Source organism: Streptomyces coerulescens, assembly GCF_042657965.1.
Classification (GTDB): Bacteria; Actinomycetota; Actinomycetes; order Streptomycetales; family Streptomycetaceae; genus Streptomyces; species Streptomyces coerulescens.
The window spans coordinates 283,575-341,245 of sequence record NZ_JBHSKM010000019.1 but is presented as its reverse complement, the minus strand read 5'-3'; the positions used below and the strand labels follow the sequence as shown (position 1 = coordinate 341,245).

Below are 57,671 nucleotides of genomic sequence, written 5' to 3'. Positions count from 1 at the left end.
AGCAAGGAGCTCGGTGCCAAGCCGGTGCGCCGCGAGGGCGACCGCGAGGCCCGCTGGGTGCTGCTCGACTACGTCGACATCGTCGTCCACGTCCAGCACAGCGAGGAGCGCGTCTTCTACGCCTTGGAGCGGCTGTGGAAGGACTGCCCCGAACTGGAGCTGCCCGAGGACGCCAAGGCCACCCGCGGCAAGGCGGCGGAGCACGCCGAGCTCCAGGCCGCCGAGGAGGCCGCCGAACTCGGCGGTGAGTGGCGATGAGTGCCACCGGCGAGGTGTCCGCGGGCAAGCCCGGCCGGGGCCGCCGCGTCATCCTGTGGCGGCACGGCCAGACCTCCTGGAACGTGGAGCGCCGCTTCCAGGGCTCCACGGACGTCCCCCTCACCGAGGCGGGCATCTCCCAGGCCCGCCGCGCCGCCCGGCTGCTGGTCAACCTCAAGCCCGACGCCATCATCGCCTCCGACCTCCAGCGCGCCGCCGCCACGGCGGCCGAGCTGGCCGGGCTCACCGGCCTGGAGGTGGCACACGACGAGGCGCTGCGCGAGACCTACGCCGGAGTCTGGCAAGGGCTGACGCACGAGGAGATCATCGCCCGGTACGGCGAGGAGTACGCCGCGTGGAAGCGCGGTGAGCCGGTGCGCCGCGGCGGTGGCGAACTGGAGACCGAGGTCGCCGACCGCGCCGCGCCCGTGGTGCTCCGGCACACCGAGAAGCTCCCCGACGACGGCACCCTCGTGGTGGTCAGCCACGGCGGCACGATCCGTACGACCATCGGCCGCCTCCTCGGCCTCCAGGCCCAGCACTGGGAGAGCCTCGGCGGCCTTTCCAACTGCTGCTGGTCCGTGCTGGGCGAGGGCGCGCGCGGCTGGCGCCTGCTGGAGCACAACGCCGGCACCCTGCCGGAGCCGGTGCTCGGCGACGACGACTGACGCCGACGGTCCCGGCCGGGGCGGCCCGGGACCCGGATTTCACTTTCTGGCAGGTCGCAGGCTAAAGTTCTTCTTGTTCGCCCCGCTGAGCGGGAAGAACAGCTACAAGGGGCTATAGCTCAGTTGGTAGAGCGCCTGCATGGCATGCAGGAGGTCAGGAGTTCAATTCTCCTTAGCTCCACAGCGAGACAACAAGATCCCGCCGGTCACTTCGATCGGCGGGATCTTCTGGTATCCGCCAAAGTGTTCGGGTTCGGCTTGAGTCACTTGGGCCCCGCCAGGCGTATACCCCTCAGGAGGCGCTTTGGGGTGCGTGTTCGTACGGCACGGAGGCTGCCGTGTCCGGACTGGTACTGAGGCGTCGCTGACCGTATTGGTCCGGCCGTGGCAGAATCAAACGGCCGGAGGGGGCGCGGCCCGACGGGAGGGAGTAGCGATGCCTGCGTGCATCCTCGGAGAGGTCGGTCACCTCTTCGATGCAGCATTGACACGGGATACGATCACCCGGCTCAGCTGCCCTTCCTGCGGCTCCGTCCATGTCGCCCAGCTTCTCGGTGACAACGGCGGAGTTTCCTACGTGTGCACGGCCTGCGGCCACAGCTGGAGCTGATCGATGGGTGCACACAGGCGAAAGTGCGACTGGTGCGGCAGCGGTACGCCGATCGTCCGTGACATGGAACCGGTGAACCCCGACTACCAGTACTGGTGCGAGGAATGCGCGCGGGCGCTGATCATAAAAGGCGACCCCATCGAGACCTACCGTGAACTCGAGGGTGAGCCGATCTACGGCCGGCTCCTGGAGGAGCACTGCACTCTCAAGCGGTTCTACTCGTTCGTCACGGCTTGAACCGGGCAAAACGTACCGTATCGGGCTGCACGGGAAACGATTTGGTGCTGCACGAGGTGGAACGGTAATGTTGGCGTCGCCGCCGGGGAAGCCGGGCGGAACAAGCAAGGGGCTATAGCTCAGTTGGTAGAGCGCCTGCATGGCATGCAGGAGGTCAGGAGTTCAATTCTCCTTAGCTCCACAGAAGTCGAAGGCGGACCATCCACCAGGATGGTCCGCCTTCGTCGTGTTCAGCGTCCCAGAGCGCGCCGGCCGCGGCCCTGGGAGAGGACCGGCAGGTTGTTGCGGGAGGTGTCCTGCCCGCGGGTGTCCTCCTCGATGCGCAGGGCCAGCGCCGGGCAACGGCGCACCGCGCGCAGGGCCTTGGCCTCGGCGTAGCGCGGGACCATCGCCTGGGCGACGGTCGGGAAGCCGTCGGCGCCGAGCTGGAAGACCTCCGGGAGGATGTCGGCGCACAGGCCGTGGCCGCGGCACAGCGTCCAGTCCACGTAGATCTTCTGGCGCGCCGGGCCGTTCTCCTCCTCCTCGGCGCCGCCCGGGATGCCCGTGGGTGCCCTGCCGCCCTCGAAGAGCGGCAGAACGCCCTCCACGGGCCGTCCGCAGCCGTTGCCGAGGACATGGGCCGCGAGGTCGTCCGTGAACGCCTTGATGGTCGACTCCAGGAACATCGCGGAGCCGTCCGGGTGCGAGCACGCGCCGCGCCGCTTCACGTTCTTGGCAACCTGCTTGAGCGCCTCCAGGGCGGCCGGGCCGCCGCCGTTGAGGATGTCCTCAAGACCGCGCGCGGCGGCCGGCAGGCCGAGGTAGCAGGGGCCGCACTGGCCGGCGCTCTCCTCGGCCAGCCACTGCGCCACCCGCAGCGACTCGCCCAGCGGGCAGGTCTCCTGAGTGATCGGCAGGATCGCGCCGGCGCCGAGCGCGCCGCCCACCGCGTCCAGGGAGTTGCGCGAGACGATCGCCTCGTTGACCGTCGCCGCGTCGATCCACTTGCCGTGGTAGCCGCCGGTCAGCACGCCCTGCGGCACCGGCGGGGCGCCGGCCAGCTGGAGGACGTAGCGCAGCGGCACCCCGGTCGGAACCTCGATGACCATGGGCCGCGCCACCGCGCCGGAGACCGTGAGCATCACGGTGCCCGGCTCGTCGTACAGACCGGTGTTGCCGTAGCGCTCCGGGCCGATGCGGGCGGCGATGGCCAGCTGCGCGAAGGTCTCGGCGTTGGAGAGCAGGGTCGGGGCGCCGCCGACGCCGTTCTGCGAGGCGCTGACCTTGCGGCCGGGCGGGATCGCCGGGCCGCCGTCGATCGAGCGGATCAGGGAGGCGGCGGCGCCGGTGACCATGCGCACCGGGTTGCGCTGCACGAACGCGCGTAGCGCCGAGCGGCGGCTGTTGCTCAGGCCGCGCTCGGCGAGGGCGGCCTCCATGGAGCGCTGGGTGGACTCCCGGGTGACCCCCACCACGAGCGTGCGGGCACCGAGGGCCTCGGCGCACAGCAGCGCGCCGTCGAGGATGAGATGCGGGGCACGGTTGATCATCACCGTGTCCTTGCGGCAGGCCGGTTCGTCCTCGCTGCCATTGACGACCACGACCGGCCGTACGCCGCGCTTGATCGCGGCCTCGGCGACCGAGCGCAGCTTCTTGTGGAAGGGGAAGCCCGCGCCGCCGCGGCCCTTCAGGTTGATGTTCTCGGCGAGCTTGGCGAGTTGCTCGCCGCCCAGTGGTTCGAGCGGCCCGTGCACCTTGAGATGCATGGGCAGATCCAGTCTTTCGACAAGGTCGAAGCCCGACGTGAGCTGCGGAAGTCCGACCACGCGGACTTCTGGTACGTCGGGCAGGGCCTCGTTCACTTAAACCCTCCGGAAGGCGTGTTCCAAGGTTCGCCCGAACCCGGTGCGTCGAAGTCGTAGGACGTACCGGGGAATGTTTCAGTGGCGGGACCGCTGTTGTTGTACGTGTCGTTCTGGTTGTACGTGCCGAAGACGGCGTTTGTCTCAGCGGTGTCATACACATCACTCGAGCCGTAGCCGGCCGCGTTGGAGCCGTAGCCCGAGGTGTTCGAACCGTATGTCGTGGTGCCCGAGTTGTCGTAGACGGGAATGTCGTACCCCGTGTCGTTGAGCGGGTCGTAGGACGACCGGGGAGCCTCGCCGACCGGGGGCGGGGAGGGGATGGGCCAGCTGCCGGTGCCACCCGCGCCGCCGTCGACGCGCGGGATCGCCTCCGTCGGCTGCATGTCCATGGGCAGGTCCATGCGGGAGGTCTGGTCGGCGTACGGCTGCTGTTGCTGCCCGCGGGAGCGGGGGTTGACGGCGCGGTAGGCGGCGGCGAAACCGCCCGTGGTCTCCGCGGCCGACGGGGGTTGGGAGGGCATGCCGGGCAGTGGGCCGGTGCGTTCGTTGCGGGAGGGGCGCTCGTCGCGTGCGCCGCGCGCCGGACGCTGGTTGTCGTAGCCCGGCAGCGAGGAGCCGGAGGCCGCCCGGGCGCGGCTCTCCTCCAGGTCCTCGCGGGCGCCCGGCTCGTTGCCGATGATCTCGGCGAGGCGGTCGGCGACCTTGCGCTTGATTGGGCGCGGGGCGGCGCGCAGGGCGAGGGCCGCGGCGACGGCGACGACGCAGAGTTCGTAGCTGACCATGAAGAACGTCTTCGCCGGGCGGCCGGCGAACAGACCGTGGATCAGGGCCGAGCACCAGGCCGGGTAGGCCAGCATGTGCATCGCGCGCCAGCGGGCGGCGACCGGCGCCGGGGAGGCGAACTGGTTGCGCAGGGCGCCGGTGATGCCCACGAAGATCATGAGCAGGGCGGCCAGGGAGCCCAGGCCGATCAGGAACGCGCTGCCCGGGATCTCGCTGCCGCCGGCGAAGACCAGGCTGAAGGGGATGATCGCGGCGATCGGGCTGGCGTGGTCGAGGGCCAGCTTGACGCCGATGTGCACCAGGAGGAAGGCGATCGAGCCGACGGCGGTCACTCGGTGGATGCCCTGCGCGATGATCCGCTGACGGGTGTTGAGGATCATCCGGTCCTGGGCGACCAGGCCCCAGATCACCGAGCAGGTGAGACAGACGAGCGACAGGACGCCGGCACCGAAGTTGAGGAACTCCTGGAGCCAGGTACCGCCGAGCAGCACGACCAGGGGTATGAGCAGCAGTACGGCAGCGGACGCCACCCCATAGGCCGACCGGCCCGTCCTGGGGAGCGAACTGTTACTACGACGAGGGTTCATGGGGGCAACTCCGAGCGGTTCGGGAAGGCGGTCCCGCTGCCGCACTCTAAGTGGCTCCATACCGGGGGGTACGGCGTTTGAGTTATTGCGTTGTTATCTACGGGCTGTGTGGGGCTCGCGATGCCCCTTAGCGACTGTTACGCCAGGTAACAGTTGAACCTTGTTCAGCTTTTCCATGTCTTCACATCTCTCAGGTACGGAGCGGGGGGCGCGGTTGTTCATGTGTGAGCCCTCTCGTGAGTGCTGTCACGCGCCCCCCGGGAAGCCCGTCGCGACCGGCTGCGGCGCTGCGGTACCCTGACGCCATGCGTGCCGTACGCCTTCTGCTTAGCGAGCCGCGCTGATCAATCCCGACCTCCGGGCGAACCGGACGGTCGGCATCGGCGCGGCGTCCCCTCCTGTGCGAGGGGATTTTTCGTTTCCGGGGAATCGCAGCCGACGGCCACGACGATCGATGGAGCTTTGAGGATCATGAGCGAGACGAACCCCGCTGCCGCCGAGGTGGCCGCGCCGCACCGCTACACGGCGGCCGTGGCCGCCGAGATCGAGGCACGCTGGCAGGACTTCTGGGACGCCGAGGGCACGTACGCGGCGCCGAACCCCAAGGGTGATCTGGCGGGCGACCCCGAGCTGGTCGCCAAGCCCAAGAAGTTCATCATGGACATGTTCCCGTACCCCTCCGGTGCGGGCCTGCACGTCGGTCACCCCCTGGGCTACATCGCCACCGACGTCTTCGCCCGCTTCCAGCGCATGACCGGCCACAACGTCCTGCACACGCTGGGCTTCGACGCCTTCGGCCTGCCCGCCGAGCAGTACGCCGTGCAGACCGGCACGCACCCGCGTGTCTCCACCGAGGCCAACATCGAGAACATGAAGGTCCAGCTGCGCCGGCTGGGCCTGGGCCACGACAAGCGCCGCTCGTTCGCCACGATCGACCCGGACTACTACAAGTGGACCCAGTGGATTTTCCTGCAGATCTTCAACTCCTGGTACGACGACGAGGCGAGGAAGGCCCGCCCGATCGCCGAGCTGGTCGCGCAGTTCGAGTCCGGTGAGCGGGCCGTCCCCGGTGACCGCTCCTGGGACACGCTGACCGCCGGCGAGCGCGCCGACGTCCTGGGCGAGTACCGCCTGGCGTACGCCTCCGACGCGCCGGTCAACTGGTGCCCCGGCCTGGGCACCGTGCTGGCCAACGAGGAGGTCACCGCCGAGGGCCGTTCCGAGCGCGGCAACTTCCCGGTCTTCAAGGCCAAGCTGCGCCAGTGGAACATGCGCATCACGGCCTACGCCGACCGGCTGCTGTCCGACCTGGACGAGCTGGACTGGCCCGAGGCCATCAAGCTGCAGCAGCGCAACTGGATCGGCCGTTCCGAGGGCGCCCGCGTCGACTTCCCCATCGACGGCGAGCGCATCACCGTCTTCACCACGCGCCCCGACACCCTGTTCGGCGCGAGCTACATGGTGCTGGCGCCCGAGCACCCGCTGGTCGACAAGTTCACCCCGGACGCCTGGCCCGAGGGCACGCACGACGTGTGGACCGGCGGTCACGCGACCCCGGCCGAGGCCGTCGCCGCCTACCGCGCGCAGGCCGCCTCCAAGTCGGACGTCGAGCGCCAGGCCGAGGCCAAGGACAAGACCGGCGTCTTCATCGGCTCGTACGCGACCAACCCGGTCAACGGCGAGCAGGTGCCCGTCTTCATCGCCGACTACGTCCTGATGGGCTACGGCACGGGCGCGATCATGGCCGTACCGTGCGGCGACCAGCGCGACTTCGAGTTCGCCCGCGCCTTCGAGCTGCCGATCGTCTGCATCGTCGAGCCGACGGACGGCCGCGGCACGGACACCTCGACCTGGGAGAACGCCTTCGCGTCGTACGACGCGAAGATCATCAACTCCACCGGTGACGGCATCTCCCTGGACGGCCTGGGCGTCGTCGAGGCCAAGGCGCGCATCACCGAGTGGCTGGAGCGCTCCGGCGCCGGCGAGGGCACGGTCAACTTCCGGCTGCGCGACTGGCTGTTCAGCCGCCAGCGCTACTGGGGCGAGCCCTTCCCGATCGTCTACGACGAGGACGGCATCGCCCACGCGCTGCCCGAGTCGATGCTGCCGTTGGAGCTGCCCGAGGTCGAGGACTACAGCCCGCGCACCTTCGACCCGGACGACGCGAACACCTCTCCGGAGACGCCGCTGTCCCGCAACGAGGACTGGGTCAACGTCACCCTGGACCTGGGCGACGGTCCGAAGCGGTACCGGCGTGAGACCAACACCATGCCCAACTGGGCGGGTTCCTGCTGGTACGAGCTGCGCTACCTGGACCCGCACAACAGTGAGCAGCTGGTCGACCCCGAGATCGAGCAGTACTGGATGGGCCCGCGCCAGGGCCAGCCGCACGGCGGTGTCGACCTGTACGTCGGCGGCGCCGAGCACGCCGTGCTGCACCTGCTGTACGCGCGCTTCTGGTCCAAGGTCCTGTTCGACCTGGGCCACGTCTCCTCAGCGGAGCCGTTCCACAAGCTGTTCAACCAGGGCATGATCCAGGCCTACGTCTACCGCGACAGCCGGGGCATCGCGGTGCCGGCCGCCGAGGTGGAGGAGCGCGACGGCTCGTACTTCTACCAGGGCGAGCAGGTCTCCCGGCTGCTGGGCAAGATGGGCAAGTCCCTGAAGAACGCGGTCACTCCGGACGAGATCTGTGCCGAGTACGGCGCCGACACGCTGCGGCTGTACGAGATGGCGATGGGCCCGCTGGACGTCTCGCGACCGTGGGACACGCGCGCGGTGGTCGGTCAGTTCCGGCTGCTGCAGCGGCTGTGGCGCAACGTCGTCGACGAGTCGACCGGCGCCGTCACCGTGGTGGACGCCGAGCCCGACGAGGACACGCTGCGTGCCCTGCACAAGGCGATCGACGGCGTGCGCGGGGACCTGGAGGGCATGCGGTTCAACACCGCGATCGCCAAGGTCACCGAGCTGAACAACCACCTGACCAAGGCGGCCGGGGCGGTTCCTCGCTCCGTCGCCGAGTCGCTGGTGCTGATGGTCGCGCCGCTGGCCCCGCACATCGCCGAGGAACTGTGGCGCAAGCTGGGACGGACCGGCTCGGTGGTGCACGAGGACTTCCCGGTCGCCGACCCCGCGTACGTGGTCGACGAGACGGTGACGTGCGTCGTGCAGATCAAGGGCAAGGTCAAGGCCCGCCTGGAGGTCTCGCCTGCCATCTCCGAGGAGGAGCTGGAGAAGGTCGCGCTGTCCGACGAGAAGGTCGTGGCGGCGCTGGACGGGGCCGGGATCCGGAAGGTGATCGTGCGCGCGCCGAAGCTGGTGAACATCGTTCCGGCGTAGTGCCTTGCGGCGGTCGGGCCGGATGCGGTGAGCGTGGTGGGGCTCGCGGTGGCGGTTGCGTGGTCGTCGGCCCGGCGTGATCTTGGCTCGGGGTGATCCCCTACGGGCAGGTTCGGGGTTCTGCTGGAACTCCGGGCCTGCCCGCTGCGTTTACCGTTGAAGAGTGACCTGGTTACGGGTCGCGACCGGTCGGAGGAGGAGCTCGTGGAAGCAGTGATCGCAGTCGTCGCCCTGCTCTTCGTGCTCTTCGTCGCGCTCGGCGTGTACGCCACGGTGAAGGTGGTCGGCGCCGCCAAGCGCCGAGTCGACGAGACGATCACCCACGCCCGGCGCACGGTCGAGGACCACACCCTGCGGGCCAAGTCCTTCGCCCAGCCCGGCGCGGCCGGCGAGCTGGCGCAGCTGCGGCTGAAGCTGCGCACCTCGATGCGCGCCACCCAGGACGCCCTGCACGCGGGCGTGAGCGAGGACGAGTCCCTCAAGGAGTCCCTCGGCCTCTTCGAGCGCCTCAGCGCGCACGGCCATGAACTGGACGCGGAGCTCCGACGCCTGGAGTCCGAGCCGGACCGTACGACGCTCGGCGCCCGGCTGCCCGACCTGCGCGAGCGCACCGAGCGCATCGTCGAGGCGGCGGACTCGCTGCGCTGGGCGGTCCGCGACCGGGCCCGCCGGTTCGCCGCCGACGACCTGGACACCCTCAGCGCCCAGATCGACGTGGAGACCGGCGCCTTGCGGCACTGGCAGACGACGGAATCCACGGCGACCGGCTCCTCGACGACGGGATCCTCCACGACCGGCTCTTCGGCAACCGGCTCGTCGACGACGGCATCCTCGGCGACCGGATCCTCGAAGGCGGAATCCTCGGCGGCCGGCCCGGCGTCCGAGCGCCCGTCCTCCCCGCCGCCCCCGTGGCCGGAGGCACCCGCCGCCGATGCCGGTGACACGACCGAGCAGACCTGGCCGGACAGCCCTCAGCGCCAGCGGGCGGAGGAGCCCACGAGGGCCGCCATCAACCCGCCGGGCCCTCGCCAGACCTACCCCTGGCAGAAGAAACCCCGTCCCGAGAGCACGACTTGAGCCCTCAGGACCACGCGCCGCTCCGGTCAAGGCTTCACCGCCTGAGCGGGGTCGGGCTGCCGCCCGGGCACTACGCCAGGTAACCTCCAGCTCATGTCCCGCCATGTCGCTATCGTCACCGATTCAACGGCCTACCTGCCGCCCCGGACGATGGAGCGTCACGGCATCACAGCGGTACCCCTGACCGTGGTCGTCGGCGGCCAGGCGCTCGACGAGGGCACCGAGATCTCGACCCGTTCCCTCGCTCAGGCGTTGCAGAAGCGACGCCCTGTCACCACCTCGCGCCCCAGCCCCGAGGTCTTCGCACGGCACTACCGCCGGGTCGCCGAGTCCGGCGCCACCGGCATCGTCTCCCTGCATCTGTCCGCCGAGCTCTCCGGCACCTACGACGCGGCGGTTCTCGCGGCGCGTGAGGCGCCGGTGCCGGTGCGGGTGGTGGACACCGGCATGGTCGCCATGGCGCTCGGATTCTGCGCGCTCGCGGCGGCGGAGGCGGCGGAGTCGGGCGGCACGGTGGACGAGGCGGTCACGGCCGCCGAGAAGCGGGCAGGGGGGACGGCCGCCTACTTCTACGTCGACACCCTCGACTATCTGCGGCGCGGCGGCCGGATCGGCGCCGCGCAGGCCCTGCTGGGTTCCGCGCTCGCGGTGAAGCCGCTGTTGCAGCTGGAGGGCGGCCGGATCGGTCCCCTGGAGAAGGTCCGCACCGCTTCCAAGGCGATCGCCCGACTGGAAGAGATCGCGGCAGACCGGGCGGGCAGCGCACAGGTGGACATCGCGGTACACCATCTCGCGGCACCGGACCGGGCGTCGGCACTCGCCGATCGTCTGCGGGCGCGGGTGCCGGGGCTGGCGGACCTGCATGTGAGTGAGGTCGGGGCGGTGATCGGGGCGCACACGGGGCCCGGGTTGCTGGGGGTTGTGGTTTCGCCTCGGTGAAGGGGTGCTGGGAGCGCGCGTGACGGGATGCCTCTGCGTGAAGGGGGCGCCTCTGCGTGACAGGGACGCCTCTGTATGGGTGGTGTCACTCGTGTGGGTGGCGGGGTTTTCCACAACTGGGCGGTAATCCCCGGGAATTGAGCAAGATCATCGCGGGTGGGGCGAGGTGTCCGATCCTCGTCGCATGGCACTTCGATCACGTACACGTTCACGCAGCGTCACGCGTCCGGGCAATGCGATGTCCACGCGAGCCCGCACTGTCACGCCGACCAGCGGCCCGGGGCGCGGCCCGCACTCCGACGGGCGCAGCCGCCACCGGCGAGGCATGCGCGTCGCGGGCAGGGCGCGTCTGCGTCATGAGTCGGCGGAGGAGCTGCGACGCAGGGCGGAGGTGATTTTCGCCGAACGGGTCGGGGAGTGGGGGGAGTCGCGGGAGTCGGGGGCGGGGCCGCCGGGGCGCGGTGCGGGTGCGGGAAGTGATCCGGACCTGGCGTGTGCGGGTGGGGTCGCTGGGGTGGGTCGCGGGGATGGGTCCGGGGCTGCTTCTGACGGTGGCGTTGGTGGCGCCGGTGCAGCCGGTGTGGGTTCCGGTGCCGGCGGCGGCATTGAGCGCGGCAGCGATGGCTACATCGAGGGGGGTGGCGATGGGGCTGGCGATGCCGTCGGCCGTGTCGGAGCTGGTGACGCAGGCTCGGTCGTGGGCTCTGTGGACTCCGTGGGCTCCGGACCCGGGGAGTGGCGGGTGCGGGCCGGACTGGCGTTGCGGGAGCGGATGCCGGTTTGGCTGCAGGCGCGGTGTGGGCTGGAGCGGCGGAACGTGGTCGCACTCACCGTGGTGCTCGTTCTCGCCGCCGGCTTCGCGGTGCAGCACTTATGGGCCGGGCGGGCGCAATCCGTGCGGGCCCCCGAGGTGGTGCGGGCGGCGGCACCGTACGGGGGAGGGGAACCAGGAGGGGCGCAGAGCTCTGAGCCCGGGTCGGCTGCATCGGGCACCGGTACCTCGACGGCTGGTGCCTCGGCCGCCGGCGCTCCCGGTGCCGTGAGTACCGCGGCGCCCGAGATCGTGGTGGACGTCAGCGGCAAGGTGCGCGAGCCGGGGATCCATCGTCTCCCGGCGGGCTCGCGCGTCGCCGACGCTCTGCGGGCGGCAGGCGGAGTGCGCCCCGGCACGAACACCGACACCCTCAACCGGGCCCGGTTCCTGGTGGACGGCGAGCAGGTGATCGTCGGCGCTCCGGTGGCCCCGATGCCTGGGGCGGGCACGAGCACGGGCGGGGGCGGCGCGGCGGCCCCCGGTGCCGCACCCGCCGCGCCGATCCCCCTCAACACCGCGACCGTGGACCAGTTGGACACCCTCCCGGGCGTCGGTCCGGTGCTGGCCCAGCACATCATCGACTACCGCACCCAGCGCGGAGGCTTCCGCTCGGTGGACGAGCTGCGTGAGGTCAATGGCATCGGCGATCGCCGTTTCGCCGATCTACGGAATCTCGTACGGCCATGAGGCAGAACGACCACGACAGCCTCGCGCCCGCCCTCGCGCCCGCCCTCGCGCCCGACCTCACGACTGACCTTGCGCCCGACCTCGCGCCCGCCCGAGCCGCGGTTCACGCCAGATCCGGACGACGGCTCGGCGCAGCGCACCCCCGTCAGGAAGGCCCGGCGGACCTGCGCCTGGTCCCACCGGCGCTCGCCGCCTGGGCGACGGCGGCGCTGACGCTGGACGCGCCGCCGGATTGGGTGGCCGGTGCGGCGGTGGTCTGCCTGCTCGCGGCAGGCGTGCTGCTGCTGATGCGGCGGGGTGGGACGGGAGGGCAGGGCGGCCGGGTGCCGGTGCGGCGGGATGGGGCCGGTGGACAGAGTGGCTGGGTGCCCGTGCGGCGGGGTGGGACGGGAGGGCAGGGCGGCCGGGTGCCGGTGCGGCGGGATGGGGCCGGTGGACAGAGTGGCTGGGTGCCGGTGCGGCAGTGCGGGACCAGCGGTCACCGTGGCGTACTCCCACGCTCGACCTGGCCCCGAGCCTCGGCCGCCGCCCTACTGCTCTGCGTCGCAGCCGCCGCCGTCTCCGCCGCGCTGCACGGAGCCGATCTGCGGCGTGGACCGGTGCCGGGCCTGGCACGGGAGTACGCCACGGTGACCGCCGAGGTCGAGATCACTGCCGACCCCCGGCTGACCCGACCCAAGGTGCAGGGGAACCACATGGCGCCGACCGCCGTTCTGGTCAACGCGGACGTACGCCGCGTCGAGCGGCCGGACGGCACGGCGGAGGAGACGCGGACGCCGGTGCTGCTGATCGTCGACGCGGGCCGGAGGCAACCCTCCTCCACGGCCCACCTCTCCTCCACGGCCCACCTCTCCTCCGCAACCCACCCGTCCTCCACGGCCCACCCGTCCCCCACAACCCACCTCTCCTCCGCGGCCCACCCGTCCCCCACGCCCCATCCCGCCAAGACCCGCCTCTCCTCCAAGACCCACCCCTCCCCCTGGCTATCCCTCCTCCCCTCCACTCGCCTGCGTGTGACCGCCCGGCTCGCTCCTGCCGTCGCGGACGGGGATCGGATCGCGGCCGTGTTGCGGGTGCGGGGGTCGGCCGGGCCGGAGGTCGTGGGGGAGCCGTCGGCGGTGCAGCGGCTGGCGGGGCGGTTGCGGGGTGGGCTGCGGGAGGCGACCGACGGGTTGCCGGCGGATGCGCGGGCGTTGCTGCCGGGCCTGGTCGTGGGGGACACCTCGCGGATCACGCCGGAGTTGGACGAGGCGTTCAAGGAGACCGACCTCGCCCACACGCTCGCCGTCTCCGGCAGCAACCTCACGATCATCCTGGCCCTGCTCATCGGCCCGCCCGGTCTCGCCCAACGGGTCGAGCGCCGGGGGCTCGCACCCCGTCTCGGCATCTCACTGCGCACGACCGCGCTGTTCGGCGGCGCCCTCACGCTCGCGTTCGTCGTGGTGTGCCGCCCGGACCCGAGCGTGCTGCGGGCGGCGGCCTGCGGGGCCGTGGCGCTGCTCGCCCTGGCCACCGGGCGCCGCAGATCGCTGATCCCGGCGCTGGCGACGGCCGTACTGCTGCTGGTGCTGTACGACCCGTGGCTGGCCCGCAGCTACGGCTTCCTGCTCTCCGTCCTGGCGACGGGCGCCCTGCTCACTCTCGCGCCCCGCTGGAGCGCGGCGCTGCGCAGGCGCCGGGTGCCGCCACGGCTTGCGGAGGCGCTGGCGGCCGCGGCTGCCGCACAGGCCCTGTGCGCGCCGGTCGTGGCGGTGCTCTCGGCCCGGGTCAGTCTGGTGGCGGTGCCGTGCAATCTGCTGGCGGAGTTCGCGATCGCGCCGGCCACGGTGCTGGGCTTCGCGGCGCTGGCGACGGCACCGTTCGCGATGCCGGTGGCCAAGGCGCTGGCGTGGTGTGCGAGTTGGCCCGCAGGGTGGCTGGCGGACGTGGCCCGGACCGGTGCCGCACTGCCCGGCGCGGGTGTGGACTGGCCCGGCAGCTGGACCGGGGCGGCGCTGCTCGCCCTTGTCACGGTGGTCGTGGTGCTCGCGGGGCGCCGGCTGTTGCGGCACCCCTGGTGGTGCGGTGTCTGCGCGGCGTTGCTCCTGCTGGCGGTGGTGCAGCCGCCGCCGTTGACCAGGGTCGTCACGGGGTGGCCGCCGCCGGGGTGGCGGTTCGCGATGTGTGATGTGGGGCAGGGCGACGCGACGGTGCTCGCGGCGGGCGAGGGGACGGGGGTGGTGGTGGATGCCGGCCCCGATCCGACGCCGGTCGACCGGTGCCTGCGCACGCTCGGCATCACGAAGATCCCGCTCGTCGTGCTGACCCACTTCCATGCCGACCATGTGGCGGGGCTGCCCGGTGTGCTGCGCGGGCGGACGGTGGGCGCGATCGAGACGACGGGGCACGAAGAGCCGGTGGACCAGGCGGAGTTCGTGCGCCGGCAGGCGGCTGCCCGGCGGATTCCCGTGACGCGGGCCGCCGCCGGGGAGGAGCGGCGGACCGGAGCCCTGAGCTGGCGGGTGCTGTGGCCGCCGCACCCAGCCCTGGCCCCCGGCGCCCCGGACGGTCCGAACGACTCCAGCGTCACCCTGCTGGCCCGGTCGGCCGGGCTGCGGTTCCTGTTGCTGGGCGATCTGGAACCCCCGGCACAGCGGGCGCTGTTGAGATCATCTGCGGGGCCGCTGCTGGGCGCGGTGGACGTGCTGAAGGTCGCCCACCACGGCTCGGCGTACCAGGACCCGGAGCTGATACGCCGGGCCGCGCCGAGGCTGGCGCTGATTTCCGCCGGGGCGGAGAACCCGTACGGCCACCCGGCCCCCGGCACGGTCGCGGCGCTGCGGGCGCAGGGCGCGCTCGTGCTGCGGACGGACCAGGACGGGGCGCTGGCGGTCGCGGGTGCGGGCGCGGAGCTCATGGTGGCGGGAGACTTGGGTCATGGATTCCGTAGAGGTTGATGCCTATCTCCGGCGCCTGGGAGTCGAACACCCGGCGTGGCCCACCGTGGACGTACTGCGTGAGCTGCAACTGCGCCACCTGCAGACCGTGCCTTTCGAGAACCTGTCGATCCACCTCGGCGAAGAGATCGTGCTGGAGGAGAAGCGGCTGCTGGACAAGGTGGTGGGCGGGCGGCGGGGCGGGTTCTGTTACGAACTGAACGGGTCGTTCGGGGCGTTGCTCGGCGCGCTGGGCTTCGATGTGACGCTGCTCGCGGCGCGCGTCCACGGCAAGGAGGAGCGGCTCGGGATCCCCTACGACCACATGGCGCTGAAGGTGGGCACGGTGGACGGGGGCGCGTGGCTGGCGGACGTCGGCTTCGGGGCGCACAGCCACTATCCGCTGGCGTTCGAGGCGCGGGGTGAGCAGGTGGATCCGGCGGGGGTGTTCCGGGTCGTGGAGGCAGGGCCGGACGCGGCCGGAGTGCGCGGCGGGCACGACTCGGCGGAGGCGGCGGACCTGGACGTCGTGATGGACGGCAGACCGCAGTACCGGCTGGAGCGGCGGGCGCGGGTGCTCGGGGACTTCGTGGCCGGGGCGTGGTGGCACAGCACGTCGCCGCTGTCGCACTTCACGCAGTCGCTGGTGTGTTCGCGGGTGACGGAGGAAGGGGGACGGATCACGCTGAGCGGCCGCACGTTCAAGACGACGACGGCGGACGGGACACGTGAGGAGCGGGAGTTGGGGACGGACGAGGAGGTGCTGAGGGTCTACCGGGAGCGGTTCGGGATCGAGTTGGAGCGGGTGCCGACGGTGAGCAAGCCCGACCAGGGCGGCTGACGGGGAGGGGGACCATGGGTCCGGGTCAGGCCCGATGCCCCACTGGTGCTACTACCGGGTAGAACCAGCACAAGTGCCGGTTTCCCACGATGTGATCCCGTGTTGCCCCGAAAAACTCGACGGTGGTCGAATGCCCCTTCGGTAACACGTGAGGTCGGGTCGTGCAGGGGGTGTCGAGGATGATCGGTCGCCGGCGCGGAAGCCGAACGGACCAGGAACAGCGGACGAGCCCTCTGGCGGCGCTGGAGACTCCGCCGAGCGCGGGGGTGCTGAGCTGCCGGGTGCTCGATCCGGTCAACGAGCCGGTCCGGCACGCGGAGTTCGTGCTCGGCGACTCCAGGGGGCGGACCGTGGTGAGCGGTGGGATGGATCCCTTCGGGTCGTTCGTGACGACGGTGCCGGCGGGTGAGTACCGGCTCGCGGTGTCGGCCGAGGGGTACACGCCGTACCGGACGACCGTGACGGTCGAGGAGAACACGCTGGCCTCGCTCGGCGACATGACCCTCCACGTCGCCCAGCCGCCGGAGCTGCCGGCGCCGGGTGACTGGGAGATCGAGCCGGGGCACACCTCGATCGGGTTCACCGCGCGGCACATCGGGCCGGCCCGGGTCCATGGCCGGTTCAACGCGTTCGCGGGGGCGGTGCGGATCGCCGACCCCGTCGAGCGGTCGGCGATGCATGTGGTCATCGACGCGGCGTCCATCGACACGGGTGTGCGGATGCGGGACGACCATCTGCGCTCGGCGGACTTCCTGGACGTGGCGGCCTTTCCGACGCTGGAGTTCTACAGCGAGCGGTTCGTGCACAAGGGCGGGACCCGGTGGGCCGTGACGGGGGCGCTGTCGCTGCACGGGGTGACGCGGACGGTCGTGCTCGACACGGAGTACCTCGGGCTCGGCAACGGCATGGAGGGCGAGGTGCGGGCGATGTGCCGGGCCACGACCGAACTTGATCGCGACGACTTCAGGGTGAGCTGGCAGACGGTGCTGGCGCGGGGGATCGCGGTGGTGGGGGCGAGCATCCGGATCCAGCTGGACGTGCAGCTGGTGCGCAAGGGCTGACCCGGGAACCGCCTCGCGCCGGGTGCCCGAGAATGGCTCCGTGAGCGATGTGAGACATGTGCTGGTGCTGCCCGACCGTGACGCGGCGCAGGAGGCCGCGGAGGCACTCGGGGAGCGGTTCGGGATCGACGAGGAGCCGCGCCTGGTGCGGGACGCCCTGGCCGGTGAGGACGATGCCGAGGACGCGCAGTGGCTCGTCGTGCTGCGCGACGAGGGCGGGCGGCTCGATCCGGGGGCGCTGGACGAGTTCGCGGGGGAGTGGGACGGCTGGCGGGAAGAGCCGTGACCGTGCCGTGGCCCGCCGGGTGTCCGGCGCCGGCCGGGGTTGTCAGTGGCCCGTGCCATCCTTGTCGCGATGGCCAAGAAGAGTGCGAATGACGACCTGCTGGCCCCCGTGACCCTCGCCGTGGGTCAGGAGGAGCTGTTGCTCGACCGTGCCGTGCGGGAGGTGGTGGTCGCCGCCCGCGCCGCCGACGCGGACACGGATGTGCGGGAGCTGACCCACGACCAGTTGCAGCCGGGCACGCTGGCCGAGTTGACCAGCCCCTCGCTGTTCGCGGAGCGCAAGGTCGTGGTCGTGCGCGGTGCGCAGGACCTGTCGGCCGACACGGTCAAGGACGTGACGGCATATCTCGCCTCGCCCGCCGAGGAGATCACGCTGGTGCTGGTGCACGCCGGCGGGGTCAAGGGCAAGAAGCTGCTCGACGCCGCCCGCAAGGCCGGGGCGCGGGAGGTGGCGTGCCCGAAGATGACCAAGCCGGCCGACCGGCTGGCGTTCGTCAGGAGCGAGTTCCGGGCGACCGGCCGCTCGGCGACGCCCGAGGCCTGCCAGGCGCTGGTCGACGCCATCGGGAGCGATCTGCGGGAGCTGGCGTCCGCGGTGAGCCAGCTGGTCGCCGATGTCGAGGGCACCATCGACGAGGCGGTCGTCGGGCGGTACTACACCGGCCGTGCGGAGGCGTCGAGCTTCACCGTCGCCGATCGGGCCGTCGAGGGCCGGGCGGCCGAGGCGCTGGAGGCGCTGCGGTGGTCGCTGGCCACCGGCGTGGCCCCCGTCCTGATCACCAGTGCGCTCGCCCAGGGCGTCCGGGCCATCGGCAAGCTGTCCTCCGCGCGCGGCAGCCGCCCCGCCGATCTCGCGCGCGAGCTGGGCATGCCGCCCTGGAAGATCGACCGGGTCCGCCAGCAGATGCGCGGATGGACACCCGACGGAGTCGCCGTCGCGCTGCGGGCGGTCGCCGAGGCCGACGCCGGAGTGAAGGGCGGCGGGGACGACCCCGAGTACGCGCTGGAGAAGGCGGTCGTGACCATCGCGCGGGCCGCTCGGTCCAGAGGGCGCGGCTAGCGGCGGAAGAGGAGAATCGTGCGTATCAGCCGTCTGTCGCCGGACTGGGAAAGGTGGCGAGCACCATGGCTGAACACCCGCACGCGGCTCTCGTCCGCAAGGGCTACGAGGCATTCCAACGCGGAGACATGGACACCCTGCGGGGCCTGATGACCGGGGACTGCACGCACCATGTACCCGGCTCCCATCCGCTCTCGGGAGACTTCAAAGGGGTCGACTCGATCTTCGAGGGGTACTACGGCCGGCTCTTCTCGGAGACGGGCGGGACGTTCAAGGTCGAACTGCGCAATATCTTCGTCGACGGCCGCGGGCACGCCATGTCCGTGCACCACTTCTCCGCCGACCGGGGCGGCAAGCACATCGACGAGATGGGCGGCATCGTCTTCCGGATCGTCGGAGACAAGATCACCGATCTCGACGAGTGCGTGGCGGACATCGAGAAGGGCAACGACTTCTGGTCCTGATGCGGTCATGCCGAAGGCCCCGGCGGCCGCCCTGGGGAAGGGCGAGGCGCCGGGGCCTTCGATTCGAGCTGCTGGATCCGCACCCGCGTGGCGAACGCAGGCCGCGTGCGAATCCGGGGTGCCGGTCGGGAGCGGATGAGAGAGGGCCCGCTCTGGGTCCTACCGGCGGCTGGATCCGGGAAGCCGGATCCGATCAGACCAGATAAGGGGTTCAGCCCTTGAGGGAAGCGACCTTCGAAGCAAGCGCCGACTTCTTGTTGGCGGCCTGGTTCTTGTGGATGACACCCTTGGAGACGGCCTTGTCGAGCTGACGCGCGGCAGCGCGCTGGTACTCGGTGGCCTTCTCGAGGTCACCCGCGGCAGCGGCCTCACGGGCCTTGCGGATCGCGGTCTTCAGGGAGGACTTGACGGCCTTGTTGCGCAGCCGAGCCTTCTCGTTGGTCTTGATCCGCTTGATCTGGGACTTGATGTTCGCCACTGATTGAGCCTTTTCAGGTTCTGGCACGGGACCGCACGGGAGCCGCACGGAATCCGCACCGGGTGATTTCTTCGGGGTGTGCCTCGCGCTGAGAGGGCATGAGACACAGCCACCCAGACTACCAGCGGCCCGGCCGACGGCCCAAAACGGTCCCCCGTCGCCGCCCATGGGACCATGGAACCTACGTATCGATCCGACCCGAGGCATAAGGCGCCTCAAGAGACAGGACCCTGCGTGCCCGCGACCCCTAACAATGTGCCCGAGCCGAGCCGTACCGACCCGGCTCTGATCCGCAATTTCTGCATCATCGCGCACATCGACCACGGCAAGTCCACGCTCGCCGACCGGATGCTCCAGCTGACCGGTGTGGTCGAGCAGCGGCAGATGCGTGCTCAGTACCTCGACCGGATGGACATCGAGCGCGAGCGCGGCATCACGATCAAGTCCCAGGCGGTGCGGCTGCCGTGGGCTCCCACCCACGAACCCGGCAACACGCACATCCTCAACATGATCGACACCCCGGGGCACGTCGACTTCACCTACGAGGTCTCGCGGTCGCTGGCCGCCTGCGAGGGGACCATCCTCCTCGTCGACGCCGCCCAGGGCATCGAGGCCCAGACCCTCGCCAACCTCTACCTGGCGATGGAGAACGACCTCACGATCATCCCCGTACTGAACAAGATCGACCTGCCGGCCGCGCAGCCCGAGAAGTTCGCCGAGGAGCTCGCCAACCTGGTCGGCTGCGACCCGAGCGATGTGCTCAGGGTCTCCGCCAAGACGGGCCTGGGTGTCGACGCCCTGCTCGACAAGGTCGTGGCCGAGGTCCCCGCCCCGGTCGGCGTCAAGGACGCCCCCGCCCGCGCGATGATCTTCGACTCGGTCTACGACTCCTACCGCGGTGTCGTGACGTACGTCCGTGTCATCGACGGCCAGCTCAACAAGCGCGAGCGCATCAAGATGATGTCCACGGGCGCCACGCACGAGCTGCTGGAGATCGGCACGAACTCGCCCGAGATGCTGCCGGCCGACGGCCTCGGCGTCGGTGAGGTGGGCTACCTGATCACCGGTGTGAAGGATGTCCGCCAGTCCAAGGTCGGTGACACCGTCACCAGCCAGCAGAAGGGGGCCACGGAGGCGCTGGGCGGGTACAAGGACCCCAAGCCCATGGTCTTCTCCGGGCTGTATCCGCTGGACGGCTCCGACTACCCCGAGCTGCGCGAGGCGCTGGACAAGCTCCAGCTCAACGACGCCGCGCTGGTCTATGAGCCGGAGACCTCCGCCGCCCTCGGCTTCGGCTTCCGCGTCGGCTTCCTCGGCCTGCTGCACCTCGATGTGATCCGTGAGCGGCTGGAGCGCGAGTTCGGCCTCGACCTCATCGCCACCGCTCCCAACGTGGTCTACCGGGTCGTGATGGAGGACGGCAGCGAGCACACCGTCACCAACCCGAGCGAGTTCCCCGAGGGCAAGATCAACGAGGTGTACGAGCCGGTCGTGCGCGCCACGATCCTCGCGCCCACCGAGTTCATCGGCTCGATCATGGAGCTGTGCCAGACCCGGCGCGGCACCCTGCTCGGCATGGACTACCTCTCCGAGGACCGGGTCGAGATCCGTTACACGCTCCCGCTCGCGGAGATCGTCTTCGACTTCTTCGACCAGCTGAAGTCCAAGACGCGCGGTTACGCGTCGCTGGACTACGAGCCCACCGGCGAGCAGACCTCCAGCCTGGTCAAGGTCGACATCCTGCTGCACGGCGACAAGGTGGACGCCTTCTCGGCGATCACCCACAAGGACCAGGCCTACGCGTACGGCGTCCGGCTCGTCGCCAAGCTCAAGGAGCTCATCCCGCGGCAGGCCTTCGAGGTGCCGGTCCAGGCCGCCATCGGCTCCCGGGTGATCGCCCGCGAGACCATCCGCGCCATCCGCAAGGACGTCCTCGCCAAGTGCTACGGCGGTGACATCTCGCGTAAGCGCAAGCTGCTGGAGAAGCAGAAGGAAGGCAAGAAGCGCATGAAGATGGTGGGTTCCGTGGAGGTTCCGCAGGAGGCCTTCATCGCCGTGCTCAGCAGTGATGACAGCGCGGGGTCGGGCAAGGGCAAGAAGTAACCGCAGGTAATACCTGGTGGCCCGGCAAATCGCCGCAACAGGGGTCCGTCGTGCGAAAGCGCGGCGGGCCCCTTTGTCTGCGCCAGGTGACCCTCTGGAGGAAGTGACAGGGCGCGGGCCCTTACGCAGTGGCCTGTCGACCTTTAACCTGATCCCTGCTCGATAGTTACTCGCGAGTTAAACAACGTCTCGCGCGTAGGAACCAGCCGCACTGAGCCAGCCGCATCGTCGCGGGCCCCCGGAGGATGTCGTGAGCGACACACAGACACTGATCGAGAACCGTCCGCCGAGCGTGGCGACCCTCTTCCTGGAGCGCGTGGCCGCCACGCCGGACGCCGAGGCGTACCGCTATCCGGTGCCGGCGGCTTCGGGGGAGGGCCCCGACGACTGGAAGTCGGTGAGCTGGGGAGAGGCCGCCGAGCGGGTCTACGCCATCGCCGCAGGGCTCATCGAGCTGGGTGTCCATCCCGAGCAGCGCGTCGCCCTCGCCTCCTCGACCCGGATCGAGTGGATACTGGCCGACCTCGGCATCATGTGCGCCGGTGCCGCGACGACCACCGTCTATCCGCAGACCAACGCCGAGGAGTCGGCGTTCATCCTCTCCGACTCCGAGAGCCGGGTGCTGATCGCCGAGGACGCCGCCCAGGTGGCCAAGGCGCAGGAGAAGCGCGCCGAGCTGCCGAACCTCACCCATGTCGTCGTCATCGACGCGACCGGTGTCGAGACCGGCGACTGGGTGCTCAGCCTGGCCGAGCTGGAGGCCCGCGGCGCCGCCCGGCTGGAGAAGGACCCCGAGCTGATCAAGCAGCGGGTCGGCGCCATCACCAAGGACCAGCTCGCCACCCTCATCTACACCTCCGGCACCACCGGCCGCCCCAAGGGCGTGCGGCTGCCGCACGACAACTGGTCGTACATGGCGAAGGCGATCGCCGCGACCGGCCTGGTCGGCGCGGAGGACGTGCAGTACCTGTGGCTGCCGCTCGCGCACGTCTTCGGCAAGGTGCTCACCTCCGGGCAGATCGAGGTCGGCCACGTCACCGCCGTCGACGGCCGCGTCGACAAGATCATCGAGAATCTGCCGGTCGTGCAGCCGACGTACATGGCTGCCGTCCCGCGCATCTTCGAGAAGGTCTACAACGGGGTCGCAGCCAAGGCCCGCGCGGGCGGCGGTGCCAAGTACAAGATCTTCCAGTGGGCCGCCCAGGTCGCCCGCGAGTACGCCAAGGTCACCCAGGACAACTTCCGGCGCACCGGCACCCACTCCGCGCCGTTCGGCCTCGCCGCCAAGCACAAGGTCGCCGACACGCTCGTGTACGCCAAGATCCGCGAGGCCTTCGGCGGCAACCTGCGCGCCTGTGTCTCGGGGTCGGCCGCGCTCGCCCCGGAGATCGGCTACTTCTTCGCCGGCGCCGGCATCCACATCCTGGAGGGCTACGGCCTCACCGAGTCCTCCGCCGCGTCCTTCGTGAACCCGGGCGAGGCCTACCGCACCGGCACGGTCGGCAAGCCGCTGCCCGGCACCGAGGTCCGGATCGCCGACGACGGCGAGATCCTGCTGCGCGGCCCCGGCATCATGGAGGGCTACCACGGCCTGCCGGACAAGACCGCCGAGGTGCTGGAGGCCGACGGCTGGTTCCACACCGGCGACATCGGCGAGCTGTCGCCCGACGGCTACCTCCGTATCACCGACCGCAAGAAGGACCTCATCAAGACGTCCGGCGGCAAGTACATCGCGCCCGCCGAGGTCGAGGGCCAGTTCAAGGCGGTGTGCCCGTACGTCTCCAACATCCTGGTGCACGGCGCCGACCGGAACTTCTGCACGGCGCTGATCGCGCTGGACGAGGTCGCGATCCTCGGATGGGCCGAGGAGAACGGGCTCGGCGGCAAGCCGTACGCCGACGTCGTGGCCGCGCCGGCGACCGTGGCGATGGTCGAGGGATACGTCAAGCAGCTCAACGAGGGTCTGCAGAAGTGGCAGACCATCAAGAAGTTCCGGCTGCTGCCCCGTGATCTCGACGTCGAGCACGGTGAGATCACACCGAGCCTGAAGCTCAAGCGGCCCGTGGTGGAGCGGGAGTACAAGGATCTGATCGAGGAGATGTACGCCGGTACCCGGGAGGCGTAGCCCCGGACGGGACGATCGGGCGGCCCCGGAAGGCAGTTGGCCTTCCGGGGCCGCCGTATGTCTGCGGTGGGGGTGTGAGTGCCGAAATGAGCTGAAGAGCCGTGAGTGTCAGAGGCGCCACATAAGATGCACACGATCTCTTCATACTTCCTGCTCAATCAGTTCAGCGAGGTGCTCGTGCCCGTATCCGCCGCGACGCCCGACGATGTCGTCCGCCACGTCTTCCGCTATCTCGCCGAGGTCGGCGAGAGCCGCGCCAAGCCGGTGCGGACCCATGACGACGCCAGGCACCAGCTGTGGTTCGCGGACCTCCCCGCGCAGTTCGGCTCCTTCCTGCGCGAAGTCGTGCCCGGCGACGCGCCGTTGTGGCTGCGTGCCGACCGTCCCACGCGGCACGAACCGCCCGTCCCGCCCACCCCGCTCGCGCACTGGCTGGACGGCCGGGAGGTGCGCGACTCGGCACGGGAGACCGCACCGGCGCCGCGGGAGCAGGCCGACCTCCCGGCCGACGAGGTGTCCTCCGGCGGCAGTTCGCGCAGCGGCCACATCACCGTCGCCCTCGACGACTTCCCGCAGCGGGACCTGGTGCGCGACCAGCACCGGGCCTGGTCACGGCTGTGGAACGGCTGGGCGAGCCGGGACCGCGTCACGAAGCCCGTCGTACGCGCCTACGACCGCCTCTACCGCCTGTGCGTGGACGCCTCCGAACTCGGCGAGAGCTTCGAGCTCGTCGTCGGATTCGGCCATCTGACCTGGTCGGCGCAAGGTGAGGCGGTACGACGGCACCTCGTCACCTGCCGGGCCGTCATCTCCATAGACCCCGACACCGGTGCCATCACCGTCGGACCGGATCCGGAGCACGGCAGCCCCGTACTCGAGGAATCCATGCTCGACGCGGCCCAGAAGGCACGCGCCGACATCCGGGAGCGGGTGCGCCAAGAGCTGGAGGCCGCCGGCGACACCACCGACCCGGCCCTCGCCGAGCAACTGCACCGGGCACTGAACACCTGGACCATCGCCGCGCACGAGGCGGGCCGCTACGACCCCTCGCCGACCCGGCACCGCGCGACGGGAGACCCCGCCGTGCCCGTCGTCGGCTTCGCACCGGTGCTGCTGCTCCGCGAGCGCACCCGGCGCAGCATGCTGGAAGCCCTGCGCGGCGTCGCCCTGAGCATCGAGCAGGGAGCCGAGCCCACGGCCCTGCTGCGCCTCATCGCCGGTGCGGGCGGCGACCGGCCACTGGGTGAACCGGGCGGGGGCGAACGCGTGGCCCAGTCGCCCGAGCTGTACTTCGCACTGCCGTCCAACGACGAGCAGCGCACCATCGCCGAGCGGTTGCGCGACCGGGATCTCGTGGTGGTCCAGGGACCGCCCGGGACCGGCAAGACGCACACCATCGCCAACCTGGTCACCGACCTTCTCGCGCACGGCAACCGCGTGCTGATCACCAGCCACACGGCCCGCGCCCTGAAGGTGCTGAAGGACAAACTCCCCTCCGGCGTCCGCGAGCTGTGCGTCAGCCGTACCGACGACGGCGCCGGACAGCAGGAACTGGAACAGTCGGTCAAGGCCATCCTCGACCGCCAGGGCGAGTTCTCCGCGCGTACCTACCGGCGGCGGATCCAGGACCACGAGGAGCGGCTCAGGTCCGCCAGATCCGCCCAGGCGCTCGCCCTGAAGACCCTGCGTGCGCTGCGGGAGCAGGAGACCTACCGGCACCCTGTCGAGATCGGCGACTACCAGGGCACCTTGGCCCAGATCGCCCAACGGCTGGCGGAGGAACGCCCGCGGCTCGGCTGGATCGGCCGCGTCCCCGCCGACACCCCCACTCTCGACGCGGCCGCGCTGACCGGGCTGCGTCGCGCCGCTCTCGAGTTCACCGACCGTCATCGTGCCCTCGCGGCCACCGTCAGTGCCGCGCTTCCGGAATCCGGACGTCTGCCCACGGCGCCCGAGTTCGCCGACGCGGTCGAGACGCTCCGGGTCGCGGAGGCAGCTCTCACCGGCCTTCGGGCGGACGGCTCCGTCGCACGCCTCGACGACGCCGTGTCCTCCCTGACCGGCGCGCAACAGGACCGACTGGCCGCCGCACTGGACCGCTTCACGGCCGCCGTGTCGTCGGCCGCCGCGACACCGGAGGCCTGGGCGGCCGAGGCCTGCCGTGAGGTGCTCGCCGGTCAGGACGTCGCGGTGCGCAGCCGCCACGAGCGCACCACGGCCGCCTTGACCGCGATCGAACAGGCGGCCGGGTCCCTGGGTGCGACGCTGGTCAGCGGCCTGGAGACGTACGACGTGCCGACGGCTCTCGGCCTGGCCGGCACCCTGCGCGACGGGCTTGCATCCGGTGAGAAGCTGCGCGGGGCGCTGGGGCTGAAGACCAGGCTGCGCAAGGCGGTCGGCGACTTCCCCGAGACGGTGCGCGTCGACGGACGCGGCGTGGAGACGGAGGCCGCCGCGACCGCCGTACTGCATCGGGTCACCCTGGAGCGACACCTCCAGGACGTCGAACAGGAGTGGGGCGAGGGCGCCGACGCCTGGCAGGCCACCGCACGGCGCATCGCCCGTCTGCGCCAGGACATCGCCACGCTCACACTCCTGACGGAACTCGCCGATCTGCGCCGGGAGGTCGTCCGGGCGGCCGCCGGCGCCCCAGGCCTCGCGGGAGTCGACTGGGGTGACGGCACCGCGGCGGACACCGTCCGCGGGGTTCTGCGGGCCCGAGCCGCACGCCGCGCCGCCGATCCCGCGCGCGCTCTGCTCGACGACGCGCTGGGCGTGCTGCGTGCCGCCGCGCACCGACGCGGCGCCTCGGTCGCCGTCGAACGGGCCCGCGCCGCGGCAGAGACCCGTGACCCGGCCGCGTACGCCGACGCGCTGGGCGAACTGGACGACCTGCGGGAGTCCCTCGCACGCAAGAAGGCATGCGACGACGCCTACCGGCTCGTCTCGGCCGAACTCCCCGACATCGCCGACACGTTGGAGTCGACTCCGGAGGACTCCGCCTGGGACGCCCGGCTCGCCCGCTTCGAGTCCGCCTGGGCGTGGTCGGCCTGGCACACCCGGATGACGGAGCTGACCGACCCGGAGGCCGGCAATCGTCAACTGCGGCTGCTCGCCGAGGCGGACGGGGAGATCCGGATCAGCCTGGAGCGGCTGGCGGCCGACAAAGCCTGGTTCAGCTGCCTGTCCCGGCTCACGGACGACCAGGCCGTAGCGCTCACCTCCTACCAGCAGAACGTCCGCAAACTGGGCAAGGGCACCGGCAAGTACGCGGCCACCTACCGACGGCAGGCCCGCGAGAGCCTCCAGGCCAGCCAGGAGGCCGTGCCCGCCTGGATCATGCCGCTGCACCAGGTGACCGAGACCGTGCCGATGGACCGTGCCGGGCGCTTCGACGTCGTGATCATCGACGAGGCCAGCCAGTCAGGCCCCGAGGCGCTGCTGCTCGCCTGGCTCGGCGCGAAAGTGATCGTCGTCGGGGACGACCAGCAGGTCAGCCCCGCACAGGTGGGCGTCGACCACGACGAACAGTTCGCACTTCAGCGGAGGCTGCTCGGCGAGCTGCCCGCCGCCCGGCGCAATCTGTTCACCCCGACCGCGAGCCTCTTCGACATCGCGTCCGGTCTCGCCGGCGGCCGCGGCCGGCTGATGCTCCAGGAGCACTTCCGGTGCATGCCGGAGATCATCGGCTTCTCCAACACGCTCTGCTACGGCGGCCGGCTCCAGCCGCTGCGGCAGTACGGCGCCGATCGGCTGCCGCCCCTGCGCTCGGTCCATGTGGCCGACGGCTATGTCGAAGGCACCGGCCAGAAGCAGATCAACCGGCCCGAGGCCGAACGCCTGGTGGACGAGATCGCCCGCCGCATCGCCGATCCCGCCTACAAGGGACGCACCATGGGTGTGATCACCCTGCTCGGCGCCGGCCAGAAGTTCCTCATCGAGGACCTCCTGGCCGACCGGATCCCGCTCGACGAGCGACAGCGGCGGCGCCTGCGCGTGGGCAACGCGGAGGAGTTCCAGGGCGACGAACGCGACGTCGTCTTCATCAGCCTCGTCGTGTCCCTCACCGGCCCCGACGGGCCGCGTCGGATCGGTTCCTACAGCAGCGCCCTGTACCGACAGCACATCAACGTGGCGGCATCGCGCGCCCGCGATCAGGTGTGGCTCTTCCACAGCGCGGCACTCACCGAACTCGGCGAGACCGACCTGCGGCGCGCCTACCTGGACTGGTTCTCCCGCCCGGCCGAGGAACAGGACGGGCTGAGCCTCGGCGAGGTGCGGCCGGACGTTCCCCACGAGGCTTTCGACAGCCTCTTCGAGCAGCGTGTCTACCTGGCGCTGCGGGGCCGGGGCTACCACGTACGCCCGCAGTACCCGGCCGGACGGTACCGGATCGACCTCGTCGTCGAGGGCGGCACCAAACGGCTGGCCGTGGAGTGCGACGGCGACGCCTTCCACACGGAGGAGAACGCGGACGCGGACGCGGCGCGCCAGCGCGAACTGGAGCGGGTCGGCTGGACGTTCGTCCGTATCCGCGGCAGCCGCTTCTTCCTCGACCCGGAACGGGCGCTGGAGCCGCTGTGGTCGGAACTCGAACGGCTCGGCATCGAGACGGGGTCGCAACTGTCGCGTCGCCGGTTTGCAGAGGCAGAGGCAGAGGCAGAAGCAGGAACAGAAGCAGAAGGTGAAACCGAGGCCGAGTCTGCGTCTGAGGCAGAAGCCGCGGCCGCAGCCGAAGTCACCGAGGAACCAGCGCCCGCACCGACGCGTGACGCGGAACCCGTCACCCCTGAGGCAAGCCCGCAGCCGGGCTTCGTCTCCGTGGCGAATCTGCACCGTGATGAGGTCAACGCGGCCCAGCACGCGTTCAGCATGGGCCGGACCGTGGCGGGCGTGGCGCGGTTCCATGGCGGGGTGGGTGCCCAGGGCTTTCCGGGTGCCGACGCCGTGGACATCCTGCGGGCGGGACAGATCGTCGTGCGGGTCGCCCATGCCGAGGTGCAGGCGATGATCCGCGCCGCGATCGCCCACGCCGACGCACCGGTGTTCGGGGACGCCGGACAGGTGGGAGTGGCCCGTTACCACGCACCCGGCTCCGCCGGGGCCCCCGACGGCCGTACGACCGAGTTGCTGCGGGTGCACAGGAAGACGACGGAGCGGACCGCGGTGAAGACGACGCTTCCGGCCGTCCCGCGCCAGCCGACCCGAACCGTGGAGCCGGCCGGACGTGTGCGCGTGGACCGGCTCGGCATCGCCGCCCACCGACGGGTGCAGCGTGAGCTGCAACGTGTCCAGGACGCTCTCGACCTGCCCCTGCCCGAGATCGTGGCCGTCGACTCGTCCTCCCGCATGGCGCAGCTCGCCGACCACGACAAGCGACGGGCGGCCCTCCAGGAGCGGCGGAGCTTCCTGCGGGCACTGCTCGATCAGGTGATTCCCGATCCGTCCCTGACGGGCGGGGCCATGGTCGTGCCCGGATGCCTCGTCGGAGTCGAGGACCCGGACGAACCCGGCGTCACGACCTATGAAATCGCGATGCTCGCCGGCGACGAGGCCGAGCGGCTCAGCCCCGACTCGGCACTCGGCAAGGCCCTGATGTGGCGGGAGGTCGGCGACGAGGTCAGCTGGCTCACGGAGCGGGGCACCAGAATGAGCGTCATCGTCCGTTACGTCGAGGACTGAGTGGCGGCAGGTGCGGTTCCGCCACACCTGCCGCCGCCCCCCGCCGTATGGCCTCCACGAGCTGCCGCAGCTGGCCTATGCGTCGCCGTGCCTCCGGCACGTCCGGTGAGTCGGCGGCCAACAGGCCATCCACCTCGTCCAGTTGCGAATGCACCTGGCCGCAGTGCGCCGCTTCCTGGGACACCAGGCGTTCCAACTGCTGGTTCTTGCGATGCAGGTCCAGGAAGACGCTGACCTTCGCGCGCAGCACCCAGGGGTCGAACGGCTTGGTCAGATAGTCGGCGGCGCCGGTGGCATAGCCGCGGAAGGCATAGCCGGGCTCGTCCTCCGCGCCGGTCAGGAAGATGATCGGGACGTCCTTGGTCTGGTCGAGCCGTTTGATGTTCGTGGCGGTCTCGAAACCGTCCATGCCCGGCATCCGGACGTCGAGCAGGACCAGGGCGAAGCGCTGCCGCAGCAGCGCCTTCATGGCCTCCTCGCCCGAACGCGCGCGGACGAGCGGCTCGTTGAGGGACCCCAGGACGGCCTCCAGCGCGATCAGGTTGTCCTCCATGTCGTCGACCAGAAGGATTCCCGCACGCTCGTCGGTCGTTGCCTCAGCGCTCATGGTGAAGTGGCCTCATTCGGTGATGGTCGGCGGGACCTCTTCCCCTTCGGAAGTGTCCGGTCCCGGTTCTGCGGTGTGCTCCGGGATCGCGGAACGGCCCTCCGGCCGCGCGGCCTCGGGGTCCAGGAGGTCGCAGACGACGGTGAGGAGCTGATCCACGTCCACCGGTTTCGGTACGTAGTCGTTGGCGCCCCGCGCGATGGACTTCTCCCGGTCTCCCGGCATGGCCTTCGCGGTCAGCGCGACGATGGGCAGATGCGCCCAGCGCGGGGTGCGGCGGATGGCGGAGATCGTCTCATATCCGTCCATCTCCGGCATCATGATGTCCATCAGGACGAGTTCGACGTCCGGTGTGCGCTCCAGAGTCTCGATGCCCTCGCGGCCGTTCTCCGCGTACAGCACCGGCATGCCGACCCGGCCCAGCACATGGGTCAGCGCGAAGACGTTGCGGATGTCGTCGTCCACGATCAGCACCCGCCGGCCCGGCAGCACCTGGCCCGCCCGGCCCGTCTGCCACGCCTCCAGCTTGGTCGGCGTCGGCCATGAGTCGTCGGCGTCGTGGGCGGCCGCGTACGGCTCGGTCGACAGCTGCTCCGGCACCGGCAGCGGCCGGTCCTCGGGCACCGGCCCCGTCGCCGCGTGACCGGGGCTGACGACCGGGACGTACAGCGTGAAGGTCGAACCCTTGCCCGGTTCACTCTCGGCGACGATACGGCCGCCCAGCAGGCCCGCGATCTCGCGGCTGATGGACAGGCCGAGCCCCGTGCCGCCGTACTTGCGGTTGGTGGTGCCGTCGGCCTGCTGGAACGCCTCGAAGATCACCGGGAGTTTCTCCGCCGCGATCCCGATGCCGGTGTCGGAGACCGCGAAGGCGATCACCTCGTCGCTCTCACGGACTCCCCCACTCTCGACTTCGCTCGAGCGGGGGGACCCCCATTGGCGCTCGGGGTCCTTCAGCCGGCCCACCCGCAGCTCGACCCGGCCCGTCGCGGTGAACTTGATCGCGTTGGACAGGAGGTTGCGCAGGATCTGCTGGAGGCGCTGCTCGTCGGAGTACATCTCCCGCGGCACGTCCTCGCCGACCGACACCTCGAAGGAGAGCCCGCGGTCCAGGGTGAGCGGGCGGAACGTGGCGTGGACGTAGTCGAGGAGTTTGATCAGCGGCAGCTTCTTCGGGCGTACGTCCATCCGGCCCGCCTCGATCTTCGACAGGTCCAGGATGTCGTTGATCAGCTGGAGCAGGTCCGAGCCCGAGCGGTGGATCGTCGTCGCGAACTGGACCTCCTGGTCGGAGAGATGGCCGTCCGGGTTGTCGGAGAGCAGTCGGGCCAGGATCAGCAGGGAGTTCAGCGGGGTGCGCAGCTCGTGCGACATGTTCGCCAGGAACTCCGACTTGTACTGCGAGCTGGTGGCCAGCAGTGCCGCCTTCTCCTCCAGCTCCGCGTTCGAGCGCTGCAACTCCGCCTGCTGCATCTGCAGTTCGTCGGAGCGCTCCTGGAGCTGCATGGCCAGGCGCTGGGACTCACCGAGCAGGGACTCCGTACGGGAGTTGGCGATGATCGTGTTGATCGCGACGGCGATGGTGTTCACGAACTGGTCGAAGAAGGCGAGGTGGACGTCGGAGAAGCGGGAGAAGGACGCCAGCTCGATCACTCCGAGGAGCTTGTCCTCGAAGAGGATCGGGATGATGACGACGCTGGTCGGGGCCGCCTCACCGAGGCCGCTGTTGATCTTGATGTAGTCCGGCGGGGCCTCCTCGACGAGGATCCGCTTCTTCTCGCGGGCCGCCTGCCGGACCAGCCCGTGCACCGGGAGCCCTCCGGTCTCGATGGTCGTGCCCTGGGCCGAGCCGTACCCGGCGATGAACGCGAGCCCCTTCGTCGGCACGGTGGTCCGCAACGCCGCGCTCTCCTCGTCCGGGTCGGCCAGGAAGAACGCGCCGTACTGGGCGTTCACCAGCGGCGTCAGCTCGCGCAGCAGCAGGTCGGCGACCTCCATCAGGTCCCGGTGGCCCTGCATCAGGGCGGCGAGCCGGGCGAGGTTGGATTCCAGCCAGTCCTTGGCGCGGGTCGTCTCGCGCAGGTTGGCCACCATCAGGTTGATGTTGTCCTTCAGCTCGGCCACCTCGCCGCGCGCCTCGACGGTGATCGAGCGGGACATGTCGCCCTGCGCCACGGCGGAGGCGACCTCGGCGATCGCGCGGACCTGGGTGGTCAGGTTGAGGGCGAGTTCGTTGACGTTGGTCGTCAGCCGCTTCCAGGTGCCGTACACGCCCTCGACCCGGGCCTGGCCGCCGAGCTGGCCCTCGGAGCCGACCTCGCGGGCCACGCGGGTGACCTCGGACGAGAAGGAGGACAGGGTGTCGACCATCGTGTTGATGGTGGTCTTGAGCTCCAGGATCTCGCCGCGCGCGTCCACGTCGATCTTCTTGGAGAGGTCGCCCTGGGCCACGGCGGTGGCGACCTGGGCGATGTTCCGCACCTGGGAGGTGAGGTTGTCGGCCATGTAGTTGACGTTGTCGGTCAGGTCCCGCCACACGCCGGAGACACCCAGCACCTGCGCCCGGCCGCCGAGCCGGCCGTCGGTGCCGACCTCGCGGGCCACGCGGGTGACCTCGTCGGCGAAGGCGCGCAGCTGCTGCACCATCGTGTTGACGGTGTCCTTCAGCTCCAGGATCTCGCCGCGTGCGTCGACGGTGATCTTCTTCGACAGGTCGCCGTTGGCCACGGCGGTGGTCACCTGGGCGATGTTGCGGACCTGCGAAGTCAGGTTCAGGGCCATGAAGTTGACGTTGTCGGTGAGGTCTTTCCAGACACCCGAGACGCCCCGCACCTGGGCCTGCCCGCCGAGGTTTCCCTCGGTGCCGACCTCGCGGGCGACGCGGGTGACCTCGTCGGCGAAGGCGGAGAGCTGGTCCACCATCGTGTTGATGGTCGACTTCAGTTCGAGGATCTCGCCCTTCGCCTCGACCGTGATCTTCTTGCCGAGGTCGCCCTGCGCCACGGCCGTGGACACGAGCGCGATGTTGCGGACCTGCGAAGTGAGGTTGTCCGCCATGAAGTTGACGTTGTCGGTGAGGTCTTTCCACACCCCCGAGACGCCCCGCACCTGGGCCCGGCCGCCGAGGTTTCCCTCGGTGCCGACCTCGCGGGCGACGCGGGTGACCTCGTCGGCGAAGGCGGAGAGCTGGTCCACCATCGTGTTGATGGTCGACTTCAGTTCGAGGATCTCGCCCTGGGCGTCCACCGTGATCTTCTGCGACAGGTCGCCGTTGGCCACGGCGGTGGTCACCTGGGCGATGTTGCGGACCTGCGAGGTCAGGTTCGACGCCATGAAGTTGACGTTGTCGGTGAGGTCTTTCCAGACACCCGAGACGCCCCGCACCTGGGCCCGGCCGCCCAACTGCCCCTCGGTACCCACCTCTCGGGCGACCCTCGTCACCTCGTCGGCGAAGGCGGAGAGCTGGTCCACCATCGTGTTCACGGTCAGCTTCAGTTCGAGCAGCTCACCGGTCGCCTCGACGGTGACCGTACGGGTCAGGTCACCGCGGGCCACGGCCGTCGTCACCGCCGCGATGTCGCGCACCTGGGCCGTCAGCCGGGACGCCATCGCATTGACGGCCTCGGTCACGTCCCGCCAACTGCCTGACAGACCAGTCACCTTGGCCCGTCCGCCGAGCCGGCCCTCGGTGCCGACCTCGCGGGCCACGCGGGTGACCTCGCCGGTGAACAGGGAGAGCTGGTCGACCATCTTGTTCACGGCCCGGCCCAGCCGGCGCAGGTCGCCGCGTAACTGACGGGTGCCGTCGTGCAGATCGACGCGCTGGGTGAGATCGCCGCCGGCCACCGCGTCCAGGACCCGCGTCGCGTTCGCCGCCGGGGCCACCAGAGCGTCCAGCAGATGGTTGACGTCGTTGACGCGGGTCGTCCAGTCGCCCTGACCCGGGCTGGCCGAAAGCCGCTCGTCGAGCCTGCCGTGCCGGATCAACTCCCGTTTGACGCGCTGCACTTCCGCGTTGAAGTGCGTACTGCGGTCCATGATCTGGTTGAAGACCGCCGTCAGCTCGGCCACCACGCCCTCATCGGTCTCCGGGAGCCGGCGGAAGTCCCCGTCCCGGGCCGCGGTCATCGCGGCGAGCAGCGGGCGCAGATCCGATGCTCGAATTTGACCGTCTTTCTGTCCTTCTTCGAGCACACGCGTAGCACTGTTCTCACTCATGGCGGCCCACTTCGGTAACTCGGTGCTTATGGGCGTGGCCAGTCTGTCACTCTGTCGGCGTCGACTGAGGCGTATTCGTCCGAACCGCTCGGGGAGCTGTACATGGGGGCCATTCCGGTGCAACGGGAGACCGTCACCCGTGCCTGTGATGCGCCTGCGCCCGAGAACGGGGGCGCGCAGGCCCGCACCGTCCTCCCCGGCAGCCCGCTCTCCCCGGGCTCCGCCCGCACCCTCGTGCGCGCCGCCCTCACCGACTGGGCCGCCTCCGGACTCCCCGGCACCGAGCACATCGGCGAGCGGCTCCTCGACGACGCCGTGGTGGCCGTCAGCGAACTCGTCACCAACGCCGTCGTGCACGCCGGCACCGAGGTCGAGCTCAGCTGCCGCCTCGAGGAGGACGGCGCCCTGCTCGTCGAGGTCCTGGACCACCACCCCTCGCGCGCCCCGCGCAACGGCGAGCCGGAGGCGCCGTACGAGACACCGGAGTACGGGCGCGGGCTGCGGCTGGTGTCCCGGCTCGCGGAGTCCTGGGGCGTCACCTATCGCACCGGCGCCAAGACCGTGTGGGCGCGGCTGCCCGCCGAGGACCCCGTGGCCGCCAAGGACGACATCGAGGCGTACGCCGAGGAGCGCGCGCTGGAGCGAGGGCTGCGGGTCGCCGAGATCCTCGCCCCCGAGCCTCCCCCGCTCTCGAATCCGCTCGAGCGGGGGTACCCCCATCGCGCGGAACGGGACCGGGAGTGGCTCAACCGGGGCGCCCTGTCCTTCCTCGCCGAGGCCTCCGACCTGCTCGCCGGACAGCTCGACGAGAACCTCGTCGCCGCGCTCGCCGGCCAGCTGATCGTGCCCCGGCTGGCGGACTGGTGCGCGGTCTGGCTGGAGGACGAGGTCGCCGGGCGCTGGGGATACGCCCGCTCAGGCGACGCGGACAGCGGCGGCGGCTGGGCCGTGGACGGCATCGCCGGCACCGGGCCCCGGCTCGCCCGGGTCTGGCACTCCTCCGAGAACCTCATCGAGGAACTGCGCCGCGCCCTGGAGAAGGAGCCGCCGCTGCCGCCCGACAACCACCGCACCGGACCCGTCCCCTATCCCTGGCCCGGCGACGCGCTCGACCGGCGCCAGGCGCACGGCACCGCGCTGGCGTACCGGCTGATCGCCGGCGGCCATCCGCTGGGCACGCTGGTCATCGGGCGGGCCGACCTCGTGCGCTTCCCCGACGAGGTCACGGGTCTGGTGGAGGACCTCAGCCGCCGGGTCGCCCTCGCCATCGGCGCGGCCCGCCAGTACGCCCGGCAGGCCACCATCAGCCGGGTCCTGCAGCGCGGACTGCTGCCCGGTGCCGTGGCGGAGATCCCGGGTGTGGCCAGCGCGCTGGTGTACGAGCCGTGCGACAAGGGCGGTCCGAGCGGCGACTTCTACGACCTCTTCCCGGCCCGCGACGGCCGCTGGTGCTTCGCCATCGGCGACGTCCAGGGCAAGGGCCCCGAGGCGGCCGTGGTGATCGGCATCGCACGGCCCTGGCTGCGGCTCCTGGCCCGGGAGGGCTACCGCGTCTCCGACGTCCTGGACCGCCTCAACCAGCTCCTTCTCGACGACGCCACGGAGGCCGCCGACGCCGCCGCCCGCGCCCTCGTCGGCCCGGCCGCGCCCGGCGACGGCCCGCAGACCCGCTTCCTGTCCCTCCTCTACGGCGAGCTCACCCCCTTCGACGGCGGCATCCGCTGCACCCTCGCCTCCGCGGGCCACCCGCTGCCCCTCCTTCTCGGCGCGGACGGCGAGGTCCACACCGCGGCACAGCCACAGACCCTCCTCGGGGTCGTCGAGGACGCGACGTACACCAGCGAGACCTTCGAGCTGCGCTCCGGCGACACCCTGCTGTGCGTGACCGACGGGGTGACGGAGCGGCGCAGCGGCTCCCGCCAGTTCGACGACGGCGACGGCCTCGCGACCGCGCTCGCCGGGTGCGCGGGCCTGAACGCCCAGCTGATCGCGGAACGGATCCGCCGCCTTGTGCACGAGTTCGGCGGCCGCCCGCCCGAGGACGACCTGGCGCTGCTGGTGCTCCAGGCCGAGTAGGGGTTTCCGCGGCTCACGCGCGCGTGCTGGACAATGGAACCCATGCCCTCCGCACTTCCCGACGGCGAGCCCGTCCCCGACGACGGCACGCTCCCCGCGTCCGCCCTCGCCGGGTCCGCCGACCGTCCCCTCGGCTTCTATCTGCACGTCCCGTACTGCGCGACCCGCTGCGGCTACTGCGACTTCAACACCTACACCGCGACCGAGCTGCGCGGCACGGGCGGAGTCCTGGCGTCCCGCGACAACTACGCCGAGACCCTCGTCGACGAGATCCGCCTGGCCCGCAAGGTCCTCGGCGACGATCCGCGCGAGGTCCGCACGGTCTTCGTCGGCGGCGGTACGCCCACCCTGCTCGCCGCCGGTGATCTCGTACGGATGCTGGGGGCGATCCGCGACGAGTTCGGGCTGGCGCCCGACGCGGAGATCACCACGGAGGCCAACCCGGAGTCGGTGGACCCGGCCTATCTGGCCACCCTCCGCGAGGGCGGCTTCAACCGGATCTCCTTCGGCATGCAGAGCGCGAAGCAGCATGTGCTGCGCGTGCTGGACCGGACGCATACGCCGGGCCGGCCGGAGGCGTGCGTGGCGGAGGCACGGGCGGCCGGCTTCGAGCATGTGAACCTGGACCTGATCTACGGCACGCCGGGGGAGTCGGACGACGACTGGCGGGCCTCGCTGGAGGCCGCGATCGGCGCCGGTCCCGACCATGTCTCGGCGTACGCCCTGATCGTCGAGGAGGGCACCCAGCTGGCCCGCCGGATCCGCCGGGGCGAGGTCCCGATGACGGACGACGACGTCCACGCGGACCGGTACCTGATCGCGGAGTCGGTGCTGTCGGGGGCGGGCTTCGAGTGGTACGAGGTCTCGAACTGGGCGACCTCGGAAGCGGGACGCTGTCTGCACAACGAGCTGTACTGGCGGGGCGCCGACTGGTGGGGTGCGGGGCCCGGAGCCCACTCGCACGTCGGCGGGGTGCGCTGGTGGAACGTGAAGCATCCCGGCGCGTACGCGGGTGCGCTGGCGGCGGGGCGGTCGCCGGGGGCGGGGCGCGAGCTGCTGGCGGAGGAGGACCGGCGGGTCGAGCGGATCCTGCTGGAGCTGCGGTTGCGGGAGGGGGTCCCGCTGGGGCTGCTGCGGGAGGCCGGCCGCGCGGCTGCTCAGCGGGCGTTGACGGAAGGGCTGCTGGAGCAGGGGCCGTATGACGAAGGGCGGGCGGTGCTGACGCTGCGAGGGCGGTTGCTGGCGGACGCGGTGGTCAGGGACTTGGTGGACTGATCACTCGGGTGAGTGAAACGGCGCCGCGGGCCGGTCGGGTTCGGCGCCTTCACCGACGTCACGCCCCACCGCCGACCGTGACGAAGTCGATCAGTTCCTCCACCCGTCCCAGCAACTCCGGCTCCAGATCCTTGTAGGACCCCACCCGCTTCAGGATCGCCTGCCACACCGCCCCGGTGTTCTCCGACGGCCACCCCAGCGCCCGGCACACCCCCGTCTTCCAGTCCTGCCCGTGCGGCACCCGGGGCCACGCCTCGATGCCGAGGGCCGACGGCTTCACCGCCGCCCAGATGTCGATGTACGGGTGGCCCACCACCAGGGCGTGCTCGCTGGTCACCGACTCGGCGATGCGCCACTCCTTCGTGCCCGGCACCAAGTGATCCACCAGCACGCCCAGGCGGGCGTCCGGGCCCGGTGCGAAGTCCGCCACGACCGACGGCAGGTCGTCCACGCCCTCCAGGTACTCCACCACCACGCCCTCGACACGCAGGTCGTCGCCCCACACCTTCTCGACCAGCTCGGCGTCGTGCCGGCCCTCCACATAGATACGGCCGGCGCGGGCCACGCGCGCGCGTGCACCGGGGACGGCGACCGAACCGGAGGCCGTACGGGAGGGGCGTACCGGAGCCGGACCGGATGGGCGCACCAGCGTCACCACGCGTCCCTCCAGCAGGAACCCGCGCGGCTCCAGAGGGAACACCCGGTGCTTGCCGAAGCGGTCCTCCAGGGTCACCGTGCCCGCCTCGCAGCGGATCACCGCGCCGCAGAAGCCCGTACCGGGCTCCTCGACCACCAGGCCGGGATCCGCCGGGACCTCAGGGACGGACCCGGGCTTCTTCCAGGGCGGGGTCAGGTCCGGGGAGTACGAACGAGGGCGCGGGCCCGGAGGGCCCTCGTTGGAAGGGCGGTGGCGGGAGACGGGTGGGCGCATTCGGGTGACGATAGGAGAAGCGCGCCCCGCCCGTCCCGCGGATCACTGCGACACGCCGAATCTGGAGGCGAGCTCGTCGCGCTGGCGTCGTACGAACTCCGCGTCGACCACCGCTCCGTGACCGGGCACGTACAGCGCGTTCTCGCCGCCCAGGGACAGCAGCCGGTCCAGGGCGGCCGGCCAGTGCGACGGCACCGCGTCGGAACCGGCCTGGGGTTCGCCGGACTCCTCCACCAGATCGCCGCAGAAGACCACCTCCCGGTCGGCGGAGGACTCGCCCGGCACCAGCACCACCAGGTCGTGGGCCGTGTGCGCGGGGCCCACGTTCGCCAGCAGGACCCGGCGGCCGCCGCCCAGATCGAGCGTCCACTCGCCGCTGACCTGGTGGTGGGGGCGGATCAGCGCGTCCACCGCCTCCTCCGCCGCGGCCGGATCGAGACCGTGGGTCACCGCGTCGTCGCGCAGCTCCTCGCGTGCCTGCCGCCCGTCGAGCACCGTGTCCATGCCGACCGGGCCGTAGACCTCCGTGCCGGCGAACGCCGCCGCACCGAAGACATGGTCGAAGTGGGGATGGGTCAGCGCGAGATGAGTCACACGGTGACCGGCGAGCCACTGCGCCTGCGTACGCAACCGCACGCCCTCCGCGAGGCTCGAACCGGCGTCGACGATCAGCGCCGTGCCGTCCCCCACGACCAGCCCCGCCGTGCAGTCCCACTCCGGAAGCCGGCACCGGCCCACCCCGGACGCCAGCCGCTCCCATCCCAGCTCTTCCCAAGTCACCGTCATGCGGCGACGCTAGCGGGGACACCCGTGTCGAGCACGGCGGACCTGGCCCGGCCTTGCCCGGGGTGTACCCCACCGCCGTACACTGGCCGGGGACGGCTGGCACTCGGATGGACAGAGTGCCAGGAAAGATGCCAAGGGGAACGACTTCTGGAGGTGTGCGCGAAGATGCTGAGTGAACGCAGGCTCCAGGTGCTGCGCGCCATCGTCCAGGACTACGTCGGGACGGAGGAGCCGGTCGGCTCCAAGGCGCTCACCGAGCGGCACAACCTCGGCGTCTCCCCGGCGACCGTCCGCAACGACATGGCGGCCCTGGAGGACGAGGGCTTCATCGCCCAGCCGCACACCAGCGCCGGGCGCATCCCGACCGACAAGGGCTACCGGCTGTTCGTCGACAAGCTCGCCGGCGTCAAGCCGATGACCCCGCCCGAGCGGCGCGCCATCCAGAACTTCCTGGACGGCGCCGTCGATCTCGACGACGTGGTGGCGCGGACCGTACGGCTGCTCGCGCAGCTCACCCGGCAGGTCGCCGTCGTGCAGTACCCGTCGCTGACCCGGTCCACCGTCCGGCACGTCGAGCTGCTCTCGCTCGCGCCGGCGCGGGTGATGCTCGTGCTGATCACGGACACCGGCCGGGTCGAGCAGCGGATGGTCGACTGCCCGGCGCCGTTCGGCGAGGCCTCGCTCGCGGATCTGCGGGCGCGGCTGAACAGCAAGGTCGCGGGGCGTCGCTTCACGGATGTGCCCAGGCTCGTCGAGGACCTCCCCGAGGCCTTCGACCTGGAGGACCGCGGCACCGTCTCGACCGTGCTCTCCACGCTTCTGGAGACACTCGTCGAGGAGAACGAGGAGCGGCTGATGATCGGCGGCACCGCCAATCTCACCCGCTTCGGACATGACTTCCCCCTCACCATCCGGCCGGTCCTGGAAGCCCTGGAGGAGCAGGTCGTCCTCCTCAAGTTGCTTGGCGAGGCCGGGGATTCGGGCATGACCGTGCGGATCGGGCACGAGAACGCCTATGAGGGACTCAACTCCACTTCCGTGGTCTCGGTGGGCTACGGTTCGGGCGGCGAGGCAGTCGCCAAGCTCGGCGTGGTCGGACCGACCCGCATGGATTACCCGGGAACGATGGGAGCGGTACGCGCAGTGGCACGTTACGTCGGACAGATCCTGGCGGAGTCGTAAGTGGCCACGGACTACTACGCCGTGCTCGGCGTGCGTCGCGACGCGTCGCAGGAAGAGATCAAGAAGGCCTTCCGGCGGCTCGCCCGCGAGCTGCACCCGGATGTCAACCCGGATCCGAAGACCCAGGAGCGGTTCAAGGAGATCAACGCCGCTTACGAGGTGCTGTCGGACCCGCAGAAGAAGCAGGTCTACGACCTCGGCGGCGACCCGCTGTCCCAGGCGGGCGGCGCGGGCGCGGGCGGCTTCGGCGCCGGTGGCTTCGGCAACTTCTCGGACATCATGGACGCGTTCTTCGGTACGGCGTCCCAGCGCGGCCCGCGCTCGCGCACCCGGCGCGGCCAGGACGCGATGATCCGTCTTGAGGTCGAGCTCGACGAGGCGGCCTTCGGCACGACGAAGGACATCCAGGTCGACACGGCCGTCGTCTGCAACACCTGCAACGGCGAGGGCGCGGCGCCGGGGACCTCGGCCCAGACATGTGACATGTGCCGCGGGCGCGGTGAGGTGTCGCAGGTGACGCGGTCCTTCCTGGGCCAGGTCATGACCTCGCGGCCGTGTCCGCAGTGCCAGGGCTTCGGCACCGTGGTGCCGACGCCGTGCCCCGAGTGCGCGGGTGACGGCCGGGTCCGGTCCCGGCGCACCCTGACGGTCAAGATCCCGGCCGGTGTGGACAACGGCACGCGGATCCAGCTCGCCGGTGAGGGCGAGGTCGGACCCGGTGGCGGTCCCGCCGGTGACCTCTACGTCGAGATCCATGAACTCCCGCACTCGACCTTCCAGCGGCGCGGCGACGACCTGCACTGCACGGTGACCATCCCGATGACGGCGGCGGCCCTCGGCACGAAGGTGCCGCTGGAGACGCTGGACGGCATGGAGGAGGTCGACATCCGGCCCGGCACCCAGTCCGGCCAGTCGATCCCGCTGCACGGCCGCGGTGTCACGCATCTGCGCGGCGGTGGGCGCGGTGACCTCATCGTGCACGTCGAGGTCCAGACGCCGACGAAGCTGGATCCGGAGCAGGAGCGACTGCTGCGCGAGCTGGCCAAGCTACGGGGCGAGGAGCGTCCCCAGGGGCAGTTCCAGCCGGGTCAGCAGGGATTGTTCTCACGGTTGAAGGACGCCTTCAACGGGCGCTGACGACCGTGGGAAAGTCACGGTCCAGGGCAAGGGGAAGGGCCGATTCGGACTTGTTCGGGGGACGTGACAACATGCCGTCATGTCCTCCGCGCTGACCGATCTTTTCCCCCATCCGATCGTGCAGGCCCCCATGGCGGGCGGCGTCTCCGTGCCGCACCTCGCCGCCGCCGTGTCCGAGGCCGGTGGGCTGGGGTTTCTCGCAGCCGGGTACAAAACCGCCGACGGGATGTACCAGGAGATCAAGCAGCTGCGCGGGCTGACCCAGCGTCCCTTCGGCGTCAACCTGTTCATGCCGCAGCCCGACCACGCGGACGCCGCGGCCGTGGACGTCTACGGTCATCAGCTCGCCGGTGAGGCCGCCTGGTACGAGGTCGAGCTGGGGGACCCGGACAGCGGCCGCGACGACGGCTACGACGCCAAGCTCGCCGTGCTGCTGGACAACCCGGTGCCCGTCGTCTCCTTCCACTTCGGCGTGCCCGGCGCGGACGTACTGGAGTCGCTGCGCCGCGCCGGCACCGTCACCCTCGTCACCGCCACCACCCCGGACGAGGCCCTCGCCGTGCAGCGGGCCGGGGCCGACGCCGTGATCGTGCAGGGCGTCGAGGCCGGCGGCCACCAGGGCACCCATCGCGACAACCCCGAGACCGACGGCACCGGAATAGGGCTGCTGTCGCTCATCGCCCAGGTCCGCGAGACCGTGAGCCTGCCGTTGGTCGCGGCCGGTGGCATCATGCGAGGCAGCCAGATCGCCGCCGCCCTCGCGGCCGGCGCCAGTGCCGCGCAGCTCGGCACCGCCTTCCTGGTCACCCCGGAGTCCGGCGCGAACGCCCTGCACAAGCAGGCGCTGACCAACCCCCTGTTCGTCCGCACCGAGTTGACGCGCGCGTTCTCCGGACGGCCCGCGCGCGGCCTGGTCAACCGCTTCATGCGCGAGCACGGCCCGTACGCCCCCGCCGCCTACCCCGAGGTCCACCACCTCACCTCGCCGCTGCGCAAGAAGGCCGCCGCGACCGGCGACCCGCAGGGCATGGCGCTGTGGGCCGGGCAGGGACACCGCATGGCCCGCGAACTCGCCGCCGGGCGGCTGGTGGAGGTGCTGGTCGCGGAGTTGGACGCGGCGTCGACAGCGTTGTCGGTCTTCCCGAAGGGCGGTACGGCCGGATGACCGCGCCGGTGTTCGTCGTAGAGTCGCTGGAGCGGGCCGGCGGCGCCGAGTTCGTGCTCGACGGGCCCGAGGGCCGGCACGCGGTGTCGGTGAAGCGGCTGCGGGCCGGCGAGGACGTCGTCCTCACCGACGGGCACGGCCGCTGGGCCGAGGGCGTCGTCAAGGCGGCCGAAGGCAAGGACCGCCTCGTGCTGGAACTCGGTGCCGTGGCCGAGGAGGCCCCCGAGCGGCCCCGGATCACCGTCGTCCAAGCCCTGCCCAAGGGCGACCGCGGTGAACTCGCCGTGGAGACCATGACCGAGACCGGCGTCGACGCGATCGTGCCGTGGGCGGCGTCCCGGTGCATCACGCAGTGGAAGGGCGAGCGGGGCGTCAAGGCGCTCGGCAAATGGCGGGCCACCGCCCGCGAGGCCGGCAAGCAGTCCCGCCGGGTGCGTTTCCCCGAGGTCGCGGACGCGGCGACGACCAAGCAGGTCGCGGCGCTGCTCGCGGCGGCCGACTTCTCCGCCGTACTGCACGAGGACCGCGACTACGGCAGCGAGCCGCTCGCGACCGCCGAACTGCCCGCCGAGGGTGAGATCGTGCTCGTCGTCGGGCCCGAAGGCGGAGTGTCCCCGGAGGAGTTGGCCCTCTTCGAGGAGGCGGGGGCGAAGGCGTACCGTCTGGGCCGTACCGTCCTGCGCACCTCCACCGCCGGAACAGCGGCGACGGCCCTGCTCCTCGGCCGCACCGGCCGCTGGTCCTGACATCGGCCACGCGCTCGGCACGGTGACGTGACCGATCCGTTCGTGGCCGTATGCGCTCTACCGCGTCGGCCGGGACAGTGGCAGGCTCGCCTCCCATGGGGGCATTCAGTTGGGTTCGGAGTCGCGTGGACCGGCGTGCGGGGCGCCGCGGGCGCGGGGCGCGGGTGGCGGGTGCCACCGGGCTCGCCGTGATCGCGGTCGGCGGGCTGGGCGCCTGTGACCCGGGCGGACTGAGCAGCGCGACCGTCGCGTTCACCACCGACCAGACCGTGACCGCGGAACTGGAACGGCAGAAGGCCGATGTGCAGTGGCTCAACTGCACCGGCTCCTACGACGGCGGCAACAACGCCTCCGGTCCCTCGGCGAGCGAGAACACCGTGGTCAAGGTCGACTGCGAGGGCGAGACCGGCGACGGCAAGGACATCGTCGTCACCGGCCGGATCACCCGGGCCGTCAGCGGCGCCTGTGTGCGCGGGGACCTCGTCGCCAAGATCGACGGCAAGGAGTGGTTCCATGTGAACGGGCTGGGCAACTGCAACGCCACGCCCTCGCCCGTGAACCCCGGCGGCGGACAGCAGCCCGGACCCACCGTCACGGTCACCGTCACCAAGACCGTCTACTGCAAGCAGCACCCGAACTGCTGGCCGGAGGGCAAGTGACCGCGTCACCCGGGCGGCGCGGGCAAGTGATCCAAAGGGCTGTTCGCGCACGCCGCGCCTGCTTAGGGTGATCGGGTGACACAGTCCGCGACGTCTGCCCCGGCTTCGGTCCCCCACCCCTGGGCCGCGTATCTGCGGTATCCGCATCTGCGCGGCGACCTGGTCGCCTTCACCGCCGAGGACGACGTATGGCTCGCCCCCCTCGACGGCGGCCGCGCCTGGCGGGTCAGCGCCGACAACGTGCCGGTCACCCGGCCGCGCATCTCGCCCGACGGCACGACCGTCGCCTGGACCTCCACCCGCGACGGCGCCCCCGAGGTACACATCGCGCCGGTCGACGGTGGCCCCGCCAAGCGCCTTACGCACTGGGGCAGTTGGCAGACCCGGGTGCGCGGCTGGACCCCGGACGGCCGGGTCCTCGCGATCAGCACACAGGGCCAGGCCGGCAGCCGCCGCACCTGGGCCCACACCGTCCCGCTCGACGGCGGCCCCGCGACCACCCTGCCCTACGGCCCCGTCGGCGACGTCGTGCACGGACCGCACCTGGTGCTCGCCTCCGCGCCGATGGGACTGGAGGCCGCCCGGTGGAAGCGCTACCGGGGCGGTACGGCGGGCAAGCTGTGGATCGACCGGGAGGGCGAGGGCGACTTCGTACGGCTCCACGAGGAACTGGACGGGAACCTCGAGGACCCCGTGTGGGTGGGGGACCGGATCGCCTTCCTCTCCGACCACGAGGGCGTCGGGGCCCTGCACTCCTCCCTCGCCGACGGCTCCGACCTGCGCAGGCACACGCCCCTCGACGGCTTCTACGCCCGGCACGCCGCGAGCGACGGCACCCGCGTCGTGTACGCGTCCGCCGGTGAACTCTGGCTGCTGGACGACCTCGACGGGGCCGAGCCGCGCCGGCTGGACATCCGGCTCGGCGGCCAGCGCACCGACCGGCAGCCCTACCCGCTGAACGCCGCCCGCTCCTTCGGGGAGGCCGCGCCCGACCACACCGCGCGCGGCAGCGCCGTGTGTGTCCGCGGCACCGTGCACTGGGTCACCCATCGTTCCGGCCCCGCCCGCGCGCTGGCCGCCGAGCCCGGCGTACGGGCCAGGCTGCCGCGCACCTTCCGCGCGGAGGGCGAGGAGTGGGTGGTGTGGGTGACGGACGCCGAGGGCGACGACGCGCTGGAGTTCGCCCCCGCGACCGGGCCGGCGCCCGGGGCCACCCCGCGCAGACTGGCCGCCGGACAGCTCGGGCGGGTGCTGGAGCTGGCCATGGCACCCGACGGGAGCCGGGCGGCGGTCGCCGCGCACGACGGCCGGGTGCTGCTCGTCGAGCGGGAGAGCGGCGAGGTCCGCGAGGTCGACCGCAGCGTGGACGGCGACGTGGCCGGGCTGGTGTTCTCGCCCGACTCGGCCTGGCTCGCCTGGTCGCACCCCGGCCCGCGCCCGCTGGCCCAGCTCAAACTCGCCAACACCACCGACCTGTCGGTCTCCGAGGCGACCCCGCTGCGCTTCCAGGACTACGCGCCCGCGTTCACCCAGGACGGCAAGCACCTGGTGTTCCTGTCGACGCGCGCCTTCGACCCGGTCTACGACGAGCACGTTTTCGACCTGGCTTTCGTGGTCGGCTCCCGCCCGCACCTGATCACGCTGGCGGCCACCACCCCGTCCCCCTTCGGCCCGCAGCGGCACGGGCGTCCCTTCGACGCGCCCGACAAGGAGGAGACCCCCGACAGCGAGGGCACCCCCACCACCCGCATCGACCTCGAAGGGCTCGCCGACCGGATCGTGCCGTTCCCCGTCGAGGCCGCCCGCTACACCCACCTGCGCGCCGCGAAGGACGGCGTGCTGTGGCTGCGCCACCCCGTGCGGGGCGCGCTCGGCGCCTCCCGTGCCACGCCCGACGACCCCGAGCCCAAGACCGAGCTGGAGCGCTACGACCTCCTGCAGCGGCGCGTGGAGCATCTCGCCGACGACGCCGACGACTTCGAGGTCAGCGGCGACGGCAAGCGGGTCCTGCTGTGGACCGACGGCAGGCTCAAGGTCGTACCGAGCGACCGTCGTGCCTCGGGCGACGAGGACAGTGACTCGAACATCACCGTGGACCTGACCCGCGTACGGCAGCGGGTCGACCCGGCGGCCGAGTGGCGGCAGATGTTCGACGAGGCCGGCCGCATCATGCGGGACCACTTCTGGCGGCCCGACATGAGCGGCGTGGACTGGCCGGGCGTCCTGGACCGCTACCGCCCCCTCCTCGACCGCGTCGCCACCCATGACGACCTGGTCGACCTGCTGTGGGAGGTGCAGGGCGAGCTGGGCACGTCGCACGCCTACGTCTCGCCACGCGGCGGATACGGCGGCGGGGCCCGCCAGGGTCTGCTCGGCGCCGACATCTCCCTTCACGGCGACGGGAGTTGGCGCATCGACCGGATCCTGCCGTCGGAGACCTCCGACCCCGAGGCGCGGGCGCCGCTGGCCGCCCCCGGCGTCGCGGTGCGGGCCGGCGACGCGATCGTCGCGGTGGCCGGGGTGCCCGTGGACCCGGTGACCGGGCCCGGACCGCTGCTCGTCGGCACGGCGGGCAAGGCGGTGGAGCTGGCGATCTCACCGGCCGGCGGCGGGGACGTACGGCACGCCGTCGTGGTGCCCATCGCGGACGAACAGCCGCTGCGCTACCACGCGTGGGTCGCCGACCGGCGGGCGTACGTCCACGAGAGGTCCGGCGGCCGGCTCGGCTACCTCCACGTCCCGGACATGCAGGCGCCGGGCTGGGCCCAGATCCACCGGGACCTGCGGGTCGAGGTGGCCCGGGAGGGGCTCGTCGTGGACGTCAGGGAGAACGGCGGCGGGCACACCTCCCAGCTGGTCGTGGAGAAGCTGGCCCGGCGGATCGTCGGCTGGGAACTGCCGCGCGGGATGCGGCCGTACAGCTATCCGCAGGACGCGCCCCGGGGACCCGTGGTCGCGGTGGCCAACGAGTTCTCCGGGTCCGACGGGGACATCGTCAACGCGGCGATCAAGGCACTGGGCCTCGGCCCGGTCGTGGGCACCCGGACCTGGGGCGGGGTCATCGGCATCGACAGCCGCTACCGCCTGGTCGACGGCACCCTGATCACCCAGCCGAAGTACGCCATCTGGCTGGAGGGCCACGGCTGGGACGTCGAGAACCACGGCGTCGACCCGGACGTGGAGGTGCTCCAGCGCCCGCAGGACTGGGTGGCGGGCCGGGACGCCCAACTGGACGAGGCGATCCGCCTGGCGCTGGAGGGGCTGGAGGAACGGCCGGCAAGAACGCCGCCGAGTCTGCCCACGTAGGGGCGCGGGGCCGTATCGATCTGCGGCTCCGCCGCGTGGGCGTGGCCGGCCACAACGCACCCGCACCCGACGACGATACGATGCCAACCGTAAAGCGCCGCCGAACCCCCGGAGGGAACATGTCAGGGGAACCGCAGGACGACTGCCTGTTCTGCAAGATCGCCGAGGGCCATGTGCCGGCGACGATCGTGCGGGAGACGGAGACGACCGTAGCGTTCCGGGACATCAACCCCCAGGCGCCCACCCACGTCCTGGTCATCCCCAAGGCGCACTACAAGGACGCCGCCACCCTCGCCACCGCCGATCCGGCCCTCGCCGCGGACGTCCTGCGCGAGGCACAGGCCGTCGCCGACGAGGACAAGCTGGAGAGCTACCGCGTGGTCTTCAACACCGGCGCCGGCGCCGGCCAGACCGTGTTCCACGCGCATGCCCACGTCCTCGGCGGCCGTGGTCTGCAGTGGCCCCCCGGCTAGGGCGAAGTCGTCATGTCCGTACGCGAGTTGGTCGTCCTCGGGACGGCGAGCCAGGTCCCGACCCGGCACCGGAACCACAACGGGTATCTGCTGCGCTGGGACGGCGAAGGCATCCTCTTCGACCCCGGTGAGGGCACCCAGCGGCAGATGCTGCGCGCCGGCGTCGCCGCCCATGACCTGAACCGGATCTGCATCACCCACTTCCACGGGGATCACTCGCTCGGGCTCGCCGGAGTCATCCAGCGGATCAACCTCGACAAGGTCCCGCACCCCGTCACCGCCCACTACCCGCGCTCCGGCCGGCGCTTCTTCGACCGCCTTCGGTACGCCACCGCCTACCGCGAGACCGTCGAGATCACCGAGGCCCCGGTCGACACCGACGGCGTCATCGCCGACACCGGCGGCTACACGCTGCACACCGCCCTGCTGTCGCACCCCGTCGAGTCGTACGGCTACCGCCTCGTCGAGCCCGACGGCCGGCGCATGCTGCCCGAACGGCTCGCCGCGCACGGCATCAAGGGCCCGGACGTGGGCCGGATCCAGCGCGAAGGCGTCCTCGACGGTGTCTCGCTGGACGACGTGAGCGAGTTCCGGCGCGGGCAGCGGTTCGCGTTCGTCATGGACACCCGGCTGTGCGACGGGGTGTACGCGCTCGCCGACGGTTGCGACATGCTCGTCATCGAGTCGACCTTCCTGGACGAGGACGGCGAACTCGCCGCCGAGCACGGTCATCTGACCGCTGGTCAGGCCGCCCGGGTCGCGCTCGACAGCGGCGTACGGCATCTCGTGCTCACGCACTTCAGCCAGCGCTACACCGAGCCGGACGATTTCGAGTGGCAGGCACGGGACGCCGGTTTTGACGGGGAGCTGACGGTGGCGCACGACCTGCTGAGAGTCCCGCTCCCGAAACGTCGGTAATGCCGCCGTACGATGCTTTGATGCCCCTCCCCAAAGCAGAACTGCACCTTCACATCGAAGGCACCCTCGAACCCGAGCTCGCCTTCGAACTGGCCGCCCGCAACGGCGTCACACTGCCGTACGGCGACACCGGCGAACTCGGCAAGGCGTACGAGTTCGAGGACCTTCAGTCCTTCCTGAACCTGTACTACGAGCTCATGGCCGTCCTGCGCACCGAGCAGGACTTCGCGGACCTCGCGAACGCCTACCTCGCGCGGGCCGCCGCCCAGGGCGTGCGGCACGCGGAGATCTTCTTCGACCCGCAGGCCCACACCAAGCGGGGCGTCGAGCTGGGCACCGTCGTCGAGGGACTGTGGCGGGCGCTGGGCAGCAGCGAGGCCAACCACGGGGTCTCCACCCGGCTCATCATGTGCTTCCTGCGCGACGACTCCGCCGAGTCGGCCATGGAGACGCTGCGGGCCGCCGAGCCGTATCTCGCCCGGATCACCGGCGTGGGCCTCGACTCGGCCGAGGTCGGCCATCCGCCGGTGAAGTTCCGCGAGGTCTACGAGGCCGCCGCCGAACTCGGGCTGCGGCGCGTCGCGCACGCCGGCGAGGAGGGCCCGCCCGCGTACATCGCCGAGGCCCTGGACGTCCTCGGCGTCGAGCGCGTCGACCACGGGCTGCGCTGCATGGAGGACCCGGCGCTGGTCGAGCGGCTGGCGCGGGAGAGGGTGCCGCTGACCCTGTGCCCGCTGTCCAACGTGCGGCTGCGGACCGTCGACACCCTCGCCGACCACCCGCTGCCCGCGATGCTCGACGCCGGTCTGATGTGCACGGTCAACTCCGACGACCCGGCGTACTTCGGCGGGTACGCGGGCGACAACTTCGACGCCGTGCGCGAGACGCTGGCGTTGAGCGAGGGGCGGTTGCGCGAGCTCGCCCGCAACTCCTTCCTCGCCTCCTTCCTGGAGGACGACGAGGAGCTGCGGGCGCGGTATCTCGCCGAGGTGGAGGGTTACCGGTTCGGGTAGTCCTCCGGGCAGCCGCTCAGGTGGCGGCGGTCAGGCGGTCGGGGGCGGCCGGGGTGGCCTCGACGGTGTCCAGCGGGATCTCGACGACCTCGACGACCTCCGCCGTCTCGCCGGCCTCGCCGCTCGTGCGGGTCAGGCGGCCCAGCGCAACGGCCGTCATGGGTACGGAGACGACCAGCAGCCCCACTGCCAGGACCGCGCCCATGACCGGGAACCCGGCCTGCGCCGACAGCACGCTCCCGGTCAGTGGGCCCGCCGCCGTGCCCAGCGACGCCGCCGAACCGACGAGCACCGCCCAGCGGCCCCGCGGGTCGAGGGAGGCGGCGAGGCCGATGACGTACGACAGGACGATCGGGTAGATCGTGTTCCAGGCGATCTCGCCGGTCGCGAAGGTCGGCAGATCGGTGGCGGACGCGCTGAGCGCGATGCAGCCCGCGATGACGACCGTGCCGGCGCCGATCGGCAGCGCGAGGCCGAGACGCGGGCCGAGAGCACCCGCCCCGGTGACGCCGAGCAGCCCGGCGCCGAGCGCCACGGCGAACACCGCGCCGACCGTGGCCTCCGTCAACTGCGCCTGCGTCAGGCCGATCCGGCCGCTGACACCCCACAGGGAGTTCTGCGCCAGGGACCAGCACAGCATGCAGGCGGCCAGGACCAGGCCGGGGCGGCGATGGGGGAGACGTGCGGGGGGCCGGCGTGACTCGGTCGTCGGCGCGTCGACGGGAATACGGCCCGTCAGCGGCCATACGGCGAGCGCGGTGAGCGCGATGGCGGCCAGCGGCTGGGCATGGCCGGGACCGAGGTGCGGGACCGTCAGATAGACGGCGCCCGCGAGCGCGGAGACGCCCAGCAGGCCCGCCGTGGTGGTCCGGTGCGGGTCGTGCTGGGCGGCGATCCGGGTGGCGGCGACCGCGGTGGCCGTACCCGATCCGAAGCCGCCGACCAGCACGCCGAGGACGACGGCCGGGACGGCGTGCGCGAGGGCGGCGCCGCCGTAGCCGAGCAGGGCCAGGGTGAGGCCGATCCGGGCCAGCCTGCGGGCGCCGACGCGGTCGACGCGGGAGGCCAGCAGGAAGCCGGCCGCGGCGGAACTCAGCAGCAGCACACTGCCGACGGCACCCGCCTGGGTGGGGGAGAGCGGAAGTCCGGAGTCGAGCCTGCCGACGACCGTCGGCAGCAGATACGGAGCGAGGTACCCGGCCGTGAAAAGGGCGACGAGGGGCCAGGAAGTGGTGCGGGGGGCGAACACGGGCGTTCCCAGGGCATGCGAAAGGAGCGGCACAGATAAGGGGGAGGGGCGCATGCCGTCGACGGACAGGACCGCGCGGGCAATTTGTATCAAGCGGAGGGAGCCGCGAAAAAGTGGGGACGGAGTGATCTGAGGCACATTCCGTTTGCGTTGGGGAAAGGGGGGGAACAGTGGCGCTCGCCCGGGCCTTCGTCAGGCGCTCTCAGCTGCGCCAGTGCACCGAGCCGCCCGTCCCGCCGGGGGCCCTCGCCTCGATCTTCGCCCGGGTCTCCCGCATGACCGCCACGATCCGCTCCTCGTGCGCGGCCGACAGCCGGGCCACCGGCACCGAGCAGCTGATCGCGTCCTGCGCCGGGGTGTCGTAGCGCAGCGCGAAACCGAAGCCGACGATGCCGAGGACGCCCTCCTCGCGGTCGATGGACCAGCCGCGCGCCCGCACCTCGGCCAGGTCGGCGGCCAGTGACGCGCGGCTGGTGCGGGTGTTGGGGGTGAGCGCCCGGTACGGGCCCTCGGGCAGCTCGCCGTCGGGGCGTTCGGCGAGCAGCGCCTTGCCCAGGGCGCCGACGTGCGCCGGCAGCCGGCGGCCGACCCGGCTGATCGTCCTGAGGTATTCGTGCGACTCACGGGTCGCCAGATACGCCACGTCCCGGCCGTCGAGGCGGGCCATGTGGATCGTCTCGCCCAGCGCCTGCGACGCCTCGTCGAGGTAGGGGCGCACCAGGCGTACCCGTGGGTCGGAGTCGAGGTAGCTGGTGCCGGTGAGCAGGGCGTGGATGCCGATGCCGTAGAGCGAGCCGGTGACGTCGGTGCGGACCCAGCCGCGCGAGATCAGGGTCTGGAGCAACGCGTACATGGAGCTGCGCGGCACCTCCAGTTCGTCGGCCAGCTCCTGGAGGCGCGCGGGGCGGTCGCCGCGCGCGGCGAGGAGTTCGAGCAGCTCCACCGTGCGCGCCGCGGACTTCACCTCGCGTACGCCGCCTGTCTCCGACATGGGGCGATCGTAATCGGACGGGCCGTGCGATTGACGGTCACCGTTCGCGTATCTAATCTCAGTTCTTATACGTGGAAGACGTCTACATGGGGAGATGACGAGGGTGAGCCTGGGTACGGACACGGACACGGACACGGACTCGTACTCGGACACGATCCGTCGGCTGCGGGAGGGTATGGCACGCGGCGTGCTGTCGTTCCCGCTGACGAGCTTCCACGACGACGGCTCGCTGGACCCGGACGGCTGCCGCGCCCATCTCGCCGCCCAGCTCGCCACCGCACCCGGCGCGCTCTTCCCCGCCTGCGGCACCGGCGAGTTCTTCTCGCTGGACGAGGACGAGTACCGCGTCGTCGTCACCGCGGCCGTCGAGGAGGCGGCCGACCGGGTGCCCGTGGTGGCCGGCGTCGGATACGGCTGGGCGCAGGCCGCCCGGTTCGCGCGGATCGCCGAGGAGGCCGGCGCCGACGCCCTCCTCGTCCTGCCGCACTATCTCGTCGCCGCCCCGCAGGACGGCCTCGTCGGCCAGCTGGAGCAGCTCGCGGCCCGTACCCGGCTGCCGCTGATCGCCTACCAGCGGGGCCAGGTCACCTTCACCGCCGACTCGTTGCGCCGCATCGCGCGCATCCCCGGCGTCATCGGGCTCAAGGACGGCCACAGCGACCTCGACCGCCTCCAGCGGCTGACCCTGGCCGCCCCCGAGGGCTTCCTGTTCTTCAACGGCGCCGCCACCGCCGAGATCCAGGCCCGCGCCTACGCCACCGTCGGCGTCCCCGCCTACTCCTCCGCCGTGCACGCCTTCGCCCCCGAGATCGCGAACGCCTTCTTCGCCGCCCTGCGCGACGGCGACCACGGCTTCACCGACAAGCTGCTGCGCGAGTTCTACGTCCCGCTCGTCGAACTGCGCGACCGGGTGCCCGGCTACGCCGTCTCCCTGGTGAAGGCGGCGGCCCGGCTGCGCGGCCGCCCCGTCGGCCCCGTGCGCGCCCCGCTCACCGACCCGACACCCGCCGACCTGGCCGAGCTCAGGGCCCTGCTCGCCACCGGACTCGACCTCGTGGGAGCCGCGCTGTGAACCTGACGATCGCCGACGTACGCCTGACCCCGATCCTGGTCGCCGACCCGCCGCTGCTGAACACCCAGGGCGTCCACCAGCCCTACACGCCCCGCCTGATCGTGGAGGTCGAGACGGCCGACGGGGTCACGGGCCTCGGGGAGACGTACGGCGACACCAAATACCTGGAGCCGGCGCGGCCGTTCGCGCGCAAGCTGGTCGGACGCCAGGTCACGGACCTGAACGGCCTGTTCGCCCTCGCCGACGAGGTGGCCGTAGACCGGTCCCGGGTCTCCGGCCAGGTCGACGTCGGCGGCCTGCGCGGCGTCCAGACCGCCGACAAGCTACGGCTGTCCGTGGTCTCCGGCTTCGAGGTCGCCTGCCTCGACGCCCTCGGCAAGGCGCTCGGGCTGCCAGTGCACACGCTGCTCGGCGGCAAGGTGCGCGACACGGTCGAGTACAGCGCGTACCTGTTCTACAAGTGGGCCGGCCATCCGGCGGGCGTGCGCGCGGAGAAGGACGACTGGGGTGCCGCCGTCGACCCGGCCGGGGTCGTCGAGCAGGCGCGCAGGTTCAAGGAGACGTACGGCTTCACCTCCTTCAAGCTCAAGGGCGGTGTCTTCCCGCCGGACGAGGAGATCGCGGCCGTACGGGCCCTCGCCGAGGCCTTTCCCGGGCACCCGCTGCGGCTCGACCCCAACGGGGCCTGGTCGGTGGAGACCTCGCTGCGGGTGGCACGGGAGCTCGGGGACGTCCTGGAGTACCTGGAGGACCCGACCCTCGGCACGGCCGGCATGGCCGAGGTCGCGGCGCGGACCCGGGTGCCGCTGGCGACCAACATGTGCGTGACGACGTTCGCCGAGATCAAGGAAGCGTTCACGAACGACGCCGTCCAGGTGGTCCTCTCCGACCACCACTACTGGGGCGGGCTGCACAACACGCGGCAACTTGCGGCGATCTGCCGCACTTTCGGCGTCGGGGTGTCCATGCACTCCAACACCCACCTGGGCATCTCGCTGGCCGCGATGACCCACGTGGCGTCCACCGTGCCGGACCTCCACCACGCCTGCGACTCCCACTACCCTTGGCAGTCCGAGGACGTCCTCACCGAGCGCCTCACCTTCGAGGCCGGCAAGGTCGCCGTCCCGGACGGCCCCGGCCTGGGCGTCGAACTGGACCGCACGCGCCTCGCCGAACTGCACCGACGCTGGCTGGATGACGACGGCTCCCTCAGGGACCGCGACGACGCGGCGGCGATGCGGGTCGCGGAACCGGGGTGGACCGCGCCGCCGGTGCCGCGCTGGTAGGGGCGGCCCGGGGCGGGTGGCGGCTCCTCGACCCGCACGGACGGGCGGCGCCACGAAGATCGCGGTGGCGTTGTCAGTGGCTTGGTGCACACTGGCCAGATCGGCACCACGTCAGGGAGCACACCGTGACCACGCCCACCGGAAAGGGACCCTCGCCCCAGCGGCCGTCGGCCATGGCGGCGGGGCCGTGTCGCCGGGCCCAGGTCGACCCTCTCGACGGCCTGCGCACACCCGCCGACCCGCCCTGGGACGTGTACCTCACGGGCACGGTCTTCCTGGACATCATCTTCACCGGCCTCGACTCCGCCCCGGTCCGCGGGACCGAGTCCTGGGCGCGCGGCATGGGCTCCAGCCCCGGCGGCGTGGCGAACATGGCCACCGCCCTGGCCCGCCTCGGCCTGCGCACCTCGCTCGCGGCGGCCTTCGGCGACGACCACTACGGCGACTACTGCTGGGACGCCCTGGAGCAGGGCGAGGGCATCGACCTCTCACCGTCGCGCACGGTCCCCGGCTGGCACTCGCCGGTGACGGTGTCGATGGCGTACGAGGGGGAGCGCACGATGGTCTCCCACGGCCACGAGCCGCCCCCCGAGCCCGTGCCCCTCCCGGACGGGGCACCGGAGTGCCCGCCGCGCGCCCGTGCCGCCGTCGCCTCCCTGGTGCCGGGCACCCGCGCACCCTGGATCGCGCAGGCTGCCGGCAAGGGCGCCCGCATCTTCGCCGACGTCGGCTGGGACGACACGGGGGCATGGGATCTGGCGGGTCTCGCGGACCTGGAGCACTGCGAGGCGTTCCTGCCGAACGCCCAGGAGGCGATGCGGTACACCCGCACCGAGTGCCCCCGCGAGGCGGCCCGCGCCCTCACCGAGCACGTCCCGCTCGCGGTCGTCACCCTCGGCGCGGAGGGCGCGTACGCGGTGGACGGCAGGACCGGGGAGACGGCCGTGGTCCCGGCCATCGCCGTGGAGGCGCTGGACCCGACCGGCGCCGGTGATGTCTTCGTCGCCGGGTTCGTCACCGGCACCCTCGCCGACTGGCCGCTGGCCGACCGGCTGGCCTTCGCGGGCCTGACGGCCGCCCTCTCGGTCCAGGAGTTCGGCGGCTCCCTCTCGGCCCCCTCCTGGGCCGAGATCGGCGCCTGGTGGCGGCAGGTCCAGTCCCTCGACCGGCAGGACCCCGAGGCCCTGCGCCGGTACGCGTTCCTGACGGACCTGGTGCCGAAGGACGCGGGAAGACCCTGGCCACTGCGCCGGGCGGTGCCGACGATCGGGTTCAGACGGTCGGCGTGAGAGCGGTGGCGGCCGGGCTTGAGACAGCCGCCACTGGAGCGTCGGCGGGCCGGGCTCTGACGGTCGGCGTGAGTGCCGCGGCGGCCGGGCTCTGGCAGTAGCCATGAGAGCGTCGGCCGGTCGGGCACTGACGGTCGGCGTGAGAGCGGCGGCGGGCCGGGGTCAGCTCGGTGTCGCCGGGGTCAGCACCACGAAGTCCGCGTTCGACGGATCCACGCACACCGCGAGCCGGCCGACACCCTCGGCGTCGTCCGGGCCCATCTGCACACTGCCGCCGTTCTCGGTGACCTTGGCGACCGCCGCGTCGCAGTCGTCGACGTTGAACACCGGGTGCCAGTACGGCTTGCCGTTCGCCAGCGCGAGGTTCTCCGTCGGCAGCTCCATCAGGCCGCCCTGCATACGCTCCTCGGGCTGCCCGGCGGGCGTGATGATGGTGTACGCGCCACCGCCGCCCGGCAGTTCCATGTCGCTGTACTGCCAGCCGAAGATCCCGCCGTAGAACTCCTTCGCGGCCGCGGCGTCGGTCGTGTACAGCTCGGTCCAGGACAGCGAGCCCGTCTCGTCCGCCAGCTCGAAGCCCGAGTTCTTCCCCGGCTGCCACACGGCGAACTGTCCGCCCAGCGGATCGGTGAACTGCGCCATCCGGCCCCAGTCCTCCAGATCCATCGGCGCCACCCGCACCGTGCCGCCCGCGCTCTGCACCGCCTGCGTCGTGGCGTCCGCGTCCGGGACCGTGTAGTAGATCATCCAGGCCGAGCGCGCCCCCTCCTCGGTGAGCCGGCCCAGGCCGGCGACCGTCTTGCCGTCCTTCTTGAACATGCCGCCCTGGAATTCCTCGTCCCCGCCCATGGACTCGTACTCCCAGCCGAGCACGGCACCGTAGAAGGCCGCGGAGGCCCGCACATCGGGGGCGCCGAGGTCGAGCCAGCAGGGGGAACCCGGGGCCTGGTCGGTGGTGATCATGACGATTCCCTTCCGCCGATCCTGTATGCCCTCAGCGTGACACCGGCCACCGACAATCGCCCGCCGACCTTCCTCGCCCCCGCCTGAACGGGCCTCGTCCTCAAACGCCGGACGGGCTGAAGAACCGGGGGGTCCAGGGGACAGAGCCCCCTGGCGGGGTTGAAGGGGCGGAGCCCCCTTCAGGATGGGACGGGTAGGGGCGGCGGGGGCGAAAACGCCTCGAACCTCAGCCCGCCGTCACCCTCGTACGCACCGCCCCGTCCGGCCCCGCCACCAGCACCGGCGTCCCCGCCCCGCCGAGATCCCGCACGGCGGCCCGGTCCGCGTCCGAGGCGCCCTCCGCCTCCGTCACGACCGCCGCCGCCTCCAGCGACGTCGCCCCCGAGGCCACCGCCATCGCCACCGCCGTCTGCAGCGCGCTCAGCTTCAACGACTCCAGGGCCACCGTCCCGGCGACATACGTACGGCCCGTCTCGTCCCGTACGGCCGCCCCCTCGGGCACACCGTTGCGGGCCCGTGCGGAACGGGCCAGGGTGACGATCTTGCGGTCCTCGGGGTCGAGCGCGCTGTTGTCGGTCATGAGCCGAGCATACGTAGCACCACCACGCCTATCCGGCCACGGGGTACATCGCCCCGCGTCGGCCCTCCGGGGAGGCCAGCCACTCCAGCTTGGCCGCCGTGTTCGCCTCGTCCAGCGGTGTGTGCAGCACGATCGACAGATCGGGCCGCACCGGCATCTGCATCACGCTCGACTCCAGACACAGCACCCCGACCAGCGGATGCTCCAGCTCCTTGCGGATCTGCCCGGCGTCCTCGATGTCCCGCCGCTCCCACAGCGCGGTGAACTCCGCGCTGGACTCCTTCGCCTCGGCCAGCACGGCCTGGAACCCCTCGTCGTCGGGGGAGGCCGAGCAGACCGCGCGGAACTGTGCCACGACCGTGGCCGCGTTCGCCTCCCAGTTCCTGGAGCGCGCGCGGTACATCGGGTCGGTGAAGAAGTCGATGAGGCAGTTCCACCGCTTGCCGGGGCGCATGCCGAGCACCGTGGCGGCCGCGTCGTTGTACAGCACGCCGTTGTAGTACTTGTCCATGATGTGCGCCGGATACGGCATCCACGCGTCGATCAGCCGCCGCAGCCCGTCGCACATGTCCTGCTTCCCGGGCGCCACTTCGGGCGCCGGCGGATTCAGTCCGGCCAGCAGATACAGATGCCGGCGCTCGGCGTTGCTCAGCCGCAGCACCCGGCCCACGGAGTCCAGCACCTGCGGCGAGACGGAGATCTCCCGCCCCTGCTCCAGCCACTGGTACCAGGAGGCGCCCACCCCGGCCAGCACGGCGACCTCCTCGCGCCGCAGCCCCGGTGTGCGGCGCCGCGCGCCACCGTCGGGCAGTCCGGCCTCGCCCGGGGTCACCCGGGCCCGCCTGCTCATCAGGAACTCGCGCAGTTCGAGCCGCCGATGGCTCTTCAG

42 protein-coding genes and 2 tRNA genes (1 of these 44 only partly in view) are annotated in these 57,671 nt (G+C 71.5%); 32 read left to right on the top strand and 12 right to left on the bottom strand.

Annotation, left to right across the window (positions count from 1 at the left end; genetic code table 11):
- From rsfS to ACFPQ9_RS24595, 5 genes are all read left to right on the top strand, one after another.
- Nucleotides 1-258: the 3' portion of a ribosome silencing factor gene (rsfS, locus tag ACFPQ9_RS24615; protein ID WP_380857120.1), read on the top strand. It extends 189 nt beyond the left edge of the window; 258 of the gene's 447 nt are visible here — the last part of the coding sequence; its start codon lies off the left edge, out of view; the stop codon is at nt 256-258.
- On the top strand, nt 255-926 hold the full coding sequence (locus ACFPQ9_RS24610; protein WP_380857117.1) for a histidine phosphatase family protein: 672 nt from the start codon (nt 255-257) through the stop codon (nt 924-926). The genes rsfS and ACFPQ9_RS24610 overlap by 4 nt, the downstream gene beginning before the upstream one ends.
- A gap of 108 nt (nt 927-1,034) precedes the next feature.
- Nucleotides 1,035-1,107 (top strand) — tRNA-Ala (locus ACFPQ9_RS24605).
- 432 nt (nt 1,108-1,539) lie between these two features.
- Nucleotides 1,540-1,773 carry a hypothetical protein gene (locus ACFPQ9_RS24600; protein WP_003976229.1) on the top strand — a complete coding sequence of 78 codons (234 nt, stop codon included), beginning with the start codon at nt 1,540-1,542 and terminating at the stop codon, nt 1,771-1,773.
- 108 nt (nt 1,774-1,881) lie between these two features.
- Nucleotides 1,882-1,954, top strand: a tRNA-Ala gene (locus ACFPQ9_RS24595).
- 49 nt (nt 1,955-2,003) lie between these two features.
- Here ACFPQ9_RS24595 and ACFPQ9_RS24590 read toward each other — a convergent pair.
- Together ACFPQ9_RS24590 and ACFPQ9_RS24585 are read right to left on the bottom strand one after the other, a co-directional pair.
- Nucleotides 2,004-3,617 (bottom strand): NADH-ubiquinone oxidoreductase-F iron-sulfur binding region domain-containing protein, encoded by a 1,614-nt coding sequence (locus ACFPQ9_RS24590; protein ID WP_380857106.1) that lies wholly within the window; start codon nt 3,615-3,617, stop codon nt 2,004-2,006.
- On the bottom strand, nt 3,614-4,990 hold the full coding sequence (locus tag ACFPQ9_RS24585) for a ferric reductase-like transmembrane domain-containing protein (RefSeq protein WP_380857103.1): 1,377 nt from the start codon (nt 4,988-4,990) through the stop codon (nt 3,614-3,616). Before ACFPQ9_RS24585 ends, ACFPQ9_RS24590 begins: the two co-directional genes overlap by 4 nt.
- 471 nt (nt 4,991-5,461) lie before the next feature.
- Here ACFPQ9_RS24585 and leuS point away from each other — a divergent pair, with 471 nt between their 5' ends.
- The 10 genes from leuS (at nt 5,462) to ACFPQ9_RS24535 (ending at nt 18,472) form a co-directional block, all read left to right on the top strand.
- Nucleotides 5,462-8,329 (top strand): leucine--tRNA ligase, encoded by a 2,868-nt coding sequence (gene leuS / locus ACFPQ9_RS24580; protein WP_380857100.1) that lies wholly within the window; start codon nt 5,462-5,464, stop codon nt 8,327-8,329.
- 204 nt (nt 8,330-8,533) lie between these two features.
- Complete coding sequence (locus ACFPQ9_RS24575; RefSeq protein WP_380857097.1) at nt 8,534-9,406, top strand: hypothetical protein; 873 nt, start codon at nt 8,534-8,536, stop codon at nt 9,404-9,406.
- Between the two features lie 93 nt (nt 9,407-9,499).
- Nucleotides 9,500-10,345 (top strand): DegV family protein, encoded by an 846-nt coding sequence (locus tag ACFPQ9_RS24570; protein WP_380857094.1) that lies wholly within the window; start codon nt 9,500-9,502, stop codon nt 10,343-10,345.
- 238 nt (nt 10,346-10,583) lie between these two features.
- Nucleotides 10,584-11,846, top strand: a complete 1,263-nt coding sequence (locus ACFPQ9_RS24565; protein ID WP_380857091.1) for a ComEA family DNA-binding protein — start codon at nt 10,584-10,586, stop codon at nt 11,844-11,846.
- The gene (locus ACFPQ9_RS24560) at nt 11,843-14,782 is read left to right on the top strand and encodes a ComEC/Rec2 family competence protein (protein WP_380857088.1); all 2,940 of its coding nucleotides are present in this window, start codon (nt 11,843-11,845) and stop codon (nt 14,780-14,782) included. The genes ACFPQ9_RS24565 and ACFPQ9_RS24560 overlap by 4 nt, the downstream gene beginning before the upstream one ends.
- On the top strand, nt 14,763-15,602 hold the full coding sequence (locus ACFPQ9_RS24555) for an arylamine N-acetyltransferase family protein (protein WP_380857085.1): 840 nt from the start codon (nt 14,763-14,765) through the stop codon (nt 15,600-15,602). The genes ACFPQ9_RS24560 and ACFPQ9_RS24555 overlap by 20 nt, the downstream gene beginning before the upstream one ends.
- 179 nt (nt 15,603-15,781) lie before the next feature.
- Nucleotides 15,782-16,663, top strand: a complete 882-nt coding sequence (locus ACFPQ9_RS24550) for a YceI family protein (protein WP_380857082.1) — start codon at nt 15,782-15,784, stop codon at nt 16,661-16,663.
- Between the two features lie 40 nt (nt 16,664-16,703).
- The gene (locus tag ACFPQ9_RS24545; protein ID WP_107907336.1) at nt 16,704-16,949 is read left to right on the top strand and encodes a hypothetical protein; all 246 of its coding nucleotides are present in this window, start codon (nt 16,704-16,706) and stop codon (nt 16,947-16,949) included.
- 69 nt (nt 16,950-17,018) lie between these two features.
- Entirely contained in the window at nt 17,019-18,008 is a 990-nt protein-coding gene (gene holA / locus ACFPQ9_RS24540; protein ID WP_380857079.1) for a DNA polymerase III subunit delta, read from the top strand.
- Nucleotides 18,009-18,073: 65 nt separating this feature from the next.
- On the top strand, nt 18,074-18,472 hold the full coding sequence (locus tag ACFPQ9_RS24535; RefSeq protein WP_380857076.1) for a nuclear transport factor 2 family protein: 399 nt from the start codon (nt 18,074-18,076) through the stop codon (nt 18,470-18,472).
- 211 nt (nt 18,473-18,683) lie between these two features.
- On the opposite strand, the gene rpsT is transcribed toward ACFPQ9_RS24535, so the two are convergent.
- Nucleotides 18,684-18,950 (bottom strand): 30S ribosomal protein S20, encoded by a 267-nt coding sequence (gene rpsT / locus ACFPQ9_RS24530; protein ID WP_380857073.1) that lies wholly within the window; start codon nt 18,948-18,950, stop codon nt 18,684-18,686.
- Nucleotides 18,951-19,184: 234 nt separating this feature from the next.
- On the opposite strand from rpsT, the gene lepA reads away from it, so the two are divergent.
- The 3 genes from lepA (at nt 19,185) to ACFPQ9_RS24515 (ending at nt 28,860) form a co-directional block, all read left to right on the top strand.
- Nucleotides 19,185-21,053 carry a translation elongation factor 4 gene (gene lepA / locus ACFPQ9_RS24525; RefSeq protein WP_380857070.1) on the top strand — a complete coding sequence of 623 codons (1,869 nt, stop codon included), beginning with the start codon at nt 19,185-19,187 and terminating at the stop codon, nt 21,051-21,053.
- Between the two features lie 250 nt (nt 21,054-21,303).
- Nucleotides 21,304-23,178, top strand: coding sequence for an AMP-dependent synthetase/ligase (locus ACFPQ9_RS24520; protein ID WP_380857067.1), 1,875 nt, complete (start codon nt 21,304-21,306; stop codon nt 23,176-23,178).
- 126 nt (nt 23,179-23,304) lie between these two features.
- The gene (locus tag ACFPQ9_RS24515; protein ID WP_380857064.1) at nt 23,305-28,860 is read left to right on the top strand and encodes an AAA domain-containing protein; all 5,556 of its coding nucleotides are present in this window, start codon (nt 23,305-23,307) and stop codon (nt 28,858-28,860) included.
- Here ACFPQ9_RS24515 and ACFPQ9_RS24510 read toward each other — a convergent pair.
- Together ACFPQ9_RS24510 and ACFPQ9_RS24505 are read right to left on the bottom strand one after the other, a co-directional pair.
- Nucleotides 28,835-29,467, bottom strand: coding sequence for a response regulator (locus ACFPQ9_RS24510; RefSeq protein ID WP_380857061.1), 633 nt, complete (start codon nt 29,465-29,467; stop codon nt 28,835-28,837). The two genes, ACFPQ9_RS24515 and ACFPQ9_RS24510, sit on opposite strands and share 26 nt — an antisense overlap.
- A 12-nt stretch (nt 29,468-29,479) precedes the next feature.
- On the bottom strand, nt 29,480-33,685 hold the full coding sequence (locus ACFPQ9_RS24505) for a HAMP domain-containing protein (protein WP_380857058.1): 4,206 nt from the start codon (nt 33,683-33,685) through the stop codon (nt 29,480-29,482).
- A gap of 102 nt (nt 33,686-33,787) precedes the next feature.
- On the opposite strand from ACFPQ9_RS24505, the gene ACFPQ9_RS24500 reads away from it, so the two are divergent.
- A complete protein-coding gene (locus tag ACFPQ9_RS24500; protein WP_380857055.1) occupies nt 33,788-35,761 on the top strand; it encodes a SpoIIE family protein phosphatase in 1,974 nt (657 codons plus the stop codon).
- A gap of 42 nt (nt 35,762-35,803) precedes the next feature.
- Nucleotides 35,804-37,036 carry a radical SAM family heme chaperone HemW gene (gene hemW, locus ACFPQ9_RS24495; protein ID WP_380857052.1) on the top strand — a complete coding sequence of 411 codons (1,233 nt, stop codon included), beginning with the start codon at nt 35,804-35,806 and terminating at the stop codon, nt 37,034-37,036.
- A 58-nt stretch (nt 37,037-37,094) separates the two neighbouring features.
- Here hemW and ACFPQ9_RS24490 read toward each other — a convergent pair whose 3' ends face one another.
- Together ACFPQ9_RS24490 and ACFPQ9_RS24485 are read right to left on the bottom strand one after the other, a co-directional pair.
- Nucleotides 37,095-37,967 (bottom strand): DUF3097 domain-containing protein, encoded by an 873-nt coding sequence (locus ACFPQ9_RS24490; protein ID WP_380857049.1) that lies wholly within the window; start codon nt 37,965-37,967, stop codon nt 37,095-37,097.
- A 42-nt stretch (nt 37,968-38,009) separates the two neighbouring features.
- Nucleotides 38,010-38,753, bottom strand: a complete 744-nt coding sequence (locus ACFPQ9_RS24485; protein ID WP_380857046.1) for an MBL fold metallo-hydrolase — start codon at nt 38,751-38,753, stop codon at nt 38,010-38,012.
- 165 nt (nt 38,754-38,918) lie between these two features.
- Here ACFPQ9_RS24485 and hrcA point away from each other — a divergent pair, with 165 nt between their 5' ends.
- From hrcA to ACFPQ9_RS24440, 9 genes are all read left to right on the top strand, one after another.
- Nucleotides 38,919-39,935: a heat-inducible transcriptional repressor HrcA gene (gene hrcA / locus ACFPQ9_RS24480; protein ID WP_380857043.1), complete on the top strand. Its 1,017-nt coding sequence runs from the start codon at nt 38,919-38,921 to the stop codon at nt 39,933-39,935.
- Nucleotides 39,936-41,072, top strand: coding sequence for a molecular chaperone DnaJ (dnaJ, locus tag ACFPQ9_RS24475; RefSeq protein WP_380857040.1), 1,137 nt, complete (start codon nt 39,936-39,938; stop codon nt 41,070-41,072).
- 79 nt (nt 41,073-41,151) lie between these two features.
- A complete protein-coding gene (locus ACFPQ9_RS24470; protein ID WP_380857037.1) occupies nt 41,152-42,237 on the top strand; it encodes a nitronate monooxygenase in 1,086 nt (361 codons plus the stop codon).
- A complete protein-coding gene (locus ACFPQ9_RS24465; RefSeq protein WP_380857034.1) occupies nt 42,234-42,983 on the top strand; it encodes a 16S rRNA (uracil(1498)-N(3))-methyltransferase in 750 nt (249 codons plus the stop codon). The genes ACFPQ9_RS24470 and ACFPQ9_RS24465 overlap by 4 nt, the downstream gene beginning before the upstream one ends.
- A gap of 164 nt (nt 42,984-43,147) precedes the next feature.
- On the top strand, nt 43,148-43,642 hold the full coding sequence (locus ACFPQ9_RS24460) for a hypothetical protein (protein ID WP_380858647.1): 495 nt from the start codon (nt 43,148-43,150) through the stop codon (nt 43,640-43,642).
- A 75-nt stretch (nt 43,643-43,717) separates the two neighbouring features.
- Entirely contained in the window at nt 43,718-46,948 is a 3,231-nt protein-coding gene (locus tag ACFPQ9_RS24455) for a S41 family peptidase (RefSeq protein ID WP_380857031.1), read from the top strand.
- A 119-nt stretch (nt 46,949-47,067) separates the two neighbouring features.
- On the top strand, nt 47,068-47,421 hold the full coding sequence (locus ACFPQ9_RS24450) for a histidine triad nucleotide-binding protein (protein WP_380857028.1): 354 nt from the start codon (nt 47,068-47,070) through the stop codon (nt 47,419-47,421).
- A gap of 12 nt (nt 47,422-47,433) precedes the next feature.
- Entirely contained in the window at nt 47,434-48,339 is a 906-nt protein-coding gene (locus ACFPQ9_RS24445) for a ribonuclease Z (protein ID WP_380857025.1), read from the top strand.
- A gap of 20 nt (nt 48,340-48,359) precedes the next feature.
- Nucleotides 48,360-49,352 (top strand): adenosine deaminase, encoded by a 993-nt coding sequence (locus tag ACFPQ9_RS24440; protein WP_380857022.1) that lies wholly within the window; start codon nt 48,360-48,362, stop codon nt 49,350-49,352.
- A gap of 16 nt (nt 49,353-49,368) precedes the next feature.
- On the opposite strand, the gene ACFPQ9_RS24435 is transcribed toward ACFPQ9_RS24440, so the two are convergent.
- Both ACFPQ9_RS24435 and ACFPQ9_RS24430 read right to left on the bottom strand, forming a co-directional pair.
- Complete coding sequence (locus ACFPQ9_RS24435; protein ID WP_380857019.1) at nt 49,369-50,601, bottom strand: MFS transporter; 1,233 nt, start codon at nt 50,599-50,601, stop codon at nt 49,369-49,371.
- A gap of 202 nt (nt 50,602-50,803) precedes the next feature.
- Complete coding sequence (locus ACFPQ9_RS24430) at nt 50,804-51,592, bottom strand: IclR family transcriptional regulator (RefSeq protein ID WP_380857016.1); 789 nt, start codon at nt 51,590-51,592, stop codon at nt 50,804-50,806.
- 94 nt (nt 51,593-51,686) lie between these two features.
- On the opposite strand from ACFPQ9_RS24430, the gene ACFPQ9_RS24425 reads away from it, so the two are divergent.
- The 3 genes from ACFPQ9_RS24425 (at nt 51,687) to ACFPQ9_RS24415 (ending at nt 55,239) form a co-directional block, all read left to right on the top strand.
- Nucleotides 51,687-52,664: a 5-dehydro-4-deoxyglucarate dehydratase gene (locus tag ACFPQ9_RS24425; RefSeq protein ID WP_380857013.1), complete on the top strand. Its 978-nt coding sequence runs from the start codon at nt 51,687-51,689 to the stop codon at nt 52,662-52,664.
- Nucleotides 52,661-53,950 carry a glucarate dehydratase family protein gene (locus ACFPQ9_RS24420; protein WP_380857010.1) on the top strand — a complete coding sequence of 430 codons (1,290 nt, stop codon included), beginning with the start codon at nt 52,661-52,663 and terminating at the stop codon, nt 53,948-53,950. The genes ACFPQ9_RS24425 and ACFPQ9_RS24420 overlap by 4 nt, the downstream gene beginning before the upstream one ends.
- Nucleotides 53,951-54,123: 173 nt before the next feature.
- Nucleotides 54,124-55,239 carry a carbohydrate kinase family protein gene (locus tag ACFPQ9_RS24415; RefSeq protein ID WP_380858644.1) on the top strand — a complete coding sequence of 372 codons (1,116 nt, stop codon included), beginning with the start codon at nt 54,124-54,126 and terminating at the stop codon, nt 55,237-55,239.
- 162 nt (nt 55,240-55,401) lie between these two features.
- Here the strand turns inward: ACFPQ9_RS24415 and ACFPQ9_RS24410 are convergent, their stop codons facing one another.
- From ACFPQ9_RS24410 to ACFPQ9_RS24400, 3 genes are all read right to left on the bottom strand, one after another.
- On the bottom strand, nt 55,402-56,202 hold the full coding sequence (locus ACFPQ9_RS24410) for a VOC family protein (protein WP_380857007.1): 801 nt from the start codon (nt 56,200-56,202) through the stop codon (nt 55,402-55,404).
- A gap of 226 nt (nt 56,203-56,428) precedes the next feature.
- Nucleotides 56,429-56,782 (bottom strand): cytidine deaminase, encoded by a 354-nt coding sequence (locus ACFPQ9_RS24405; RefSeq protein ID WP_380857004.1) that lies wholly within the window; start codon nt 56,780-56,782, stop codon nt 56,429-56,431.
- A 28-nt stretch (nt 56,783-56,810) separates the two neighbouring features.
- Nucleotides 56,811-57,632 (bottom strand): helix-turn-helix transcriptional regulator, encoded by an 822-nt coding sequence (locus ACFPQ9_RS24400; RefSeq protein WP_380858641.1) that lies wholly within the window; start codon nt 57,630-57,632, stop codon nt 56,811-56,813.
- Nucleotides 57,633-57,671 lie beyond the last annotated feature (39 nt).

What these genes read in the sequence shown, in the direction of transcription:
- ACFPQ9_RS24415 (WP_380858644.1), top strand. Translation starts at nt 54,124, where the DNA reads ATGGCGGCGGGGCCGTGTCGCCGGGCCCAGGTCGACCCTCTCGACGGC.
- ACFPQ9_RS24485 (WP_380857046.1), bottom strand. Translation starts at nt 38,753, where the DNA reads ATGACGGTGACTTGGGAAGAGCTGGGATGGGAGCGGCTGGCGTCCGGG.
- ACFPQ9_RS24405 (WP_380857004.1), bottom strand. Translation starts at nt 56,782, where the DNA reads ATGACCGACAACAGCGCGCTCGACCCCGAGGACCGCAAGATCGTCACC.
- ACFPQ9_RS24600 (WP_003976229.1), top strand. Translation starts at nt 1,540, where the DNA reads ATGGGTGCACACAGGCGAAAGTGCGACTGGTGCGGCAGCGGTACGCCG.
- ACFPQ9_RS24465 (WP_380857034.1), top strand. Translation starts at nt 42,234, where the DNA reads ATGACCGCGCCGGTGTTCGTCGTAGAGTCGCTGGAGCGGGCCGGCGGC.
- ACFPQ9_RS24430 (WP_380857016.1), bottom strand. Translation starts at nt 51,592, where the DNA reads ATGTCGGAGACAGGCGGCGTACGCGAGGTGAAGTCCGCGGCGCGCACG.
- ACFPQ9_RS24510 (WP_380857061.1), bottom strand. Translation starts at nt 29,467, where the DNA reads ATGAGCGCTGAGGCAACGACCGACGAGCGTGCGGGAATCCTTCTGGTC.
- ACFPQ9_RS24440 (WP_380857022.1), top strand. Translation starts at nt 48,360, where the DNA reads ATGCCCCTCCCCAAAGCAGAACTGCACCTTCACATCGAAGGCACCCTC.
- ACFPQ9_RS24400 (WP_380858641.1), bottom strand. Translation starts at nt 57,632, where the DNA reads ATGAGCAGGCGGGCCCGGGTGACCCCGGGCGAGGCCGGACTGCCCGAC.
- hemW (WP_380857052.1), top strand. Translation starts at nt 35,804, where the DNA reads ATGCCCTCCGCACTTCCCGACGGCGAGCCCGTCCCCGACGACGGCACG.
- ACFPQ9_RS24490 (WP_380857049.1), bottom strand. Translation starts at nt 37,967, where the DNA reads ATGCGCCCACCCGTCTCCCGCCACCGCCCTTCCAACGAGGGCCCTCCG.
- ACFPQ9_RS24585 (WP_380857103.1), bottom strand. Translation starts at nt 4,990, where the DNA reads ATGAACCCTCGTCGTAGTAACAGTTCGCTCCCCAGGACGGGCCGGTCG.
- ACFPQ9_RS24500 (WP_380857055.1), top strand. Translation starts at nt 33,788, where the DNA reads ATGGGGGCCATTCCGGTGCAACGGGAGACCGTCACCCGTGCCTGTGAT.
- ACFPQ9_RS24425 (WP_380857013.1), top strand. Translation starts at nt 51,687, where the DNA reads ATGACGAGGGTGAGCCTGGGTACGGACACGGACACGGACACGGACTCG.
- holA (WP_380857079.1), top strand. Translation starts at nt 17,019, where the DNA reads ATGGCCAAGAAGAGTGCGAATGACGACCTGCTGGCCCCCGTGACCCTC.
- ACFPQ9_RS24565 (WP_380857091.1), top strand. Translation starts at nt 10,584, where the DNA reads ATGTCCACGCGAGCCCGCACTGTCACGCCGACCAGCGGCCCGGGGCGC.
- ACFPQ9_RS24560 (WP_380857088.1), top strand. Translation starts at nt 11,843, where the DNA reads ATGAGGCAGAACGACCACGACAGCCTCGCGCCCGCCCTCGCGCCCGCC.
- ACFPQ9_RS24550 (WP_380857082.1), top strand. Translation starts at nt 15,782, where the DNA reads ATGATCGGTCGCCGGCGCGGAAGCCGAACGGACCAGGAACAGCGGACG.
- ACFPQ9_RS24470 (WP_380857037.1), top strand. Translation starts at nt 41,152, where the DNA reads ATGTCCTCCGCGCTGACCGATCTTTTCCCCCATCCGATCGTGCAGGCC.
- ACFPQ9_RS24610 (WP_380857117.1), top strand. Translation starts at nt 255, where the DNA reads ATGAGTGCCACCGGCGAGGTGTCCGCGGGCAAGCCCGGCCGGGGCCGC.
- ACFPQ9_RS24570 (WP_380857094.1), top strand. Translation starts at nt 9,500, where the DNA reads ATGTCCCGCCATGTCGCTATCGTCACCGATTCAACGGCCTACCTGCCG.
- ACFPQ9_RS24505 (WP_380857058.1), bottom strand. Translation starts at nt 33,685, where the DNA reads ATGAGTGAGAACAGTGCTACGCGTGTGCTCGAAGAAGGACAGAAAGAC.
- ACFPQ9_RS24450 (WP_380857028.1), top strand. Translation starts at nt 47,068, where the DNA reads ATGTCAGGGGAACCGCAGGACGACTGCCTGTTCTGCAAGATCGCCGAG.
- ACFPQ9_RS24410 (WP_380857007.1), bottom strand. Translation starts at nt 56,202, where the DNA reads ATGATCACCACCGACCAGGCCCCGGGTTCCCCCTGCTGGCTCGACCTC.
- ACFPQ9_RS24555 (WP_380857085.1), top strand. Translation starts at nt 14,763, where the DNA reads ATGGATTCCGTAGAGGTTGATGCCTATCTCCGGCGCCTGGGAGTCGAA.
- ACFPQ9_RS24445 (WP_380857025.1), top strand. Translation starts at nt 47,434, where the DNA reads ATGTCCGTACGCGAGTTGGTCGTCCTCGGGACGGCGAGCCAGGTCCCG.
- hrcA (WP_380857043.1), top strand. Translation starts at nt 38,919, where the DNA reads ATGCTGAGTGAACGCAGGCTCCAGGTGCTGCGCGCCATCGTCCAGGAC.
- leuS (WP_380857100.1), top strand. Translation starts at nt 5,462, where the DNA reads ATGAGCGAGACGAACCCCGCTGCCGCCGAGGTGGCCGCGCCGCACCGC.
- ACFPQ9_RS24535 (WP_380857076.1), top strand. Translation starts at nt 18,074, where the DNA reads ATGGCTGAACACCCGCACGCGGCTCTCGTCCGCAAGGGCTACGAGGCA.
- ACFPQ9_RS24515 (WP_380857064.1), top strand. Translation starts at nt 23,305, where the DNA reads ATGCACACGATCTCTTCATACTTCCTGCTCAATCAGTTCAGCGAGGTG.